The organism is Paraburkholderia panacisoli, assembly GCF_008369935.1.
Classification (GTDB): Bacteria; Pseudomonadota; Gammaproteobacteria; order Burkholderiales; family Burkholderiaceae; genus Paraburkholderia; species Paraburkholderia panacisoli.
Map to the genome: position 1 here is coordinate 114713 of NZ_VTUZ01000010.1, position 56146 is coordinate 170858.

53 protein-coding genes and 3 pseudogenes (1 of these 56 only partly in view) are annotated in these 56146 nt (G+C 63.1%); 24 read left to right on the forward strand and 32 right to left on the reverse strand.

Features of this window, described 5'->3' with window-relative positions; genetic code table 11:
- The 4 genes from pcaD to FVF58_RS16950 form a co-directional block, all read right to left on the reverse strand.
- A protein-coding gene (gene pcaD, locus FVF58_RS16935) for a 3-oxoadipate enol-lactonase (protein ID WP_149671023.1) crosses the window boundary here: on the reverse strand, nt 1-570 show its 5' portion. 222 nt of this gene lie to the left of the window's left edge; the window shows 570 of its 792 coding nt (coding positions 1-570); the start codon lies at nt 568-570; the stop codon falls past the left edge of the window.
- Between the two features lie 5 nt (nt 571-575).
- Complete coding sequence (locus tag FVF58_RS16940) at nt 576-1955, reverse strand: 3-carboxy-cis,cis-muconate cycloisomerase (protein WP_149671024.1); 1380 nt, start codon at nt 1953-1955, stop codon at nt 576-578.
- Nucleotides 1956-2219: 264 nt separating this feature from the next.
- Complete coding sequence (locus tag FVF58_RS16945) at nt 2220-2879, reverse strand: 3-oxoacid CoA-transferase subunit B (RefSeq protein WP_149671025.1); 660 nt, start codon at nt 2877-2879, stop codon at nt 2220-2222.
- A gap of 13 nt (nt 2880-2892) precedes the next feature.
- Nucleotides 2893-3600: a 3-oxoacid CoA-transferase subunit A gene (locus tag FVF58_RS16950; RefSeq protein ID WP_149671026.1), complete on the reverse strand. Its 708-nt coding sequence runs from the start codon at nt 3598-3600 to the stop codon at nt 2893-2895.
- Between the two features lie 448 nt (nt 3601-4048).
- Between FVF58_RS16950 and FVF58_RS16955 the strand changes: the two genes are divergently transcribed.
- From FVF58_RS16955 to FVF58_RS16965, 3 genes are all read left to right on the forward strand, one after another.
- Nucleotides 4049-4978 (forward strand): LysR family transcriptional regulator, encoded by a 930-nt coding sequence (locus FVF58_RS16955; RefSeq protein ID WP_149671027.1) that lies wholly within the window; start codon nt 4049-4051, stop codon nt 4976-4978.
- Between the two features lie 190 nt (nt 4979-5168).
- Nucleotides 5169-5807, forward strand: coding sequence for a GTP cyclohydrolase I FolE (gene folE / locus FVF58_RS16960; protein WP_149671028.1), 639 nt, complete (start codon nt 5169-5171; stop codon nt 5805-5807).
- 592 nt (nt 5808-6399) lie between these two features.
- Entirely contained in the window at nt 6400-7431 is a 1032-nt protein-coding gene (locus tag FVF58_RS16965) for a VTT domain-containing protein (protein ID WP_149671029.1), read from the forward strand.
- A gap of 72 nt (nt 7432-7503) precedes the next feature.
- On the opposite strand, the gene FVF58_RS16970 is transcribed toward FVF58_RS16965, so the two are convergent.
- Both FVF58_RS16970 and FVF58_RS16975 read right to left on the reverse strand, forming a co-directional pair.
- Nucleotides 7504-9078, reverse strand: coding sequence for a GGDEF domain-containing protein (locus FVF58_RS16970; protein ID WP_149671030.1), 1575 nt, complete (start codon nt 9076-9078; stop codon nt 7504-7506).
- A gap of 157 nt (nt 9079-9235) precedes the next feature.
- On the reverse strand, nt 9236-10102 hold the full coding sequence (locus FVF58_RS16975; RefSeq protein ID WP_149671031.1) for a CHAD domain-containing protein: 867 nt from the start codon (nt 10100-10102) through the stop codon (nt 9236-9238).
- Between the two features lie 281 nt (nt 10103-10383).
- Between FVF58_RS16975 and FVF58_RS16980 the strand changes: the two genes are divergently transcribed.
- Both FVF58_RS16980 and FVF58_RS16985 read left to right on the forward strand, forming a co-directional pair.
- Entirely contained in the window at nt 10384-10977 is a 594-nt protein-coding gene (locus tag FVF58_RS16980; protein ID WP_149671032.1) for a short chain dehydrogenase, read from the forward strand.
- Nucleotides 10978-11180: 203 nt separating this feature from the next.
- A complete protein-coding gene (locus tag FVF58_RS16985) occupies nt 11181-12767 on the forward strand; it encodes an inorganic phosphate transporter (protein WP_149671033.1) in 1587 nt (528 codons plus the stop codon).
- A gap of 108 nt (nt 12768-12875) precedes the next feature.
- Here the strand turns inward: FVF58_RS16985 and ppk2 are convergent, their stop codons facing one another.
- Nucleotides 12876-13802, reverse strand: a complete 927-nt coding sequence (gene ppk2, locus FVF58_RS16990) for a polyphosphate kinase 2 (protein WP_149671034.1) — start codon at nt 13800-13802, stop codon at nt 12876-12878.
- A 238-nt stretch (nt 13803-14040) separates the two neighbouring features.
- Nucleotides 14041-14445, reverse strand: coding sequence for a VOC family protein (locus FVF58_RS16995; protein WP_149671035.1), 405 nt, complete (start codon nt 14443-14445; stop codon nt 14041-14043).
- Between the two features lie 129 nt (nt 14446-14574).
- On the opposite strand from FVF58_RS16995, the gene FVF58_RS17000 reads away from it, so the two are divergent.
- Nucleotides 14575-15618: a S1C family serine protease gene (locus FVF58_RS17000; RefSeq protein ID WP_149671036.1), complete on the forward strand. Its 1044-nt coding sequence runs from the start codon at nt 14575-14577 to the stop codon at nt 15616-15618.
- A 76-nt stretch (nt 15619-15694) separates the two neighbouring features.
- On the opposite strand, the gene FVF58_RS17005 is transcribed toward FVF58_RS17000, so the two are convergent.
- The 5 genes from FVF58_RS17005 to FVF58_RS17025 form a co-directional block, all read right to left on the reverse strand.
- Nucleotides 15695-17125, reverse strand: coding sequence for an MFS transporter (locus FVF58_RS17005; protein ID WP_149671037.1), 1431 nt, complete (start codon nt 17123-17125; stop codon nt 15695-15697).
- A gap of 176 nt (nt 17126-17301) precedes the next feature.
- Nucleotides 17302-18066, reverse strand: a complete 765-nt coding sequence (locus FVF58_RS17010; RefSeq protein ID WP_149671038.1) for a phosphocholine cytidylyltransferase family protein — start codon at nt 18064-18066, stop codon at nt 17302-17304.
- Nucleotides 18067-18093: 27 nt separating this feature from the next.
- On the reverse strand, nt 18094-19113 hold the full coding sequence (locus tag FVF58_RS17015; RefSeq protein WP_149671039.1) for a lysylphosphatidylglycerol synthase domain-containing protein: 1020 nt from the start codon (nt 19111-19113) through the stop codon (nt 18094-18096).
- A complete protein-coding gene (locus FVF58_RS17020) occupies nt 19110-19925 on the reverse strand; it encodes a HalD/BesD family halogenase (protein WP_149671040.1) in 816 nt (271 codons plus the stop codon). The genes FVF58_RS17015 and FVF58_RS17020 overlap by 4 nt, the downstream gene beginning before the upstream one ends.
- Nucleotides 19922-20623, reverse strand: coding sequence for a CDP-alcohol phosphatidyltransferase family protein (locus FVF58_RS17025; RefSeq protein ID WP_149671041.1), 702 nt, complete (start codon nt 20621-20623; stop codon nt 19922-19924). The genes FVF58_RS17020 and FVF58_RS17025 overlap by 4 nt, the downstream gene beginning before the upstream one ends.
- A 240-nt stretch (nt 20624-20863) precedes the next feature.
- Here FVF58_RS17025 and FVF58_RS17030 point away from each other — a divergent pair, with 240 nt between their 5' ends.
- Nucleotides 20864-21295 carry a hypothetical protein gene (locus FVF58_RS17030; protein WP_149671042.1) on the forward strand — a complete coding sequence of 144 codons (432 nt, stop codon included), beginning with the start codon at nt 20864-20866 and terminating at the stop codon, nt 21293-21295.
- A gap of 46 nt (nt 21296-21341) precedes the next feature.
- Here FVF58_RS17030 and FVF58_RS17035 read toward each other — a convergent pair whose 3' ends face one another.
- Nucleotides 21342-21878 carry a hypothetical protein gene (locus FVF58_RS17035; RefSeq protein WP_149671043.1) on the reverse strand — a complete coding sequence of 179 codons (537 nt, stop codon included), beginning with the start codon at nt 21876-21878 and terminating at the stop codon, nt 21342-21344.
- Nucleotides 21879-22591: 713 nt separating this feature from the next.
- On the opposite strand from FVF58_RS17035, the pseudogene FVF58_RS17040 reads away from it, so the two are divergent.
- The 3 genes and pseudogenes from FVF58_RS17040 to FVF58_RS17050 all read left to right on the forward strand — a co-directional run.
- Nucleotides 22592-22853, forward strand: a pseudogene (locus tag FVF58_RS17040) (porin); the annotation flags it as partial.
- 253 nt (nt 22854-23106) lie between these two features.
- Nucleotides 23107-23457, forward strand: a complete 351-nt coding sequence (locus tag FVF58_RS17045) for a sugar ABC transporter ATPase (protein ID WP_188130848.1) — start codon at nt 23107-23109, stop codon at nt 23455-23457.
- A gap of 141 nt (nt 23458-23598) precedes the next feature.
- Entirely contained in the window at nt 23599-24111 is a 513-nt protein-coding gene (locus FVF58_RS17050) for a metal-dependent hydrolase (RefSeq protein ID WP_149671045.1), read from the forward strand.
- 219 nt (nt 24112-24330) lie between these two features.
- Here the strand turns inward: FVF58_RS17050 and epsC are convergent, their stop codons facing one another.
- Complete coding sequence (gene epsC, locus FVF58_RS17055) at nt 24331-25257, reverse strand: serine O-acetyltransferase EpsC (RefSeq protein ID WP_149671046.1); 927 nt, start codon at nt 25255-25257, stop codon at nt 24331-24333.
- Between the two features lie 151 nt (nt 25258-25408).
- On the reverse strand, nt 25409-25642 hold the full coding sequence (locus FVF58_RS17060; protein ID WP_149671047.1) for a hypothetical protein: 234 nt from the start codon (nt 25640-25642) through the stop codon (nt 25409-25411).
- A gap of 325 nt (nt 25643-25967) precedes the next feature.
- Between FVF58_RS17060 and FVF58_RS17065 the strand changes: the two genes are divergently transcribed.
- Nucleotides 25968-26420 (forward strand): DUF3005 domain-containing protein, encoded by a 453-nt coding sequence (locus FVF58_RS17065; RefSeq protein WP_149671165.1) that lies wholly within the window; start codon nt 25968-25970, stop codon nt 26418-26420.
- Between the two features lie 240 nt (nt 26421-26660).
- Nucleotides 26661-27266: a short chain dehydrogenase gene (locus FVF58_RS17070; RefSeq protein WP_149671048.1), complete on the forward strand. Its 606-nt coding sequence runs from the start codon at nt 26661-26663 to the stop codon at nt 27264-27266.
- Nucleotides 27267-27415: 149 nt separating this feature from the next.
- Here the strand turns inward: FVF58_RS17070 and araD are convergent, their stop codons facing one another.
- From araD to FVF58_RS17105, 7 genes are all read right to left on the reverse strand, one after another.
- Nucleotides 27416-29167, reverse strand: coding sequence for an L-arabinonate dehydratase (araD, locus tag FVF58_RS17075; RefSeq protein WP_149671049.1), 1752 nt, complete (start codon nt 29165-29167; stop codon nt 27416-27418).
- A 31-nt stretch (nt 29168-29198) separates the two neighbouring features.
- Nucleotides 29199-30128, reverse strand: a complete 930-nt coding sequence (locus FVF58_RS17080) for an ABC transporter permease (protein ID WP_149671050.1) — start codon at nt 30126-30128, stop codon at nt 29199-29201.
- Nucleotides 30128-31018 carry an ABC transporter permease gene (locus tag FVF58_RS17085; RefSeq protein WP_149671051.1) on the reverse strand — a complete coding sequence of 297 codons (891 nt, stop codon included), beginning with the start codon at nt 31016-31018 and terminating at the stop codon, nt 30128-30130. The genes FVF58_RS17080 and FVF58_RS17085 overlap by 1 nt, the downstream gene beginning before the upstream one ends.
- Nucleotides 31015-32094: an ABC transporter ATP-binding protein gene (locus tag FVF58_RS17090; protein ID WP_149671052.1), complete on the reverse strand. Its 1080-nt coding sequence runs from the start codon at nt 32092-32094 to the stop codon at nt 31015-31017. The genes FVF58_RS17085 and FVF58_RS17090 overlap by 4 nt, the downstream gene beginning before the upstream one ends.
- Nucleotides 32095-32189: 95 nt before the next feature.
- Nucleotides 32190-33359 (reverse strand): extracellular solute-binding protein, encoded by a 1170-nt coding sequence (locus FVF58_RS17095; RefSeq protein ID WP_149671053.1) that lies wholly within the window; start codon nt 33357-33359, stop codon nt 32190-32192.
- A 271-nt stretch (nt 33360-33630) separates the two neighbouring features.
- The gene (locus tag FVF58_RS17100) at nt 33631-34569 is read right to left on the reverse strand and encodes an SMP-30/gluconolactonase/LRE family protein (protein WP_149671054.1); all 939 of its coding nucleotides are present in this window, start codon (nt 34567-34569) and stop codon (nt 33631-33633) included.
- Between the two features lie 37 nt (nt 34570-34606).
- Nucleotides 34607-35542 (reverse strand): dihydrodipicolinate synthase family protein, encoded by a 936-nt coding sequence (locus FVF58_RS17105; RefSeq protein WP_149671055.1) that lies wholly within the window; start codon nt 35540-35542, stop codon nt 34607-34609.
- 559 nt (nt 35543-36101) lie between these two features.
- Here FVF58_RS17105 and FVF58_RS17110 point away from each other — a divergent pair.
- Nucleotides 36102-36806, forward strand: coding sequence for a helix-turn-helix transcriptional regulator (locus tag FVF58_RS17110; RefSeq protein WP_149671166.1), 705 nt, complete (start codon nt 36102-36104; stop codon nt 36804-36806).
- Here the strand turns inward: FVF58_RS17110 and FVF58_RS17115 are convergent.
- Nucleotides 36790-37107: a helix-turn-helix domain-containing protein gene (locus tag FVF58_RS17115; RefSeq protein ID WP_149671056.1), complete on the reverse strand. Its 318-nt coding sequence runs from the start codon at nt 37105-37107 to the stop codon at nt 36790-36792. The genes FVF58_RS17110 and FVF58_RS17115 overlap by 17 nt on opposite strands.
- A gap of 153 nt (nt 37108-37260) precedes the next feature.
- Between FVF58_RS17115 and FVF58_RS17120 the strand changes: the two genes are divergently transcribed.
- Nucleotides 37261-37854 (forward strand): acyl-homoserine-lactone synthase, encoded by a 594-nt coding sequence (locus FVF58_RS17120; RefSeq protein WP_149671057.1) that lies wholly within the window; start codon nt 37261-37263, stop codon nt 37852-37854.
- A 55-nt stretch (nt 37855-37909) separates the two neighbouring features.
- Here FVF58_RS17120 and FVF58_RS17125 read toward each other — a convergent pair whose 3' ends face one another.
- On the reverse strand, nt 37910-38599 hold the full coding sequence (locus tag FVF58_RS17125; protein WP_149671058.1) for a FadR/GntR family transcriptional regulator: 690 nt from the start codon (nt 38597-38599) through the stop codon (nt 37910-37912).
- A 286-nt stretch (nt 38600-38885) separates the two neighbouring features.
- Between FVF58_RS17125 and FVF58_RS17130 the strand changes: the two genes are divergently transcribed.
- The 3 genes from FVF58_RS17130 to FVF58_RS17140 all read left to right on the forward strand — a co-directional run bounded on the left by FVF58_RS17130 (nt 38886) and on the right by FVF58_RS17140 (nt 41859).
- Nucleotides 38886-39353 carry a universal stress protein gene (locus tag FVF58_RS17130; protein ID WP_149671059.1) on the forward strand — a complete coding sequence of 156 codons (468 nt, stop codon included), beginning with the start codon at nt 38886-38888 and terminating at the stop codon, nt 39351-39353.
- Between the two features lie 234 nt (nt 39354-39587).
- The gene (gene fnr / locus FVF58_RS17135; protein WP_149671060.1) at nt 39588-40382 is read left to right on the forward strand and encodes a fumarate/nitrate reduction transcriptional regulator Fnr; all 795 of its coding nucleotides are present in this window, start codon (nt 39588-39590) and stop codon (nt 40380-40382) included.
- Between the two features lie 130 nt (nt 40383-40512).
- Nucleotides 40513-41859: an SUMF1/EgtB/PvdO family nonheme iron enzyme gene (locus FVF58_RS17140; protein WP_149671061.1), complete on the forward strand. Its 1347-nt coding sequence runs from the start codon at nt 40513-40515 to the stop codon at nt 41857-41859.
- 69 nt (nt 41860-41928) lie between these two features.
- On the opposite strand, the gene FVF58_RS17145 is transcribed toward FVF58_RS17140, so the two are convergent.
- From FVF58_RS17145 to FVF58_RS17160, 4 genes are all read right to left on the reverse strand, one after another.
- Nucleotides 41929-43080, reverse strand: a complete 1152-nt coding sequence (locus FVF58_RS17145; protein WP_149671062.1) for a porin — start codon at nt 43078-43080, stop codon at nt 41929-41931.
- 102 nt (nt 43081-43182) lie between these two features.
- Nucleotides 43183-44166 (reverse strand): LysR family transcriptional regulator, encoded by a 984-nt coding sequence (locus FVF58_RS17150; protein WP_149671063.1) that lies wholly within the window; start codon nt 44164-44166, stop codon nt 43183-43185.
- 372 nt (nt 44167-44538) lie between these two features.
- Nucleotides 44539-45561 carry a YncE family protein gene (locus tag FVF58_RS17155; RefSeq protein ID WP_149671064.1) on the reverse strand — a complete coding sequence of 341 codons (1023 nt, stop codon included), beginning with the start codon at nt 45559-45561 and terminating at the stop codon, nt 44539-44541.
- A 112-nt stretch (nt 45562-45673) separates the two neighbouring features.
- Nucleotides 45674-46333: a winged helix-turn-helix domain-containing protein gene (locus tag FVF58_RS17160; protein ID WP_149671065.1), complete on the reverse strand. Its 660-nt coding sequence runs from the start codon at nt 46331-46333 to the stop codon at nt 45674-45676.
- Between the two features lie 477 nt (nt 46334-46810).
- On the opposite strand from FVF58_RS17160, the gene FVF58_RS17165 reads away from it, so the two are divergent.
- The 3 genes and pseudogenes from FVF58_RS17165 to FVF58_RS17170 all read left to right on the forward strand — a co-directional run bounded on the left by FVF58_RS17165 (nt 46811) and on the right by FVF58_RS17170 (nt 49488).
- Nucleotides 46811-47629, forward strand: a complete 819-nt coding sequence (locus FVF58_RS17165) for a formate/nitrite transporter family protein (protein ID WP_149671066.1) — start codon at nt 46811-46813, stop codon at nt 47627-47629.
- A gap of 719 nt (nt 47630-48348) precedes the next feature.
- Nucleotides 48349-48483, forward strand: a pseudogene (locus FVF58_RS52765) (LysR family transcriptional regulator); the annotation flags it as partial.
- 81 nt (nt 48484-48564) lie between these two features.
- Nucleotides 48565-49488 carry a LysR substrate-binding domain-containing protein gene (locus FVF58_RS17170; protein ID WP_246217097.1) on the forward strand — a complete coding sequence of 308 codons (924 nt, stop codon included), beginning with the start codon at nt 48565-48567 and terminating at the stop codon, nt 49486-49488.
- Here the strand turns inward: FVF58_RS17170 and FVF58_RS17175 are convergent.
- Both FVF58_RS17175 and FVF58_RS17180 read right to left on the reverse strand, forming a co-directional pair.
- Entirely contained in the window at nt 49375-50679 is a 1305-nt protein-coding gene (locus FVF58_RS17175) for an Nramp family divalent metal transporter (protein WP_149671068.1), read from the reverse strand. The genes FVF58_RS17170 and FVF58_RS17175 overlap by 114 nt on opposite strands.
- 165 nt (nt 50680-50844) lie before the next feature.
- Nucleotides 50845-52101 carry a cupin domain-containing protein gene (locus FVF58_RS17180; RefSeq protein ID WP_149671069.1) on the reverse strand — a complete coding sequence of 419 codons (1257 nt, stop codon included), beginning with the start codon at nt 52099-52101 and terminating at the stop codon, nt 50845-50847.
- Nucleotides 52102-52423: 322 nt separating this feature from the next.
- Between FVF58_RS17180 and tatA the strand changes: the two genes are divergently transcribed.
- Nucleotides 52424-52651, forward strand: coding sequence for a Sec-independent protein translocase subunit TatA (tatA, locus tag FVF58_RS17185; RefSeq protein WP_149671070.1), 228 nt, complete (start codon nt 52424-52426; stop codon nt 52649-52651).
- A 46-nt stretch (nt 52652-52697) separates the two neighbouring features.
- The gene (gene tatB / locus FVF58_RS17190) at nt 52698-53294 is read left to right on the forward strand and encodes a Sec-independent protein translocase protein TatB (RefSeq protein ID WP_149671071.1); all 597 of its coding nucleotides are present in this window, start codon (nt 52698-52700) and stop codon (nt 53292-53294) included.
- A gap of 214 nt (nt 53295-53508) precedes the next feature.
- Here tatB and FVF58_RS54745 read toward each other — a convergent pair.
- Nucleotides 53509-53655: pseudogene (locus tag FVF58_RS54745) on the reverse strand (IS5/IS1182 family transposase); the annotation flags it as partial.
- Nucleotides 53656-53960: 305 nt separating this feature from the next.
- On the opposite strand from FVF58_RS54745, the gene FVF58_RS17200 reads away from it, so the two are divergent.
- Both FVF58_RS17200 and FVF58_RS17205 read left to right on the forward strand, forming a co-directional pair.
- A complete protein-coding gene (locus tag FVF58_RS17200; protein ID WP_246217091.1) occupies nt 53961-54563 on the forward strand; it encodes a phasin family protein in 603 nt (200 codons plus the stop codon).
- Between the two features lie 183 nt (nt 54564-54746).
- On the forward strand, nt 54747-55274 hold the full coding sequence (locus FVF58_RS17205) for a hypothetical protein (RefSeq protein WP_149671168.1): 528 nt from the start codon (nt 54747-54749) through the stop codon (nt 55272-55274).
- The last annotated feature ends 872 nt before the right edge of the window (nt 55275-56146 follow it).

Consider the following 56146-nt stretch of genomic DNA (forward strand, 5'->3'; position numbering starts at 1 on the left):
GATCGCGTCGCAATTCGATGCGTAGCCTTCCTTGTCGGTGTGCACGAAGACATCGCGAATCATCGCCAGCACCACCGGCTCGCGGTCGAAGTAGTCAGCCGTGAACCAGCGCGGCAGAACCGCGTCGGCCAGCGCAAGCATGCCTTCGCTGCGCGCCTTCGCGGCGCGCGGCACCCACACTTCCGGCGAACCGATGCGCGCCGCCGTATTGCACAGCACCACGCGGTCGAAACGCTCGCCATGACGCGCGGCCAGCGCGACGCCGGTCAGGCCGCCCATCGAGAGCCCGCAGAAATTCGCGCGCGCGATCTTCAGCGTATCCATCAGGCCGAGCACGTCGCCGGTCAGCTGCTCGATCGTGTACGGACCCTTCGGCGCTTCCGAGTGGCCATGACCGCGCGTGTCGTAGCGCAGCACGCGGAAGTGTTTGGACAGCGCCGCGACTTGCGGCGTCCACATGGACATATCGCTGCCGAGCGAATTCGACAACACGATCCACGGTGCGTGGCCGTGACGGTCGCCGTCGATTCGATAGTGCAGCTCGGTGCCGTTGACTGCGGCGTAGGGCATGCCGGTTACTCCTTGCAATGGGCGCGCTGGGCGCGCGTGGTGTGAAGTGCCAGCGCGGCGTCCACATAAGCATGCGCCTGGCCGACGTATTGAGCGGGATCGAGCAGTTGCTTCAGGCGCTCGAGCGGAAGATGCGCGGTGACGGCCGGGTCGGCGGCGAGCACGTCGAAGAGCGTCTGCCCATCACGGATCGCGGCTTTCGACGCGCGCTCGACGAGATGATGCGCGTCGAGCCGGCCGATGCTGTCGCCGAGCGCGAGCATCACCGCTTCGCCGAGAATCAGGCCATGCGTGACGTCGAGATTGGCGGCGAGGCGCGGCACGTTCACGTTCAGCCCGGCGGCGATCTGTTCGATGTTGGCGAGCGCGCCGCCCGCGAGACGCGCGAGGTCCGGCAGCGCGTCCCACTCGGCTTGCCAGCCGCCGAGCGCGCGCTCGTGCTCCTGCACCATGCCGGCGAACACGGTGGCGACCAGCCCCGGTGCGCGCGTCGCGGCGGTCAGCACGGCGGCGCAGCCGACCGGATTGCGCTTGTGCGGCATCGTCGACGAACCGCCCTTGCCGGCCGCGGCGGGCTCGGCCAGTTCGTCGATTTCGGTTTGCATCTGCAGCGAGATGTCGCGCGCGATCTTGCCCAGCGTGCCGATCAGCATGCCGAACAGCGACGCGGTTTCAGCGATGCGGTCACGCTGCGTGTGCCACGGCAAGGTGGGCACGGCGAGGCCGAGTTCTTTCGCGAGCGACTGCGTGACTTGCGGCGCGGCGTCGCGCAGACTCGCGAGCGTGCCCGCCGCGCCGCCGAATTGCAGCACCAGCACGCGAGCGCGCAGCGCATCGAGCCGCTCGCGATGACGCAGCAGCGCGTCGAGCCATTGCGCGAATTTCAGGCCGAGCGTGATGGGCAGCGCCTGTTGCAACCAGGTGCGGCCGATCATCGGCGTCGCGCGATGGGTGGCCGCGAGTTTCGCCACGGCGTCGCAGGTGGATTGCAGGCTCGCGTCGAGCAGATCGAAGGTGTCACGCAGTTGCAGCACCGTCGCGGTGTCGATGATGTCCTGGCTCGTCGCGCCCCAATGCACGTATTTCGACGCTTCGGCGTCGGCCGCCTTGACGCGCGCGGTGAGCTGCTTGACGAGCGGAATCGCGAGGTTGCCGCCGAGCGCGGCGTCGCGCGCGAGCGCGTCGGCGTCGAGCTGATCGGCCTGGCAGGCCGCTTCGATCGCGGGCACCGCGGACTGCGGAATCACCTGATGTGCGGCCGAAGCCCGCGCGAGCGCGGCTTCCACGTCGAGCATCCGTTGCAGCGTCGCACGCGGCGCCCAGATGTCGTTCATCGGCTGTGTGCCGCAAAGAAGGCCGGTCAGACGGGCGCTGGAGTCGAGCATGATGACGTCGATGTTCGAGGGAATCGGGAGTGAAGGTTGCGTGCGGACAGAGCGCGCTGCGTCAGGATGCGATACGTCTGACGCAAGCGCCGGAACGCTAAAGCACCGGCCGCCGCCGCATGGCCGGTACACAGTACCGCACACGGTGCTGCGGCGTATTGTGCGCCAAACGCGGCCGGCTTGTCGCCGAGCTTGTCATGCAAGAGCGCATGAGACTGCCGCCTCATGCGCTCTTGCGTAGCCGGAAGACCTGGCGGGGCCGCGTCAGGCCGCGCGAGCCGCTTGCGTACCGTCGATCAGCGGCACGCCGGTCAGCTTGAGCAGCTCATCGAAGTCGATGTCCGAAAAGATCTCGCGCACCACGAGGCCCTGCTCGGTCACGTCGATCATCGCGAGGTCGGTGTAGATGCGGTCGACGCAAGCCACGCCCGTCACCGGATACGTGCACTCGGCGGCGATCTTGCTTTCGCCCTGCTTGGTCAGGTGCTCCATCATCACGTACACCTGCTTCGCGCCGATCGCCAGATCCATCGCGCCGCCGACCGCGGGAATCGCGTCGGGCGCGCCGGTGTGCCAGTTCGCCAGATCGCCCTTGGCCGACACCTGGAACGCGCCGAGCACGCAGAAGTCCAGATGGCCGCCGCGCATCATCGCGAACGAATCCGCGTGGTGGAAGTAAGCGCCGCCCGTCAGCAGCGTAACGTGCTGCTTGCCGGCGTTGATCAGTTCGTCGTCTTCCTCGCCTTTGGCGGGCGCCGGGCCCATGCCGAGCAGGCCGTTTTCGCTGTGCAGGAAGATTTCCTTGCCGGCGCCGAGGTGGTTGGCCACCAGCGTCGGCACGCCGATGCCGAGGTTCACGTAAGCACCTTCGGGGATGTCCAGCGCAACGCGCTTGGCCATTTCATCGCGGGTCAGTTTTTTCATGTCGGTCTCCGGTTCAGGCAGCAGCGTCGTGAGGATTGGGCGTGGGGGCATGTGCCGCTTGCGGCACTGCAATCACGCGCTGCACGAAAATGCCGGGGGTTACGATGTTTTCCGGATCGAGCGCGCCGAGCGGCACCACTTCCGACACCTGCACGATCGCGGTTTTCGCCGCGCTTGCCATGATCGGGCCGAAATTGCGAGCGGTCTTGCGATAGACGAGGTTGCCCCAGCGATCGCCCTTGTACGCCTTGATGAGCGCGAAGTCGGCATGCAGCGGCGACTCCAGCACGTAATGCCTGCCGTCGATCAGACGGGTTTCCTTGCCTTCGGCGAGCTTGGTGCCGTAAGCGGTCGGCGTGAAGAAACCGCCGATGCCCGCGCCCGCCGCACGGATGCGCTCCGCGAGGTTGCCTTGCGGCACCAGTTCGAGTTCGATCTCTCCCGCGCGATACAGCGCGTCGAACACATACGAGTCGGTCTGGCGCGGGAATGAGCAGATGATCTTGCGCACGCGCTTGGCCTTGAGCAGCGCCGCAAGGCCGATGTCGCCATTGCCCGCATTGTTGTTGACGATGGTGAGGTCGCGCGCGCCCTGCTCGATGAGCGCGTCGATCAGCTCGGACGGCATGCCGGCCGTGCCGAAGCCGCCGATCATGACGGTCGCGCCATCGTGGACATCGGCGACCGCCGATTGAAGTGACTCGAAAATCTTGTTGATCATGTCGAATTTCCTTTTGGGGCGCTGCATGCCGTGGAGCTGACTGCCGTGTGGGCCGGCAGCGCTGCCGCGGAACGGTCTCCGGGCCAATGCGGGCGGCGGCGGCTCGCGCAGTGGAGAATGCAAGCTGGCGCCTTCGGTGGGTTCACTGCCGATTTGTTCGCAGTATGAACATGGATTCGTTTAGCGAACGTTCCGGCGATTATGGTTGCCCTTCGGGCGGGTTGTCAAGGCAGGGAAATCCCCTTAATCATAGGTTCTGGCCCGCGACAATGACGGGTTCGTTGCGCGTGAGCCCGAGCAACGTGGGGGCCCGCTGCACCGAGCCGCACGTCGGCCCGCCAGAGAAAAACCCACTATCCACATGGGCGATTTCTCGACTACCCTCTATGTCAATCGCGAATAGCCATACACTCCCAGCCTTATCCAGCGCCGCAGGCAAATCAACAGCATGTCCGAGACACAACTGGATCTGAACCTGATCCCCTATCTGGTCGCGATGGAAGACACCCGCAACGTCAGCCGCGCCGCCGAACAGCTCGGCGTGAGCCAGCCGCGCGTGAGCACCGCGTTGGGCCGCCTGCGGGAATACTTCAACGATCCTCTGTTCGTGCGCACGTCCAAAGGCATGGAGCCCACGCCGCGCGCGCTCGCGATCCTGCCCGCCGCCCGCGACGCGCTGCTGCGCATCGAGAAAGGCATGCTCGACGTGCAGGACTTCGATCCGGCCACCAGTACCCATACCTTCTCGCTCGCGCTGTCCGATGTCGGCGAGATCGTGTTCCTGCCGCGGCTTCTGCAGATCTTCGCCGAACGCGCGCCGAGCGCGAATCTGCGCTCGGTGACGTTGTCGCCGTCGCAGGTGGAACGCGGCCTCGAATCGGGCGACGTCGACCTCGCGGTCGGCTATTTCCCGGACCTCGCGGGCAACAACTTCTTCCAGCAGCGGCTCTTCACGCACCGTTTCATCTGCCTGATGCGCACGGGGCATCCGCTGTCCAGGGCCCCGCTCACGCTCGCCCAGTTCGTGGCCGCCGGTCACGCGGTGGTGCGCGCCGAGGGCCGCAGCCAGGAAATCCTCGAACAGTACCTGGAAAAGAAACGCATCAAGCGCCGCGCGGTGCTCGAAACGCCGCACTTCATGAGCCTGCCGTTCATCCTCGCGCGCAGCGATCTGCTCGCGACGGTGCCGCACGCGATCGGCTTCGCGTATGTGTCGGAGCATGCGTCGATCACACTGGTCGAGCCGCCGCTGCCGTTGCCGCGCTTCGATCTGCGCCAGCACTGGCATCGCAAGTTTCACAACGATCCGCGCCTGAGCTGGCTGCGCGGCGTGGTTGCCGAGCTGTTCAACGACGCGATGGACGAGTGGCCGAAGTGACTCCATCCGGGACTATCCGGGAACGCTCCTGGGCGGTCCCGAAGCAGTCCCAACGATAGCCCCAACGCGGGCGCCCCGACTCCCAAAGGGGACATCGACACGATTGAACGCAAAACATGGAACAATGGCCGCACTCATTGAACCCGCGCGCTCCGTACAGGGTCGACGCGCGATCCCGGAGGAGCGACGCATGACCAGCAGCAAGGCAAAGAAAACCAAACCCGCAGCGGCCGCGCAACGCCCGAGCCGCGATGAAGCTGAAGCCGCCGTTCGCGTGCTGTTGCGCTGGGCCGGCGACGATCCGCAGCGCGAAGGTCTGATCGATACGCCCGGGCGCGTGGTGCGCGCGTACGAGGAGTTCTTCGCCGGCTACCAGGTCGACCCACGCGAGATTCTCGCCCGCACCTTCTCCGAAGTGGACGGCTACGACGAGATGATCGTGCTGAAAGACATCCGCTTCGAAAGTTATTGCGAACATCACATGGTGCCGATCATCGGGCGCGCGCACGTCGCGTATCTGCCCGGCCATCGGGTAGTCGGCATCTCGAAGCTGGCGCGCCTCGTCGATGCGTTCGCCAAGCGGCTGCAGATCCAGGAAAAGATGACCGTGCAGATCGCCGACACGTTGAACGACGTGCTGCAACCGGAGGGCGTCGGCGTGATACTCGAAGCGGCGCACCAATGCATGTCGACGCGCGGCGTGCACAAGGCCGGCGTGACGATGGTCACGTCGCGCATGCTGGGCACGTTCCGCACCGATCCGTCGACGCGCAGGGAGTTTTTGGCGATCGTTGGGAACCCGGGGGTGGTGTCGGTCGCGAATACCTGAGCGGAAGCCGCGGGGAGCGGCGGCCCGGGGTTCGGGTGTTTCGTGCAGCCACTTTGGGCAGCACGCTCACGCGGCCACTTCGGCCGCTGCTTTAGTGGCCCCTTCGCGCCGCGCAGGTCGGCGCGAGCGCGGTCGTCGTCGGGCCGGGCTTGGGCAACGCTGACCTGCGTGGCGCTCGCATATCCACTCACGCAACCCGGGACGGCCCTCACGGGCACGTAACCCAGCGCGCGGCGCGTTCGCATCGACGGGCAAGCCGGTCCCGACCATCGTCATCGCTCGAAGCAGGCACCCTGTCTATCCCAGGTTCATGCGCGGACGCCCCCAGTCCCGGCCGAACCGGCACCCAACCCGCGCGTCAACCCCGCCGCCCTCGCGAGCCTCGCCACGAGCCGCTCGCCGCGAATCCGCCCGCGCGTTCATGCGGTCGCCCCCTACGTCGTCCCGGCCCACGATCCGTCGGGTATGCTGAGCGCACGGAGCACCGGTTGGACAAACGATCCACCGGCCCGCGCGCCGGGAACAGCCCTTGCATGAGCGTCGGGCAACCCCGGAACACGCCGGCCCAACCGCATTAACAGGAGCTCCTCAATTGGTAGAAATTCCGTCTTCGGCGATTTCAACCTGGGGCGGCGCAGCCGTGTTTGTCAACGTCACGTTGACGCGTCTCGGCGTGCCGATTCCAGCGGTTCCGATGCTGCTGTTCGCGGGCTCGGCGATCGCCGCGGGCACCCTCTCCTTCTGGCCGATCCTCGGCGCGGCGGTCCTCGGCGCGATGATCGGCGACGGTGCCTGGTTTGCCGCCGGCCGCCTCTATGGCCGTGAGCTGCTCGCCGCGCTCGGCCGTCTGTCGCCCGCCGTCGATTCGAAAGTCGAGACCGCCCGCTCGTTGTTCGAGCGCTTTGGCGTGCCGCTCGTGTCGGTCTCGAAATTCGTCCCCGGGCTCGGGCTCATCACGCCGCCGCTGATGGGCACCACCGCCGTCGACAGCCGCATCTACGCAATCTGGGATCTGACGAGCGCGGTTGCGTGGGCCACGTTCTGGCTGCTCGGCGGCGCCGCCGCGGAGCGGGAGCTGCACATGCTGCTCGAGTTCGTCAAATCGCGCGGCGGCACGGTCGTCGATATTCTGTTGGGCACGGGGTTGATTTACCTGCTGTACCGTCTGCAACTGCGACGCCGCGCGCAGCGCAAGTTCGCGGACGCGGCGGCGCAACGTGCCGCTCGTGCAAGGCGCCGCATTCCGGCGCCCAAGGTGCTCGACGCGCGTCCCGCCGGGCCGGTGTTCGACGCGCCGCGCCGCATACCCGGCGCGCTGGCGCTCGATCCTCACTCGCCCGAGCAGTTGGACAACGCGCTGCGCGCCTTTGACAGCGTGATCTACTGCATCTGCCCGGACAGCGCGACCGCCAGCGAAGTCACGCAGCGCATGCGCAGCAATGGCTACACGCGGATTCGCGCCTTGCACGGCGGGCTCGACGCATGGCAGCGGCGCGGCTTTCCGGTCGAGCTGCTGGCATCGGCGGAAGAACCGGGCGGCAAACGCGTGCCGCAGTCACGCGGCGACGCGCGTGACGCGATCACGCTGCGCGGATTCGCGCCACGCAGCAGTCCAGGCACGTGAGGCTGGCGGCGGGGCACGCGTTGGCTGCTGCCACGCCGCGATCGGTGCTCCCGCTCACATTCGCATTCACGCTCACGCCGACGAGTCCTGCGCCATCGAACGCGCCGTCCACTGCGCCGAGCAGATCCGGTTGCGCCCGCCCGTCTTCGCTGCGTAGAGCTGCCGGTCGGCGGCGGCCAGCAGATCGAACGCGTTCTCGCCCTCGGCCGGCACACAGGTTGCACAGCCGATGCTCACCGTCACCGCGATGTTCTCTCCGTCGCTCTGCACCACATGCAGGCCCTGCACCTTGCGGCGGATTTTCTCCGCGACGCTGTGCGCGCCCTCGGCCGCCGTCTCCGGCAACACCACCGCGAACTCCTCGCCGCCATAGCGCGCCACGACGTCGATCGAGCGCCGCACCGTCGCCGCGATGCATTCGGCAACCGCGCTCAACGCCTCGTCGCCGCACGCATGGCCGTACGTGTCATTGAATTGCTTGAAGTGATCGACGTCGATGAACAGCACCGACAACGGCCGCCCGCTGCGCCGCGCGCGCCGCCATTCTTCGTCGAGCCGGGAATCGAGCACGCGGCGATTGCTGAGGCCGGTCAGCGGGTCGGTGGCGGCCAGACGCAGCAGCGCGGCCTGCGCGCGTTGCTTGTCGCGCAGCGCGAACGCCAGCAGCCACGACACCATCACGAACACCGCGCCCAACGTGAGCGTCGCCGCGCCGGCAATCCGGCTGCGATGCCACCACGGCGCGAGCACTTCGTCGACGGCGGGCGCCACGGCCGCGATCAGCGGCGTGCCCGGCACACGCGCGAAGGTGTAGATGCGGCGCACGCCGTCGATCGTCGAATCCGCCACGTAGCTGCCGGCGTTGCGCTCGGCCATCGTGACGAAGGTCGGCAACTTCGCCATGCTCGAGCCGATGTCGCGCGGAAAAAACGGCTTGCGCGCGAGCAACGTGCCGTCCTGCATCACGATGAATACGGAGCCCAGTTCGCCGGTGTCGATCCGGTCGAGCAGATGCTGGAAGTATTCGATGCGGATCGCCAGCAGCGCGACGCCCGCAAAGGCGCCGCTGGCGTCGTCGATGCGCCGCGTGAGCCCGATCGTCAGTTGGCCGTCGCGCAACCGCGAGTGAAACGGGTGCGAGAAAAACAGGCCCACGTCGGGATTGCGCTGATGAGCCAGAAAATAGTCGCGGTCGGCGAGGCGAACGCCGGCGTCGATCTCGTCGCTCTGCGACAGGATCACCGCGCCGGTCGGGCCGATCACATAGGCGCCTCCCAGGTAGGCCGCCGTGGTCGCGCGGTCGAACAGCATCGCGCGGCGCACGCCGATGGGCAGCGTCGACGCGGCCGCCACGCGCGCGCCATCCACCATCGACCGCAACGACAGGTCGTAGATCTCGACATTGCGTTCGAGGTCGGAGGAAATGATCGCGACAAGGTTTTGCGAAGTTTGACGCGCATGATCGAGCGCGTCGGCGCGGCCCATCGCCAGCGTGAGCAGCGTCAAGCCGGCCATTGCCAGCGCGACCACGGTCCCGGCCATCCCGGCGACCAGTGGATGGTTGCCCATGTACCGCGTCACCCCGCCCCCGGCCGCGCGCAGCAGCTTGCGCAACCGACGACGCAGCGAAAGCGTTTGACGTGCCACGTGCGCAGCGCCTCCTTCGCAAGTGATCCGCGACGCCGGCCGTTTCAGCGCCGACGCACGGGCTTCGTTGGCTCCCCTTCGGTGGCCCTCGCTGCGTTTAGCTCGCATTAAGCGCGCCGCCCGGCGACGGCTGCGGACGTAGCGCGCATCATCATCTTCACAGCAGTCCAGCGGCTGTGCGCAGGCGGCGTTTGCGCTCTTTGTCCAGCCAGTCAAGCGCCGCCCCGGTGTCGAGACCGGCCAGCAACGCGGTGTGATCGCGTAGCAGCCCCTCGCTTGCAACGACATCGTTCAGCGCACCGAAGCGTTTCTGAATCTGCTTCAGGCGCTTCATCGTGTGCTTGCGGCCGCCCTTCAAAACCGGCTCGAAAAAATCGAGCAGATAACGCAGCTTCTTGGCGGCTTTCCTGACATCGTGAAAGGCGGGGTAGTTGGAGCGCTTCGCGCGGCTCGCGCGTTGCATGCGTTTTTTCAACGAACGCTGCGCCGCGTCCACACGCCGGGCGGCGAATTTGCGCAGCGGCACGCGCTCATGGGCGGTATTCAATTCTTTCGCGGTACTGCTCAGCGCGTCGCGCAGCAGATTTTTGACATCGGCATTCGCGAGCGTTTCGCGACTGGCCGTGAAAGCGCCGTCGCGCACTTCCAGGAGCCTCGGCGCCATGGCTTGCGCGCCGCTGTCCTCCTGCGTCAGCAGTTCGATCAGGATGTCCCAGTCGCGCGTCTTGCCGGCCGCTGCCGCAAGGTACTTGAACAGCGCGCGTTGACGGGTATTCTCGGCCTGCTCGACCAAGGGGTCGAATGCCCACCACAGCGAGCGCAAACGCCGCAGCGAAACGCGCAGCTGGTGCAGCGCTTCGGGCGACGTGTCTTCGCGTACCGCATGCGCGAATTCGATCGCGCGATCGACGAGGGGTGCTGCATACGACACGAAGGCCGCTTGAGCCGACTGCGCCTGGCTGCTGGCGCCGGCTGGTTCGCTCGCGGCGGACTGCCTGACCGCCTTGCCGCTGTCTCGCTTCATTGCTGCTCCCCTGAATCCACTACTCTCCTTTGAAGCGTAGCAAAAATAGGTCCTTCCTTACGCAAAAGCGCAGGCATTTAGCGGGCGGCACGCGTCGAAAGAGCGCGATGCATGTTGTTCAGGCGTGGGGTTTGCGTCCCATCTCGTGGCCGCATCGCATGGCACCGCACACCGCGAGAGGCTATTTTTAAACCTATGATCCGGCACACTGGGCCGACGCGCGAGTCCGCGCGGCATATCGGCCGGACTGTCAGCGCGCATGGCTTACCTCAGGAGGATGTATGCGAATACTTATCGTCGGTGCAACGGGGCTGATCGGCGGCGAGATCGTCAAGCTGCTCTCAGCCGAACACGACATCGTCACCGCGAGCCGCAAGGGCTCCGATCTGCACGTCGACCTGTCCGACAAAGCCAGCATCGAGTCGATGTACCAGCAGGCGGGCACGTTCGACGCCGTCATCTGCGCGGCAGGTGCGGCGAAATTCGCGCCGTTGGCCGCGCTCTCCGACGAAGACTTCGCGTTCAGTCTCGCCAACAAGCTGATGGGCCAGGTCAACCTGGTGCGTTGCGGCGCGGCTCACGTGTCGCAAGGCGGCTCGTTCACGTTGACGAGCGGCGTGCTCTCGCAACAGCCAATGCAAGGCAGCGCGGCGGTGAGCATCGTGAATGCGGGCGTGGAAGCGTTCGTCCGTTCGGCTGCGCTCGAATTGCGCGGCAAGGCCCGCGTCAACGCGGTCAGCCCAGGCTGGGTTGCCGAAACGCTGGAGTCGATGGGCCGCGATCCGTCGCAAGGCGTGCCTGCCGCGATGGTCGCGCAGGCGTACAAACGGAGCCTCGGCGGCAGCGCCAGCGGCGAGGTGATCGGCGCTTCCTGAGCGCCTGACCAATATAGGTCTTTTCGGATCTCCGGCTATCCTTATCCGCCACCGGCCACGCGGCGAATCGGTGCACGCGCCCCGTCCGGCGGGCCCGAAGCCCGCGCAGAGGGGTTGCGCCCGAGCGTCACGCCACTGTCATCATTTCGACACGCTGGCCCCGCAGGATCGTAAGTTCCGCGACAAACTCTGGGGCTCACGTCATGCCGGAACTTTCGTATCCGCAACCTGGTGCTGCAGGCGGCAAGGGGCGCAATCTCAGCCTCCTCGTCTTTATCGCCGTGATCGTTGTCGGTGCAGTCTATTGCGCCGTGCATCTGATGGACGATTTGCAATCGGTTCGAGAGAGCTCGGTTCTGCCCTTTATGTTGCTCGGCGTCGCGCTGCTGATCGCGCTCGGTTTCGAGTTCGTCAACGGCTTTCACGACACCGCCAACGCGGTCGCCACCGTGATCTACACGCACTCGCTGACGCCCAACCTCGCGGTGGTCTGGTCCGGTGCGTGGAATTTCCTCGGCGTGCTGACCTCGAGCGGTGCGGTTGCATTCGGCATTCTGCAATTGCTGCCCGTCGAGCTGATCCTGCAGGTGGGCAGCAGCGCCGGCTTCGCGATGGTGTTCGCGTTGCTGATCGCCGCGATCATCTGGAATCTCGGCACCTGGTATTTCGGACTGCCATCGTCCAGTTCGCACACGCTGATCGGCTCGATCATCGGCGTGGGCCTGATGAACCAGTTGATGCATGGCGCCAACGGCACGAGCGGCGTCGACTGGAACCAGGCGCTCGGCGTCGGCAAGTCCTTGCTGTTCTCGCCACTGGTGGGTTTTCTCGCGGCCGCTTTGCTGCTGCTGATCCTGAAAGCGGTGGTGCGCGTCCCCGAGTTGTACGCGGAGCCCAAAGGCAAGGCGCCGCCGCCGTTCTGGATTCGCTGCCTGCTGATTCTGACCTGTACGGGCGTGTCGTTCGCGCACGGTTCGAACGACGGCCAGAAAGGCATGGGCCTCATCATGCTGATCCTGATCGGCACGGTGCCGACCGCGTATGCGCTGAACAAGGCCGTCACGCCGGCGGAAACGCAAAACTTCATCGCGGTCGCGCAGCAGACCGCGGCGACGCTCGCCCACTACACGCAAGGCGCCGCGCCGTCGGCGAATCCGCGCGCCGATGTCGAAGCGTTCGTGCGCACCCGCCAGTTGACGCCCGCCACGTTGCCCGCGTTGCAGCAATTGACCGAGCAGATCGGCAAGCAGGTCAGTGCATCCGGGTCGATGGCCGGAGTGCCGCAAAGCATCGTCGATAACGTGCGCAACAACATGTACGTCGCGTCCGAAGCGATCCGCCTGATGCTGAAAGCGCAACAGCCGGCGTTCTCGCCGGAGCACGCCAAGGTCATCGCCAACTTCAAGACGCAAACCGATCACGCCACCAAGTTCATCCCGACGTGGGTCAAGGTGGCCGTGGCGATTGCGCTCGGTCTGGGGACGATGGTCGGATGGAAGCGCATCGTCGTGACGGTCGGCGAGAAAATCGGCAAGCAGCATCTGACTTACGGCCAGGGCGCGTCGGCCGAAGTGGTGGCGATGGTGACGATCGGCGCCGCCGACATGTACGGCTTGCCGGTCTCGACGACGCACGTGCTGTCCTCGGGCGTGGCCGGCACGATGGCGGCCAACGGCTCGGGCCTGCAATGGGGCACCGTGCGCAGCCTGGTGCTCGCCTGGGTGCTGACGCTGCCGGCGTCGATCGCGCTGGCGGCGGGTCTGTACTGGGTGTTCCGGATGGTGTTCTAACGACGCCCTGCCCGATGGCCGGTTTCGGGACCGGCCCGGCCTTGCGTTGGGTCCTGACAATGAAAAAGCGCGGCTTGCCCGCGCTTTTTCATTTGCACCACGAACCGCTCAATACATTTCGGGCACGATCATCGAGCCGGGCACCGGCTGGCGGCTGTACTCGTCGTGATAGACGCGCGCCGGCAATTCGATCTGCGGGTGCTCGATCTCGTGATACGGCACCTGGCTCAGCAGATGATGAATGCAGTTCAGACGCGCGCGCTTCTTGTCGACGGCCTGCACGACCCACCACGGCGCCTCCGGAATATGCGAGCGCTGCAGCATCACTTCCTTGGCCTGCGTATAGGCTTCCCAGCGGCGCCGGCTTTCCAGATCCATCGGACTGAGCTTCCACTGCTTCAGCGGATCGTGAATGCGGTTCTGAAAGCGGATTTCCTGCTCTTCGTCGGTAATCGAAAACCAGTATTTGAGAATCTGCACGCCGCTGCGCACCAGCATCTTTTCGAATTCCGGCACCGAGCGGAAAAACTCTTCATACTCTTCGTCGCTGCAAAAATTCATCACGCGCTCGACGCCCGCGCGGTTGTACCAGCTGCGATCGAACAGCACCATTTCGCCGCCCGCCGGCAGGTGCGACACGTAGCGCTGGAAATACCATTGCGTGCGCTCGCGATTATTCGGCGCCGGCAACGCCGCCACCCGGCACACGCGCGGATTGAGCCGCTGCGTGATGCGCTTGATCGCGCCGCCCTTGCCCGCCGCATCGCGCCCTTCGAAGATGACCACGAGGCGATGGCCGGTCTGCACGATCCAGTCCTGCAGCTTGACGAGTTCGCCCTGCAAGCGGAACAGCTCGCGGAAATACACCTTGCGCGCTTCGCGATGCTCGGGTGTGAAGCCATCCGCGCCGTCCATGATGCGGTCGTCGACCTCCATTTCGAGTTCCTCGTCGTAGGCATCGATGAGGTCTTCCTCGAAACGGCGCTGCCGCTCTGCCAGCCACTCGGCTTCAGGTCTCGAATCCTGCTCTTTCATTGCGGCTCTCCAGGCATCAGAAATGGTTAAGCGCGCGGCGGCCAGCGCGACGCGAACGCGTTCGATTATCGAAGCACCAGGTGTCAGCCGTGTTACCGCCGCGGCTACCGGGCGGCCCGCGGGTGTCGGGCGCGCGTTGGCGAGAGCACTGCATGCTTGTGCACGCGTGCGGTTAGCACGCGTAGTGAACGTTCATGATAGCGAGTTTTGCACGACTGTCCGGCGCTAATGCAATGGCCTAGCGCAATGGCCGCGCGAAACTGAGTTCGTGGCCGTCCGGATCGGTGATGTGGAAATAGCGCTCGCCCCACGGCGCGTCGGATGGTTCGAGCGATGGTTTCAGTCCGGCGGCCAGCGCTTTGCGGTAGATCGCGTCGACGTCCGATACGTAGAAGATCACGCGGCCCCACCAGTTGACCGGCGCGCGCGCGTCAGCAATCAGGTTCAGGTACGAACCGCCGAACGCGAACGATGTAAACGCCTCACGCGGACCGCCGTACTTGATCGGAAAGCCGAGCGCTTCATAAAACGACACCGAGCGCGACATGTCGTGCGTGGCGAGCGTGATCGCACTGAGCGATTCGATATGCGATTCCGTCGAGGTCGATGCGGTGGCGGAGGATGACGGCGTGGTTGCTGGCATTGGGTGTCTCCTTGTGGCCTGAGCGTTCAAAGTGTCTCACAGCCGGCTCCAACCCACCCTACCCCCACCCGCCCTTGAAAACCCCCGCCGCGCCCTGCATCTGCGGATCCGCCAATCCGGAGCATCGCCATGGGAAGCCGTCCACGCTTCATCGATGACCTGTCGCGCGCCGCATCCGACGCCCCCGGGCCGCACCCACTCAACCCCTTATCCGACGACGCCCTGCTCGACGCGTATTCCCGCACCGTGATCGGTGCGCTCGAACGCGTCCAGCAGGCGGTCGCCTTCATCTCCGTCGAACGCCGGCTGCCCGGCGAGCCGTCCGGGCGCGACCGAGGCGCGCGCGGCGGCACCGGCTCGGGTTTTCTGTTCACGCCCGACGGCTACCTGCTGACCAATAGCCACGTCGTGCACGGCGCCACGCACATTCGGGTGACACTCGCCGACGGCGCGAAGTTCGACGCCGATCTGGTCGGCGACGACCCCGGCAGCGATCTGGCCGTGTTGCGCATCGGCTCGCCGGAGCCGTTGCCGCATGTCGAACTCGGCGAATCGTCGAAGCTGCGCGTGGGCCAGATTGCGATCGCCGTCGGCAATCCGCTCGGGCTCGCGCAAACCGTGACGACGGGCGTGGTGTCGGCGCTGGGCCGCTCGCTGCGCTCGAACTCCGGCCGCATGATCTACGACGTGATCCAGACCGACGCCGCGCTCAATCCAGGCAACTCGGGCGGCCCGCTGATCAATTCGGCGGGCCAGGTGATCGGCGTCAATACCGCGATCATTCCCGGCGCGCAGGCGATCTGTTTTGCCACCGCGATCGACACGGCCAAATGGGTCATCATGCAGATTTTCGCGCATGGCCGTGTGCGGCGCGCCTATATCGGCGTGGCCGGCACCACGAGGCCGCTATCGCGTCGCGTGCAGCGCTATTTCGGTTTGAGTTCGGAAAGCGGCGTGCACGTGATGGAGATCGTCAAAGGCAGTCCGGCGGCGCTCGGCGGTCTGCGCACCGACGACACCATCGTCGCGATCGACGCGCAGGCCGTGCACGACGTGGATAGTCTGCAACGCACGCTCGACGCGTCGCGTATCGACAAGCCGGTCAACGTGACGGTGCTGCGCGGCGCGCAACGGCTCGAACTGACGTTGACGCCGGTCGAGCAGGCGGGCTGATCGATGTAACGCTCCGGGCGCTTGCAGCGCGGCTTGCGAAGTCACGACATTTCGGAAGGTGCGTACCTCCTACGCTTCACGCACCTTCTGCACCTTCGTTCACCTTCACGCGCCCGCGATGGCCGCGAGCGATCTCATCGCCTGCACCTTGCGGCAAACGCGCGGTGACCGGAATCGACAGGAACGAGAACAGGCCGACCACGAGGAACGCGGGCCAGAAGTCGGAGAACACGATGGTCGAATGGCCCTGTACGTTGTGCGAAATTTGCAGCACGATGCCCGCGATCGTCACGCCGAGTCCCAGCGAAATCTGCTGGATCACACTCGCGACACTCGTCGCACGGCCGACATCGCTGCTCGGAATATCAGCATAGGCCAGCGTGTTCAACGACGTGAACTGCAACGACGGAAAGAAGCCGCCGAACAGCACGACGCACCAGATCAACCAATGCGGCGTGCCCGGAAAGAACAAACCGTAGACCGCGATCGCGAGGCCCGCGCAGCCCGCGTTGAACATCAGCACGGTGCGAAAGCCGAAGCGTCCGAGAATGCGTGAGGCCGCCGCCTTCATGAAGATCGATCCGAACGCGGACGCGCAGGTAATCGACCCAGCGCGGAACGCCGTCATGCCCAGGCCTTCCTGCAACGCAAGCGGCAAGAGAAACGGCACCGCGCCGAGCCCGATGCGAAACAGCGAGCCGCCCGCCACGCTCGCATGAAAACTCGGGATGCGCAGAAGCCGCAGATCGAGCACTGGCAATTCGACGCGGCTCGCGTACAGCGCGTACAGCACCAGCAGCACCACGCCGGTCGCGCACATGCTGATCGACACGCGGTTCGACACCAGTTCGCCACCCACCAGCGAGAGCCCCAGCATGAACAGCGACGCGCCGCTCGCGGACAGCACGAAGCCGATCCAGTCGAGCCGGCCGGGGTGCGCCTCGCGCACGTTGGCGATGTGCTTGTTCGCGAGCCAGATGCCCAGCAGACCGATCGGAATATTGACGACGAAGATCAGCCGCCAGTGCAGATACGTCGTGATGAAGCCGCCGAGCGGCGGTCCGATCACCGGCCCGAGCAAGGCCGGCACCGTCAGATAGTTGACCGCGCGAATGAACTCGGACTTCGGCACCGAACGGAAAATGATGATGCGGCCCACCGGCACCATCATCGCGCCGCCAATGCCTTGCACGAAACGCGCGACCACGAAGGTGCCGAGCGACGTGGACGCCGCGCACATCAGCGAGCCGGCCATGAAGACGCCGATGGCCGTGCGGAACACCGTGCGCGAACCAAAGCGGTCGGCCACCCAGCCGCAGATCGGGATGAACACGCCGAGGCCGATCACATAGGCCGTGACCGCGAGCTTGAGGGTGATGGGATCCTGGCCAAGATCGCGCGCCAGAACGGGCAGGGACGTCACGATCACCGTGCCGTCGACGTTTTCCATGAACATCGCGCACGCGACGATCAGCGGAACAATGAATGCGCCTAAAGCGAGAGGCATTGGCGGGACGAGGGGCTGCTAGGCCGTCGATGTAAAGCGACGATTATGGCATTGCAGCGCGCAACATAGGTGGTTGCGTTGGGGACTTTGCGTGCGCGAGCGCGCAACGCGACGAAGGGGAACCGACGTGCGGCCGGTTCCCCTTCGTCATGCAACGGGATGCTTCAGACAGCCGCTTAGCGCGACGCGCTGACGAGCGGTTGCAATTGCGGCAGGATCTCGGTGCTCGCGCGAGCAACATCGTTCGGAAAGTCGATTTCGATCCACGGCGCGCCGGTCACGTCGGCGGTGTCGAACACCTGGCTGCGCTCCAGCAGCAGATCGCGCACGGCTTCTTCGTGCGGCATGTTGGACCGGCCGCTTTCGACATAACCCGCCACGATCTGCGTGAAACGTCGCGCGGTCTCCTCGCGGAAACGGAAGAACCCGACCGACTCGCCAATCGTGTCGTACTGGAGATTGACCGCAAGCTGCTTGCGCAATTCGACCGGCACGCCGTCTCTCAGACACAGCTTCACGGGCTCGTCGCCGGTTTCGAAATCGCGGTCGATCAACAGCCGGTTGACCGTCTCACCGGCCACCAGCGCGCTCAGAATGCGCTCGTCATAGAGCACGTCGGCGTCCATCAGCAGCACGTCGCCGCCGCGCGTGAGCGCATCGGCCACCGTATGCACCGTCAGCACGCTGCCCAGATCGAAACGCGGGTTCAGCACGGTCTCCACCTTGTGCGGCCAGTTGATGCGCTCCAGTTCCGCCCGCACCGATTCCGGCTGAAAGCCGAGCGCCAGCACGACATCGGTCACGCCGGCGGTTTCGAGCATTTGCAGATGCCGTTCGAGCAGGCTCATGCCGTCGAACTGCAACAGACATTTCGGGAACTGAGCTTGCGGCGGTTGCTGAAGACGCAGGCCGAGGCCCGCCGCGAGGATGATGGCACGCATGCGCGGTCCTTTGAAAAAATACCCAGATTAATCGGCAACCGGCACGCGCGCCGTGGCGCGCCGCCGTTGCCAGCTTCTTTCGCTGAAGTGCAAAACCAGCAGGCCCGGCAGACCTAGCAGGATTTCACGCGCGCGCTTGGCGAGCGACAGCGCCAGCGCCGCGTCCGGCGGCAGACCGACCAGCGGCGCGAGCAGCAGATAGCCGCCCTCCTGCACGCCGAGCGAGCCCGGAATCATGAACGCTGCGCCGCGAATCGCTTGCCCGATGCTTTCGAGCAGCAGCGCGTCGATCCAGTCGACCGGATGGCCGAGAAAGCGCAGCGCGAGCCATACCTCGACCGTGCCGACCACCCAGCCCACCAGACTCAATGCGAAACTTGCCGCGACCAGGCCGCGCTCGCGGTAGAGCGCCTCCACGGCGGCGTCGACGGCTTCCGCGCGCGTCATCAGCGCGGACCAGTCGCGCTTGCCGAATACTTTCGAGACCACGCCGAGCAGCCGGCCGAACAGGCCGCGCCGCTGCGCATAGTAGAAGCCGACGATCATCGCGCCCAGCACGCCGGTGGCGATCAGCGTCGCGGTTCGCAGATCGTGCAGTGCGCCGTGCGCGGCATAGGCGCCGAACAGCAGCAGCCCGCCGAGTGCGAAGACAATTTGCGCGAGCGCCTGCGCGGTCGTGCTGACTGTGATCACCGAGGCGGCGTCGCGCATGCGCATGCCGCGTTGGGACAGTTGACGCACCATCACCACCGGGCCGCCGATCTGCCCCGCCGGCAACAGGCTATTCACCGACTCGCCGATCCAGCGCGCGAGCAGCGCGTCGCGCAACGACGGCTCGTGATGCGCGCCGTTGCGGCGACGCTGGAACAACACCGAGATCGCACCGGCGTCGAGCACGAGCGGCACCACGTGGAACGCCGCGACGAGCGCGAGCCCCCAACCCGCTGCGAGCAGCGTCGAGGCGACCGAGCCGAACCCCTGCCACGCGAGCAGGCCGACGAACAGCGCCGTGCCGATCGACAGCAGAAACACGGCCGCGCGACTCATGCGCGATCCTTGCCACGCGATGCCATCTGACGGAACACCTGGCGGAATCCGAAGTACGCAATCGCGTCCTTCATGTTCGAAATGAAACGGCGCCACGGGCGCATGTTGGGGTCGGTGACGTATTCGAACGTGAGCGACACGCGCATCTCGTTCGGGCCGGCCGGCGTGATGCGATGACGCAGCTTGTCGCCGTCGAAAAACACGAGGCCGCCCGGCGGAATCTGCACCGAGCCCGGCTGGTCCGGCACATCGGGGTTGCGCGTATGCAGTTCGTAGTCGAGCCGGCACGATGATTCGTCGATCACGCCGAGCAGCAGCGTGTAGCGGCGGCCGTCATAGTACGAAGTATCGTAGTGCCAGCCGATGTGGTCGCCCGGCCGCGTGTAGTAATACAGCGCGTACGCGTGCGGGTCGTCGGCGGGCGACACCTGCAGTTTGTCGCCGCTCAACTGCTCCAGCCAGCCGATCAGTTCCTTCGAGCTATACAACTCGGCGATGAACGGCGCGAGACGGTCGATCGTATGACGGCTCACGCTGCCGCCCTGCTTGTGACCCGGCAGATAGTTGCGGTTCACTTCGTCGAGCAGCGCGCGCGCGCTGTGGACCAACTGGGCGGTGACTTCAGGTGCGAGGAAGTCTTCCAGATAGAGGAACGCGCCCTGGGCTGCAAAGTCTTTGCGCAGGCGCGGGTTGTCGAACGTCAGCGTGCGGCTCGCAACCGCGTGGTCGGCATTCGGGGCCACCGGCGCCGAAGCACGGGAACGTTCAACCGGCGCCCCTGCGATCACGTCGTCTTCGGCGTGCGTACTCATTCGCTCGCCCACCTTTGACGGGTTTCGGAAGTGCCGGCTTCCTTGCCCGAGGGCCGAGCGGCGCGGCGCGCAACGCGCCAATAGTCGACCACGACCCAGGCGGCGAACAGCGGCGCGCCGATCGACGCGACCACCACGAAAGGCATCACGACGTTCGTCAGCGTGACGATCGGCAGCAGGTACAGCACGTCTTCCGTTTCGAAGCCGCCGACCGATGCCTGCTGCGTGCCCGCCTTGCCCGCCATCTCCTCGATGCGCATGCGCAGGAAGAAAATCAACGCGACCGCCACGCCGGCCACCGCGCCAGGCACGCCCGGCGCGACCTTCAGTCCACCGATCTGCGCCGCGCCCACGCCGATCCCCATGCCGACGAATAACATCACGGTCACGAGCGCGTCGCACGCGAGGTCGTAAAAATGACCGATTCGACTCGACTTGCCGCCGATGCGCGCGAGTTCGCCGTCGGTGTGGTCGACGAAGTTCGACAGCACGATGAGCAGCGCGCCAGCATTGGCCCACGCGAATTCGCCGTGCGCAAGGCACAGTGCGCCTGCCAGCCCGATCAGCAAGCGCAGCGTGGTCAGATGATTCGGCGTGACCCAGGTATTCACCAACGGCGTCACGAGCCGGCGAGCGAGCCGGGCGTCCCATGTGCGGGGCGGCGGAACATTAATTTGAGGAGGGGGTTGCGAAGTCATAACCCGGAAATATATACGGGATCGAAAAAGATTGCTTTCTTCCCTTACATTTCCTGGCGGCTCTTTGGTCACCGGCATGTGTCAGCCGCCAAGCAAGATTTGCCGAATCGCGATACAGTGCGAACCCAGTTGCGCCTGTCACATGGAATGGCCTCGATGCGCAACGTCTCGCGGGTCTGGACATCGTGCCGCCGCCCGTTGCAAAACCACGACGTCGAATCCAGGTCGCCGCTTACGCTTATGAAACGCTTTATTTCTTCTGTACTCCTTCTTCTCGCGGGCGCGCTGCCGTTCAGCGCTTTCGCCGCATCGCTCGACGCGCCGCTCACTTGCAATGAGAGCGGCCATCAGTTCATCGCCGACCTCGCGCAGCAGCAGATGATCGATCCGACGCCGACACGCGTCGAACACAATTCGATCAACGCGTTCTCGCCGGCGTCCGGCGCCGATCTGACCGCGTACGGTTTCCGCGTATTCGCGGTGGTCGGCTACGAAAAAGACGACCCCATGTTCCGCGTCGGCGATGGCGAGCCGCTCGCGCGCTCGGCCTACGGCGTGGTGGTATTCGGCAGCCAATCCAAAGTGCAGGACGCACTGGCCGGCGCCGGCAGCACGGCGATCGTGCACCATGTGGCGCCGCTCGTCACGGCGATCTTCTGCAAGCGCAGCTGAAGCGCGGTCAAGCCTCGACGCAAACGCAACCGCGACCGCACGACCACTAGCCCGGACGGCGAAATTCGTTTTCCACCCACGCCGCGGCGCTCGCCTTGCTCAGCTTGAAATTGGGCGCGACCTGCACCTGCGCGAGCTGTTCGCCGAACGCGTCTAGCGCGGTCAGCAGCGCATACGGTTCGATTTCGTCAGGGACGATGTCCAGCGTGATGTCGAGTTCGTCGTTACCGTCCGCGCTCGCCACTCGCACCTGCTTGTGCAATTGCGCGCGCAGTTGCTGCTCGTGACGGCGCAGCACTTCCGATGCGGTCTTCACCAGCGTGTTGAACGCCGACGTGTCGAGCGGCTTCGGGTCTTTCTTATTGCGGCCCATCGTCCACGGTCCGACGAGCGCGGGTTCCGCTTCGCCGTCCTTGATCATTTCGACGGCCCAGCCTTCATCGTCTTCATTCTTGATGACGCGCGCGGTCCAGCCGTCGTCGCGCCACAAACGCGCTTCGTGCACGATTTCGCCCAGCTCGGACGAACCTTCCGTCGTGAGATCTGCAGCGGTGTCGGACGATGGAAGGGGTATATCGGTCATTACAGGTTCACTCACGTTCGCGGGGCGGAAAAACACATCTGAAGCCCGCAATTCTACCCGCCCGGCGCGTGCCGGCCGCGCGCACAGGACGAACGGACAAGTTCCGCTGCGCCGATCACCCAACGAAATGCTTTATTTCGCCATTCACCCGAACTTACGATTTCATTAGAAAAACCCACAAAAAAACGCGGCCCGAAAGCCGCGTATAAAATGAAAAGGCACCCTCGGTCAAAGGGCGAGGGAATTGTATAACCGCAATTGACCCGGATACTCCGTGCAATCCGGAAAAGTGAATTACGCAAAACGGCATGAATCATCGAGGGTAAGGTAATGGCTTGTAACGCCCACCCCATGCGGCTCAGCACGCACCGTCGCGAACTGGCAACGCCGCAGCGTTTGACAAACCCTCTTCGAATCAATCCATAAAAAATCTGTTCTTTTATTTCTCCGCATTTACGCAAATCGAATTAACCGTGGCGAATTCAAAAACTGATTGTTGCGCCACCCGGGATTAAAAATCCGAATACGGAAAATACACTTCGCAGCGAATCGTCACTCAACGGGCGCAACCCACGCAATCGTCGGTAAGCACTGGAATGCGATTCCCTATGCATTGTCCCGGAGTTATCTGAATATGAAAAAAAACCTCGTCGCAGCCGGCCTCATGGGCACGTACGCCGAACAACCGCAGCGCTTCGTATGACAACGGCCCGTTGAGCTTCGCGGCCTCGTACACGTTCACCGACGGCCGGATGACAGGTTCGAACGGCTCGGGCGATCCGAAGTGGCACACGGTATCACTGCAAAGCGACTACGCGCTTAGCAGGCGCAGCGACGTGTATGTGGAAGGCGTGTACCAGCATGCGTCGGGCGAAACTGGGCGACTTCGGCGCGAACGTCGCCGCTATCAATACGCTGGCGCCGTCGTCGACCGGCAACCAGGTGGCTGCGGCTGTCGGCCTGCGTCACCGCTTCCAGGTTCTCCACGCAGTGCTTGCGGCGCGAATCCAGCGGTTCGCGCCACCAGTCGGCCCGCGCGTGACACGATCACGTCGCGGGCTTTTTTATGGGTGACGGCGCTTGCGCGCGGTGGGTATACTGAGTCTGGCTGCCGCTCTTGTTGCCCACGTCGTGGCACTCGAACAGCAGCTTCGTCGCGAAGCATGACGTTGCGCTTCGCCCGCGCCCCAAGTTCCCGTGCACGACCGGGGACGCCGACGATTGGACCATGAAAAGACTTCTCCTGCTCACCTCCGCTGTTGCCGTCATTGCCTCTCTCGCTGCCTGCGGTTCAAGCGGCCCCGCCCGCGACGCGTCCCAGCCGATGCTGTACGTGTCGTCGCAACGCGCTCCCGCCTACATCGCCGAATGCCTCGAAAGCCGATTGCCGCGCGTGCGCACGTCGCATGTCGGCACAGGGACGGAACTCGCGGTCGGCTCGGACTCGAACAACTCGTACTTCGTCACGCTGACGCCGCTCAATGCGGGCTCCGTCATCAAGGTGATGCATCCCGCGAACGCACCGGACGATCCACCGGAAGCCGAAATGCGCTTCGACATCGCACGCTGCGCGACCTGATATTGCGCTCACCTGTCGGCGTCGTGAAAGCCGGGCCGCGGCGCGAATTTTTATCTCGCGCAGCGGCTATTTTTTTATCTGCTCATCTGCGAACATAGCCGCCCTTTGTCTTTCCAGCGACGCTGCTCGTCGCGAGTTTCGATGGCATCCAGCAAGGCACATCACGCGACCGGTTTCGCAGCCGGCGTGATCGCGGCGGCAGTCGTCGCGCGCATCGGCGGCGGCGAAACATTTCCCGGCATGTTGTTGAGTTTCTTCGCGGGCATCGCGGGGGGCACGGCGCCGGACTGGCTGGAGGTCGCGTGGTGGTCGCGCGCGCGGCGTCTGTGGATCACGCACCGCACATTGACGCATTGGGGCGTGGGATGGCTCGCGCTGCTTGCGGTCTCCTACCACTGGCTCGGGCATTCGATCTATGCGGCGCCTGCATTCGGCTTCGCGTGCGGCGGGCTGATGCACCTGTTCGCCGATTGGCCGAATCCGCTAGGCGTACCGTGGATTGCCGGGCGGCATTCGCTGAATCTGTGGAAGAGCGGGCATTGCGATCTGATCGTGGTGGCGGCTTCGTGGGCGGCGGCCTGGTTTATCGGCGAGCATGTGTGGTCGCATGGCGCGCATGAGTTCGCGCTGTTGCGGCATTTGCGAGCGGGGTGAACGTCACCGCGTTGCGTTCGCATTGCGCGCTGGCATCATGCTCACCAGGCCACGCGCACCAGGCGAAGGCGGGCGCGCCGTGACTCCGATTGACGAAGACCGATGCTGTTACTGCACCAGCAAGTGTGGGGCCTCGTGCCCCCCCTACCTGTATAGCGCCACGCGCCGCTGCATCGCGCACGCGTGCGGCGGCACATCCCTCTCGATCCACGTGGCCCTTCAACGCCGCCCGTCATCGGTGCGCTCGCCTTCACGCACCTTGCCTTGCGACACGCTGCTGCCCGGCGGCACGCTATGCGTGAGCCACACATTGCCGCCGATCACCGAGCCGCGTCCGATCGTCACCCGCCCGAGTATCGTCGCGCCCGCATAAATCACCACGTCGTCCTCGACGATCGGATGACGCGCGTTGCCCTTGATCAACGCACCGTCGCCGTCCGCCGCGAAGCTCTTCGCGCCGAGCGTCACGGCCTGATACAAGCGCACCCGCTCGCCGATGATCGCGGTCTCGCCGATCACGACGCCCGTGCCATGGTCGATGAAGAAGCTTGGCCCGATTGTCGCGCCAGGATGAATGTCGATGCCGGTGGCCGAGTGCGCGATCTCGTTGATGAAACGCGCCAGCAATGGCACGCCGAGGCGATGCAACGCGTGCGCGAGCCGGTGATGGGTCATCGCCCACACACCCGGATAGCAGAGCAGGATTTCGGTGATGTGCTGCGCGGCGGGGTCGCCGGTGAAGGCCGCCTGTATGTCGCTGACCAGCAGCGCGCGAATCCCCGGTAACTGCGTGCCGAATTCGCGCGCGACGTCGAACGCGCGCTCTTTCAGATCCGCATCGGAGGTCGTCGCGAACTCGGGCAGAAAGCGCAACGCGCGGCGAATCTGTTCGGCGAGCAGGCGCAAGGTGCTCTCGAGTGTATGGCCGACGTAGTAGTCGACGGTCTCGTCGGTCAGATCGGGAGCGCCGTAGTGCGTGGGGAACAATGCCGCGCGCAGACCGGTCACGATGCCGACCACGGCTTCGCGAGATGGCAACTCGCGAATCCCGAGCGGATGCCGCGTGCGATGCAATTGTTCGCGCGACGCGCGCAGGTCTGCGACGATCTGTTCGAGACCCCAGTTGTGGGAAGGCTCGTTAGGCATAGAAGGACAGCGCCGTGCGGCGAGCACGGTTCAAAGTGATTATGCCGAGAGATTACCGCGTTTTGCCGCGCCTCGCGCAGTAGCCGGGCCGGCTGGCGCGCGCCGAGGTGAATGCGCTCGGGCGTTCATGGCTTTCGGCCGCGTGTCTTCTTCAGATGGTCACGCTGCTCGCGTCGATCCAGCGCACTGCCCAATCGCGCGCATGGGCGATGGCGGTGGCTTCGTCGGAGAAGCGCAACTCGGTGGGGAAGAAACGGTTGGCGACCAGTTCGCCGTCGCTCGAGCGCGAGATGACCACATAAGGTTGCCAAGTGCCATCGACCGCGCGTGCCGGCGCGCAATTCAACAAATAGCCGCGATGTGTGAATGCAGCATCGAAGTGCATGTGTCACCCGCCCTGACAGCCCCGTAAAATGTTTTGAGTCGCGCGACCGTTGTTCATTGTTTCCGACCAGGATTGGATTAGCCGGGCCATGTCGTCAATTTAACCGCGCTTCGCTCGTCGGAGTAAGATCATACTCTGTAGAAAATACGCGTCCATTAAAAAAAACGAAAAGAATCCCCGACGCAATCGCCTGGTGAAATGCCCGTCATGTGTATCGCATTGCGGGCGTCGCGCCCGCGCACCGCAACACGCGCGCGAGCGAGCCGTGCCGGGCGGAATGGGTTTTGCTGACCTTCAACCATGTCCTCTTCAAGGAGAACGCATGATGAACAGCGATATCGACAAGCCGGCAGACGCCGCGACGCCACCGGCCAAGCGCGGCCCGAGCACGACAGAGATGCACAACGACCGCACGCACGACAGCACCGTCGACACCGACGGCAAGAACCTCGAAGCCGCGCGCATCGCGGGCCACAGCCCGATCTCGCCGGACGAGATCACCACCAGCAATGCAAGCCTGGACAACAGCGTGCCCGAGGCGAACGACGGCATGGCCGGCTTCGACAGCCGGATTGGCGGCAACCATCTGCTGCTCGCGCTCGAACCGGGCTACACGGTGATCGACAAAGGCATGGTCGAACCGCAAGGCGCCTATTCCGCCGACGATCAGTTCGACGACTCGCGGCCGCTCAGCAGCTACAGAGAGCGCGGGCGCATCCATTACGCGGTGAATCATTTGCGGCCCACACGCGTGATTGAATTACATCGTGTGAAATAAACGTGCTTGAGGCGTGGTTGCGTTTGAAATTCGCCATTTATTCCTATTAATCAATGAATATCAAGGTGCGCATCGTTTGAATAATGGTGCGCACCTTGCTTTGTTTCTCCGCGTTGGAAACTCGGGTTGCAGAATCCCCTTGGCGCGGCGGGGCTTTTTCGCACGGACGAACACCGGCACAATCGGTTGCAAGCAGGTCGAAAGCAGGTCGCATCCCCATCGCACTCAACGGAGCATCGGATGAAAAAAATCGTCGTGATCGGCGCCAACGGCACGCTGGGCCAGGCAGTCAGCGCGGAGTTGCGGGCGCGCCATGAAGTGATCGAAGTGGGCATGACGCGCGGGCAGTATCGCGCCGATATCACGGATCCGGCGAGCGTCGAGCGGCTCTTCGGCGAGATCGGCAAAGTGGACGGCGTCGTCACCGCAACCGGCAAGGTGCATTTCGGGCCGCTGCCGGAGATGAGCATCGAACAGTTCTGGGTCGGTCTGCGCGACAAGCTGATGGGCCAGATCAACGTGGTGCTGTCCGCACAGCAATACGTGAACGACGGCGGTTCGTTCACGCTGACGAGCGGAATCATCGCCGACGAGCCGATTCGCCTCGGCGCGAGCGCGACCACGGTCAACATGGCGCTCGAAGGTTTCGTGCGCGGCGCGGCGATCGAGTTGCCGCGCGGGATCCGCATTAACGTGGTGAGTCCGACGGTGCTCACCGAAGCGATGGACGCTTATGCGCCCTACTTCCGCGGCTTCGAGCCAGTGACGGCGCAACGCGCGGCGCTCGCTTATTTGCGCAGCGTGGAAGGCGCGCAGACGGGCCGGGTGTATCGCGTGGGGTATTGATGACGGCCTGATGGAATCACGCGGGAAACGCGCGCTGCGGTCTCGCCGCATCGCGCCCCTCTCTCGCGCTATAGCGCCGCTCTGTGACGCCGGCTGTGCCTCACGACGGCCTTCGACGAACCCGTTGCCTCCCGTGCGGCGAACGTCGCTCAGTGAATCTCCGGCTCGCCTGGCTTGTCCGCATCCGGGCCGGCATGCGCACCGCCACGCTGCAGAAAATCGAAGTCGCAGCCCTGATTCGCCTGCATCACATGCACCTGATGCATCGCGCCGTAGCCGCGCGTGAAGCGCGGCGCCGGCCTGACCCACGCGGCCTTGCGGCGCGCGAGCTGCTCGTCCGACACCAGCAGGTTGAGCCTGCGGCGCGGCACGTCCAGCTCGATCATGTCGCCGCTTTGTACCAGCGCGAACGGCCCGCCGACAAACGACTCCGGCGCGATGTGCAACACGCACGCGCCGTAACTCGTGCCGCTCATCCGTGCATCCGAGATTCGCACCATATCGCGCACACCCTTTCGCAGCAGCTTGCGCGGTATCGGTAATTGCCCCCATTCGGGCATGCCCGGCGCGCCCACCGGCCCGGCATGCTGAAGCACGATCACGCAGGTCTCGTCGATGTCGAGCGCTTCGTCGTCGATGCGTGCGGCCATGTCGGTGTAGTCCTGGAACACGACCGCGCGACCGGTATGCACGAGCAGATGCGGCTCGGCGGCGCCGGGTTTGATCACCGCGCCATCGGGCGCGATATTGCCGCGCAGCACCGCGAGCCCGCTGTTCGGCAACAGCGGTTTGTCGAGGCGGCGAATCACTTCGTCGTTGAAAATCTGCGCGCCTTCGAGGTTCTCGCCGAGCGTGCGGCCATTGACGGTTTTCTGCGAACGGTCGATCAGCTCGCCCAGTTCGGCGAGCAGCGCCCGCAAACCGCCCGCATAGAAAAAGTCCTCCATCAGATACGCGCCGGTCGGCCGCACGTTCGCCAATACCGGCGTGCGGCGCGAGATGTCGTCATAGCGATCGAGCGTCAACTCGATGCCCGCGCGGCGCGCGAGGGCGATCATGTGCACGATCGCGTTGGTCGAGCCGGACAGCGCGAGGCACGTGGTCACGGCGTTGTCGACCGAGCCGGCGGTGAGCAGGTCCGACGGCTTCAGATCCTCCCACACCATGTCGACGATGCGCATGCCGGTCTTCACCGCCATCTGCGCATGACGCGAATCCGCAGCGGGAATCGATGCGAAGCCGGGCAGCGTGAAGCCGAGCGCTTCGGCCGCGCTCGTCATGGTCGACGCGGTGCCCATCGTCATGCAGTGCCCCGGCGAGCGCGCGATGCCGCCCTCGATGCCTTGCCAGTCCTCCTGCGTGATCGTCTGCGCGCGCAGTTCGGCCCAGTACTTCCACGCGTCCGAGCCGGAGCCGAGCAACACGCCGTTCCAGTTGCCGCGCAGCATCGGACCGGCGGGCAGGAAGATCGCCGGCAGATCCATCGAGATCGCGCCCATCAGCAGCGCGGGCGTGGTCTTGTCGCAACCGCCCATCAGCACGACGCCGTCGGCGGGATAGGAGCGCAGCGTCTCCTCGGCTTCCATCGCGAGGAAATTGCGGTACAGCATCGTGGTGGGCTTCTGGAACGGCTCGGAGAGCGTCTGCACCGGCAGTTCGACCGGAAAGCCGCCGGCTTGCCAGATGCCGCGCTTCACCTCTTCGACGCGTTGCTTGAAATGCGTGTGGCACGCGTTGATCTCGCTCCACGTGTTGAGAATCGCGATGACCGGCTTGCCCGCATACTCCTCACGGTTGTAGCCCATCTGCGCGGTGCGCGAGCGGTGGCCGAACGAGCGCAGATCGTTCAGACCGTACCAGCGGTGGCTGCGCAACTCCTCGGGGGTCTTTCTCTTCGTCAACGTCGGCTCCACGGATGTCGTCGGACGTGCGTCAGCGCTTCTGCTCCTTCACGCGCGACACGATCTGCGTCGGGCTCACGAATTGCAGCGCGATCAGCACCCAGATCAGCGTGATCGCCATGTAGATCATCGCCATCGCATCGATCGATTGCGGAGCGCGCACGCCGGTTGAAAATACAGCGTAGTACAACGCGACCACCAGCGTTTGCGTAGCGGGCCCCGCCGTGAAGAAAGTCAGTTCGAACATGCCGATGGTGCGCACCAGCACCAGCAGTCCGGCCGCGAGCATGCCGGGCACCAGCAGGGGCAGCAGCACATAGCGGAAATAGCGGAACGTGTTGGCGCCGAAAATGCGGGCGGCCGCTTCGAGATTGGGGTCGATCTGCTCGATGAACGGCGTCATCACGAGGATCACGAACGGCAACGCGGGCACCAGATTCGCGACGATCACGCCGCTCAGCGTGCCCGCGAGGCCAACCTTGTACATGACGGTCGCCATCGGAATACCGTAGGTGACGGGCGGCACCATCAACGGCAGCAGGAAGATCAGCATCGCCATGCGCTTGCCGCGAAATTGCACGCGTGCGAGCGCATACGCCGCCGGCACGCCGAGCAGCACCGACAGCAGCACGACCGCGCCGACCACTTCGACGGTCACCCACAGCACGCTCGCGAGCTGGAAATCGCTCCACGCCTGCGCATACCAGTGCAGCGTGAAGCCTTGCGGCAGCAAGGTGCCGAACCAGCGCGTCGCTACCGAATTGACCGCGACGGTGGCAATCAGCAGCACCACGTTGAGCAGGAAGAACACCATCACGGCCCATACCAGCACCCGCCACACGCGGCCCGGCAAACCGGCGCGCTGCGTCTCGCGCTTGACGGGTTCGCGCGCGCCGTCGCCCTGATCTTTCGACGCGGCCGCGGACCACGCGGGCTGCGCCGCACGATGCTCGCTCGTCATCAGCCTTTGCCTCCCGTTGCCGGACCGCTGTAGAAGAAGCGGCGCGCGCCCAACAGCGCGGCCACCACCAGCAATTGCACGAAGCCCATCACCATCGCGATCGCGGAGGCGAGCGAATAGTCATAGCTTTCGAACGCGGCTTCGGCCGCGGCGATCGACATTACGCGCGTCGGACCGGCGGGCGCGCCGAGCAGCACCGCCGATGGAAACACCGAGAACGCCTGCACGAACGACAGGCACGCGGCCATCGTCAGCCCCGGCACCAGCAGCGGCAAATAGATGCGGCGAAACTGCTGCCACGGACTCGCGCCGAGCGTCGCCGCCGCGCTCGCGAGCGTCGGGTCGATGCCGGTCACGTACGACAGCGTCAGCAGAAACGCGAACGGAAAGCCCGACACGATCAGCGAGATCAGCACGCCCCAGAAGTTATGCGTGAGGCGCACTTCGCGCGTGTACAGATGCAAGCCCTGCAAGGCTTGCGGAAACCAGCCGTTGGGGCCGAAGTAGGTCAGCATGCCGTCGGCGATCAGCACCGTCCCGAGCGTCACCGGAATCACCAGCAGCGTCGTGACGATCTTCTGATAGCGCGAATAGCGGCGCAGCGCGAACGCCACCGGCACCGACACGCCGACGTTGATCAGCGTCGCGGGCACCGCGAGCTTCAGGGTGACGAGAATCGTCGGCCACATCGACGTGTCGGTGAAGAACGTCAGATAATTGGCCCACAGGCCGCCGCCGTTCATCGGCCGGAACGACAGCGCGAGACCGTACGCAAACGGATAGATGAAGGTCGCGGCGATGAACAGCAGCGCCGGTGCGACCAGCCACGCCTTGGCGTCGCGCGGCACGAGCGGCGGGGAACCGGGCGGCGACAGCGCGGGCGTGTTCATGCGGCCTCGGCGTCGTAGACGAGCACGCGCGACGGCGGCACGCGCAGACTGATGCGCTCGCCCTGCGTGAATTCGCCGACGCTGCGCGCCCACACGCTGCCGAAGGCGGTCTGCACGCGCAGCAGCGAATCGTGGCCGCCGTATTCGACGGCGTCCACCAGCGCGTCGAACGCGTTGTCCGCGCCTGGCACGGTGCGCTCCATGTCCTCGGGACGCAGCGCGACGCTCACCCGTTTGCTGTTAAAACCCGCCATCGGCGTGCCGATCAGACGCACGCCGTTCGCGCTCACCGCCACGCCTTCGCCTTCGGTGCCTTCGAGCGTGAATTCGGCTACGTTCCGATAACCCATGAATCGCGCGACATGCAGATTGCGCGGCCGCGTGTAGACCTCTTTGGGCGACGCGACCTGCTGCACCACGCCCTCTCTCATCACGACGATGCGGTCCGCCATCGACAACGCTTCGTCCTGATCGTGCGTCACGTAGAGCGTCGCGCGTTCGAGCTGGCTATGGATGCGGCGAATTTCCGCGCGCATTTCGATGCGCAGCTTGGTGTCGAGATTGGATAGCGGTTCGTCCATCAGAATCAGCGGCGGCTCGATCACGATCGCGCGCGCGATCGCCACGCGCTGTTGCTGACCGCCGGACAACTGGCCGGGCAGCTTGTGCTCATGACCGACCAGTTGCACGAGTTGCAACGCTTCGAGCACGCGCCGCTTTGCTTCGCTTTTGCCGACGCCGCGCATCTTCAGGCCGAAGCCGACGTTATCGAGCACGCTCATATGCGGAAACAGCGCGTAGTTCTGAAACACCATGCCGAAGCCGCGCTTTTCCGGCGGCAGCACGTCGATGCGTTTGTCGTCGAGCCAGATGCCGCCGCCGCTCAGCGGTTGCAAGCCAGCGATGCAATTGAGCGCCGTCGATTTGCCGCAACCGGAAGGCCCAAGCAACGCGATGAACTCGCCGCGCTGGATCGTCAGATCGAGTTCCTGCAGCGCCGCGATCGCATGGCCTTGCGCATTCGTGAAACTGCGGCTCACCGAATCGAGCCGCAACTGTTCAAAGTGATGCTTCATGGCGGTTTCCTGATACGCGCGACGCGTCGACGTGGCTGGCGCCCTGTCGACGTGTCACGCGTGAATCGCGACGGCATGCATGGCTGATGCGCGGGCTATTTGGTCTTCTGTGCGCCGACCTCGGTGTCCCACTTCTTGAAAGCCGCGACCATCGCGGACGCATTCAACGGCAACGCATGCGGTCGATCGGCCAGCAGCTTCGCGTATTCCGGGCGGCCGTACTTCTTCAGCACGTCCTGGCTGTGCGCGGGCGCCTGCTCGACGCTCACGCCCTTGATCGCCGGGCCGGGATAGAAATAGCCGTCGTCATAGGTCATGGCCTGCTGCGCCGGTTCGAGCATGAAGTTCATCATCTTGTAGAGCACGTCGAGCTTTTCCTTCGGCACACCCTTCGGAATCACCATGAAGTGCGCGTCGTTCACCCACGTCATGTTGTCGAATGCCTGCACGCGGAATTCGGCCGGGACGATGCCGAGCGCTCGTGGATTGATGTCCCAGCCCGTCACCGTCACGGTCATGTCGCGCGTGCCCTCGCCGAGTTCCTTCATCACCGCCGACGTGCCGCCAGGATAATAAGGAATGCAATCGTTCAACTGCTTCAGGAAGGCCCACGTCTTGTCCCAGCCGTGAATCGGGTCCTGTGGATCCTTGTCGCCGAGCACATAGGGCAGGCCCATCAGGAACGTGCGGCCCGGACCGGAGTTCGCCGGCCTTGCGTAGATCAGCTTATCCGGATGCGCCTTGCACCATTGCAACAGCTGCTCGGGCGTTTTGGGCGGATCGCTGACCTTGGCGGGATTGAATTCGAGCAGCGGACCGGCCGGCATATACGCGACTTCGAGACCGTAGCCTTGCGCGAGATCCTGCATCTTGCGCGGACCCGGCGCGTAATTGTCGAGCACGCCGGGGAACTGCGCCGCGTTGTCGGGCAGCAGCTTGATCCACAGATTCTGTTCGATGCCGGCAGCCAGCGCGTCCGTGCCGGTCAGCACGAGGTCGATGTCGGAGCGGCCCGCGCCCTGCATCGCCTTGATCTTGCCGGGCAACTGCGGAGCGGGTGCGTTCGTGAAGGTGAGATTGGCGACGAGGTTCGGATACTTCGCCTTGAAGGCCTCGAAGCCCTTTTGCGTGAGTTGCAGATCGCCGGCCACGTCGACGATATTGATGGTGACTGGATCGGCCGCGTGCGCGGCGGATGCGAATGCGGCGCTTGCCGCGAGACATACTGACACCAGCTTGAGCGACAACCTGCGTGAAACAGTCATTGCGTCTCCTCGCTTCTTGGTATGGAAGTCCGCCTGTCAGATGCGCTGCGGGCGGTGTCTGTCTACCCAACGGAACATAGCGAAGCGGAACAGCCGATGTCAAGCAAATACTCTCGACGGCATACGGGTCGAAGAATCGCCCGCTTTTTGCGGGGAAACCTTGTCGTGCAACGGTTTATGCGCTGTATCCAAGGGCAAACCCGGAGCCTCTGCCGAGTCCGCCTCACGCGTTGTCAGGCAAGCTGCGAACGCGTGGTGCCGACGCTTACGATCAGCCGCCCTGCATGCCCTGCGTGTTCACGTATAGCGAATACAGGCCGTGGCTCGCCGCCATGAACAGCCGGTTGCGGTGGCGTCCGCCGAAGCACACGTTCGCGCAGCGCTCCGGCAATGCGATGTGGCCAAGTGGCTCGCCTTGCGCGCTGAACACGCGCACGCCGTCGAGTTCGTCGGTGCCCATGCCCCAGCCGCACCACAAGTTGCCGTGCACGTCGACGCGAAAGCCGTCCGGCGTGCCCGGGCCCGCGTCGATCAGCACGCGGTTGTTCGACAGGGTGGCGCCATTGCCGACGACATCGAACGCGCGAATCTTGCGCGGCTCGCCGCGCGATTCGACGATGTACAACACCGACTCGTCCGGCGAAAACGCAAGGCCGTTCGGGCCGAGCACGCCGTCGGCGACCACCGACACTTCGCCCGATTGCCCGTCGATGCGATACACGCACGGCGGCAGTTCCGACTCCTGCCGCTCGCCTTCATAGAAACCGTCGATACCGAAGGTGGGATCGGTGAACCAGATCGAGCCGTCCGATTTCACGATCACGTCGTTCGGCGAATTGAAACGCTTGCCGTGATAACCGTCGGCGAGCACGGTGATCGAGCCGTCGTATTCGGTGCGCGTTACGCGGCGCGTGAGGTGCTCGCAACTGACGAGGCGGCCCTGGCGGTCGCGCGTATGGCCGTTCGCATTGTTCGATGACTGCCGGAACACGCTGACCGTGCCGCTCGGTTCGTCCCAGCGCAGAATGCGGTCGTTGGGGATGTCGCTCCACAGCAGATAGCGGCCGTCGCCAAACCAGACCGGCCCTTCCGACCAGCGTGTGCCCTGATACAGACACTCGACGGAAGCGGAGGCGAGGATCAGCGACTTGAAGCGCGGATCGAATGTGCGGATCGAGGGGTCGGGATAGCGTCGGCTGTTGTCGGTCATGCTGGTGCCTTGTGCCCTGTGTTTTGGGTTGGGAAACTTACGCGTTGGTGTGTGCGAACTCGCGCTCCTGCACGAGCAGCGCTCGCGCGGCCTGGCCGATCTTCGCATGATGTTCGGGCGGCGTCGAACTGAGCAGCGGTAATAGCGGGCCCATGTCGGCGATCTGCGTGAAGCTGACCGCGTCGTGCAGTACGCGGATCAGCGAGATTTCGTCGCGCAGGGTCTCAAGCGGCATGAACGCGTCGTACAGACGTTGCGCGGTCTCGCGATCGCCACTTTTGGCCGCTTGCAGCAAGGCCATTACCATGCGCGGCGCGATGCAGCCCGAGCCCGTGGTCCATGCCGCAAGGCCGAACTCGCGCAGATGCACGAGCGCCGGCCGCTCGCCCATGCCCGACACGAGCTGGCCGGCCGGCACGTGCTGCAGAAGCCGGCGCAGATAGGGATCGTCCGCGGGGTTGTCGCGCACGATCGCATATTTGACGGCGAGCAGCGTGCCTCGCTCGATCAACCGCGCAAGCGCGTCCACATCCACGTAGCTTTCGCTCTTGATGTACAGCGTCAGCGGCATGCCCGCCGTGTCGGCGATGCGCGTGAGCCCCGCCTCGACGCCCTCGGAAGTCGTGAAGCCGCCGAGCGGCAGCACCATGGCCGTCCGATAGCGGGTTTGCGCGAGGATGCGCGCCTGATCGAGCATTTTCCCGTAGTCGGGGCCGATGGCCGGGATCACGCGCGTGTCGGGGCCCGCGGCGTCGGCCAGCAGGTCCAGCAAATCGCCGTATTCGCTGACCGCAATGTGATAGAGGTTCGCATTGCCGCCGTAGAGCAGCGTGCGCACGCCGCCGGTTTCAATATGGCGGATTAGCGCGAGATTTTCGGCGGGGTCGAGCGTATGGTCGGCGCGTCGCGCCAACGGCGGCACCGCCATGACCGACGCGGCGAACTCGCCACTGTGGAGCGGGGATTCGTTCATGTCGCCTCAAGCCTCGCGCGGGATGGGGCGTTCACGGTAGCATCGGCCTCGCGATGTTGTCAAACAACTTGGATCACGACCGGCGTAGCGGATGGGCCACCGAAATTCGCGAAGATAGCGACCTGTGGAGCGGTTGTTCTGTACGACAATAGACCCTAAGCGCAGCGCCGAAAGTCGTCACATTGTGGGCAGCCGCGGGCGATCTGGCCAATTAGCGCGGTAGTGTCCGACAATCGGCATAACGGTTAATTAAAATTGATCGATAATAATGTTGCCACTGGCACGCTTCTAAATGACTGCCACAAGAGAATTACAATTTCATGATCCGCGAACTTAATCGGGCTAAAAAGCGGATTCGAATAGCGACGTATTGATTTGCTCGTGGAACCCCCGCCCCGGTGCTCTTATACGGAAGCGCCGCCCGGCGCTGTGAAATAAATTTAGTGTTAGATTGTGAACATAAAAGCAGCGGCACCCCATGCCGTGCCGCAATTAACCGCAACGGGATGGTTGCGAGCCCGAGAGAGTTAAGAAATTGTCGCTACATTTTATCGAGCAGATGGCACCGCTGATGGATGCCGCCGACGAGGCGCAGTGGTTCGGTGCGATCGCAAGTCTCGCCGAGACATGGGGCTTCGACAGGCTTTTGGTCGCCATGTTGCCGCGCCCGACCATGCGCCTGGAAGATGCATACATACGCAGCACCTACGCGGCCGCATGGCGCCAGAGGTACGACAAAGAGGGGCTGGCTCATATCGACCCGACCGTCGCGCATTGCATGACGCGCGCGGCACCGCTGATCTGGTCGCCGGGAATTTTCGCGACCACCGCGCAGCAAGCCATGTACGAGGAAGCCTGCTCATACGGGTTGCGCGCCGGGGTAACGGTACCGATTCATGGTCCGAACCAGGAAGCCGGCATGCTGTGCTTCGTCAATGACAGCAGTTCGAGCGACGAATTCCAGCGCCATGTGAACGCGGCGCTGCCGAATCTGGTGTTATTGCGCGACCTGGTGATCGATACCAGCCAGCGCCATCTGGAGACGCACGCTCAGACCTTATTGCCCAAGCTCACGCCGCGCGAACGCGAGTGCCTCAAATGGACCGCACGCGGCAAATCCACCTGGGAGATATCCCATATCCTGAACTGTTCGGAAGCCGTGGTGAACTTCCATATGAAAAACATCAGGACGAAGTTCGGTGTGAATTCGCGGCGTGCGGCCGCCGTGATTGCGGCGCAACTCGGGCTTATTGACCCGGGTTGAGCAGCGCAGCGGCGTCGCGGCTGTACAGCACCCGCTCGGCGCGGCCCAGATCGGCGTCGGAAACGGTCTTGGTGAAGTACAGGCCCAGCAGGATCGACACCGGCGCCGGGATCTCGGCACCCGATTCAAACCGGCTGCCGCGCGACTGCGTAACCCCAAAACGTGCCCAGAAGCGGCGCTGGCTCTCTTTTTTCTTCTTGCGGTAAGCAATGATCAGTACACGATCCACCGCCGAAGAAACCTCCGCCGGACGCGCCTGAAGACCGGTTTGCGGTTGCCAGTGATTTTCGAGAAGTTCCATTTGGATGCCCTGTCGGTTGAGTGCGGATACGTGTCTCGAATTCTGCGATACCCGATAAGCATCCACACCTATCCAGGTAGGTAGGTGGCGGAACAATTCAAAATGCATAAGTTTTCCAGCGTATTGGTATCCCAACACGTTCAGGAGAACGCCATGCAAACAGCCATCCGGATCGGAATGCGGCAGGAATTTGACAACGCGGACATCAACGAGATGTACCGCCTGCGGGCTCGGGTGTTTCACGGGCGGCTTGGGTGGGACATCCCGACCATCGCGGGCATGGAAATTGACGGATACGACGCCCTCGGGCCGCACTACATGCTGATTCACGGGGATGACGGACAGTTACGCGGCTGTTGGCGTCTGATGCCGACCGAAGGCCCCAATATGCTGAAGGATACCTTCCCCCAGCTGCTGCACGGTGAGCAGGCGCCGGTCGGGCGGGAGATCTGGGAGTTGAGCCGGTTTGCCATCGAAACCGGAGGCGAAGAACAGTCGTTCGGTTTCACGGACCTGACGATTCAGGTCATCCAGGAAGTCATGAAATTCGCGCAGCGGATGGGCATCACGCGCTACGTCACCGTGACCACCACGCCAATCGAACGGCTGCTGCGCAGAACCGGCATTGACATTAGCCGGCTCGGGGCGCCGGTGCAGATCGGCGTGGAGCGGGCGGTCGCGCTGAATGTCGCGGTGAGTCCCAAGACGCTCACGGCCCTGTTCGGGCCGATCGCGGTCGCGGCCTAGCCCGCAGACGCAGTGGCGGCTTTCCGATGACCCGGTTGAACCGATGCGCGAAAACTCAGGAACCGAACATCCGCTCCAGCGCATTCTCGAGGTGCGCGCGCATCGCCGTTGCAGCGCCTTCGGCGTCCTTGCGGCGAATCGCGTCGAGCACCGCCATATGCTCGGCCTGTACGAGTCGCTGCCGCTCCACCGTCTTGACGAGCGACAGATTGCGCGACAGGTTCATGCTGAACAGGATCTGTTCCTCGATGAACGACATGACCGTGATGAAAAACGGGTTCTTCGACGCGCGCGCCACCGCCAGGTGGAACATGAAATCGTCTTGCGCGCCGATGCCCCGCGTTTCGATGACGCGCTCCAGTTCATCCCAGGCATGCTGAATCGCGGCGATGTCGTCGGAGTCGGCTTTGAGCGCCGCCTGCCCGGCCGCGCCGGCCTCGGTGATGATGCGAAACTCATAGCAACGGCGGATATCGGACAGCGTTTCCAGTGGCGCAAAGCGGCGCACGTCCGGATCGGGCCGCCGCGCGACCGTGGTGCCCGAGCCGTGCCGCGTCGTGATGATGCCGTCCGCCCGCAGGCGCGCCAACGCTTCGCGCACAGTCGGCCGAGAGGTCGCGAAGCGTTCGGCCAGCGCGTGTTCGGTCGGCAAGCGCTCACCTTCCTTGTACTCGCCTTCAAGAATGCGATTGAGGATGTCGCCGTAGATCTTCTCGGGCAGGCCCGTGGTTTTGCGCTCGGTCATCAGCGGGGCTGAAGCAGCTTGTCTGAATATGGCTCGATTGTAAGGCCAACCTCGCCTGGCACTCGTTTGCGATTGTGCGTTCCGATTGACGCTTCGGCGCCGGCGCCCGCCCTAGCAGGCCTCGGCGCCGAAGCGCCGCCGTCGAAAATTTGACAAGTATTTGATTTACATCCTGGTCGAGTGCATCTTTTTCGGCAATCATCTAAGCTTCGTTGGTATAAAAGATCAATGAGCCTCGCCGTGATGAACGGCTGCGGCATACTGATTTTTCAGACGCGGAGCCGATATGTACACACGCATCCTTGTAGCGGTCGACGGCAGCAATACATCCCGCCGTGCATTCGAAGCAGCGCTCGATCTCGCCAAATCCAGCGGCGCTGTTCTGCGGCCTTTGTACGTCGTCGAGAACACGCCGATGTACTTCGAAGCGCCAGGCTATGACCCGTCCATACTGCGCAACCGTCTGATCGAAGAAGGCAAGGAACTGCGCGCGGAATTCGCCAAGACCATGGCCGAACAAGGCGTGCAGGGAGACCCCGCGGTGAGCGAGGCATCGTCGCTCGGCGACGTGTCGGAGATCGTGCTGCAGGCCGCCGCCGAATTCAATGCCGACCTGCTGGTCATGGGCACGCACGGTCGACGCGGTTTCCAGCGGCTGATTCTCGGCAGCGTCGCCGAGCGCTGCGTGCGCCAGGCGAGCCTACCCGTGCTGCTGATTCCATCTGCCGCAGGTCAGGACAAGGAACCGGCCTGATCCGGCGGCGGCTCGATTTGCACCTGTCGATTTGCGCCCGTCATTCGCCATGTCGAGCGGCAGTGCGCACTGCACCGCCATTCAAGAGATGCATAGTAGTCCGTAACCCGATTCACCCGCGAGCGCACGACATCGCTCAAGATCCCTGGCCGGCACAACGCGTCACTTTGTCGCCGAGCGCCGGGTGTGGCGGGTGGGACAATCCGCCAATATTCCGACATTCGCCCGCAGAACATGCTCAATCCTTCCGCTGTTACGCGCTCCACCGGCACTGACAATTCCGCCGCAAGTTTGCCCTCGGCGCGCGGCGGCCGCCGCGCGGCCCCGGTGCGGGCAACCGCGCGCACTACGGCGCGCTGCTCGAGTTGTTCGATGCGGCAGCTCTGCATGCCGCAAGGCCTGTCGCCCGATGAACTCTCGAAACTGGAAACGCTCATCTGCTCGGCGCGCTCAGTTCAGCGCGGCGAAGCGCTGTATCGCAGCGGCGACCGTTTCGACAGCATTTACGCCGTGCGCTCCGGCTCGATGAAAACCGTGATGGCGCACCGCGACGGCCGCGAGCAGGTGACCGGACTGCGCCTCGCCGGTGAAGCGCTCGGCCTCGACGGCATCAGCGAGGACGTGCATGCGTGCAGCGCGGTCGCCCTCGAAGACAGCACCGTCTGCATCGTCCCCTACAGCGCGCTCAAGCGGCTGTGCCGCGAAATCAGCTCGATGCAGGAGCGCATGCATAAACTGCTCGGCTCCCAGATCGTCCGTGAGGCCGCGCAGATGATGATGCTCGGATCGCTGTCCGCGGACGAACGGGTCGCCGCGTTTCTGCTGGATGTGTCGGAGCGCAACGCGCAGCGCGGCTACTCTTCGGCGGAATTCAATCTGCGCATGACGCGCGAGGACATGGGCAGCTACCTCGGCATGACGCTCGAAACCGTCAGCCGCACCCTGTCAAGATTTCAAAAACGCGGCCTGATCGACACACAAGGCAAGCACATCCGGATCGTCGATCTGCCGGGGCTGCGGCAGGTCTGAGCCGCCTGCCGGGGTTGGCCGGCGCCCGCCGTGCCCCCGCCCATCTTCTGCCGACGCGCTTGTGTCTTGGCATGGCTCCTGCGAGCGGGTACAGTCTTTTAGTCCGTCGCCCGCAAGGAGACCCAGCGAAATGAATCGCGACCCCGCCCCACATCACCCGCTCGTGCAGCGTCTGATCGACGCGCGCCAGGTCACTGACGCTCTGTTTGCGATCGTCAAACCCGAATTTCTGTACGAGCGGCCGATCCGCGAACGTCACCGGATCGTGTTTTACATCGGCCATCTGGAAGCGTTCGATCGCAATCTGTTCGATCAACGGGTGTGCGAGTTGCCGGCGTTCAGTCCGGAACTCGACCAGTTGTTTGCGTTTGGCATCGACCCCGTCGACGGCGGCTTTCCGACCGATCAACCTGGCGACTGGCCGTCGCTCGACACCATACGCGAATACGCGTCGCGTGCGCGCGCGCAGATCGACCGCGCGCTCCATGGTTTGGCGGACGCCGCGCAGCTTCGCCGCGACGGCGCACAGGCCGGCGGTGCCGGGCAGTTGCTGAACGTCGCGATCGAGCATCGGCTGATGCATGCTGAAACGCTCGCGTACATGCTCCATCAGTTACCGCTTGCACAGAAGGTCACCGAGTTGCGCGAGGACGTGGTGACACGGCCCGAACGCCGGGACGCGTTGTCGTCGATGGTCAGCGTGCCGGCCGGCGCGACCGTGCTCGGCATGTCGCGCGATGCGGGGCATTTCGGCTGGGACAACGAATTCGGCGAAATGCGTATCGATGTGCCCGCGTTCAAGATTGATCGCTACATGGTGACGAACGGCGCGTTTCGCGAGTTCATCGAGGCCGGCGGCTACCGTGAGCCGAAGTGGTGGTCGGAAAAGGACTGGGCGTGGAAAGAGGCCGAGCAAATCGAGCATCCGGCCTGCTGGTCGCGGCGCGACGCAGCGGCAGGCAGCGCGGCAAACGCGGATCACGCCTGGCTGCTGCGTACGATGTTCGATGAAGTGCCGCTGCCGCCCGACTGGCCCGCCTACGTGAGTCATGCCGAAGCCAGTGCGTATGCACGCTGGGCCGGCAAGGCCTTACCCACCGAGGCGCAATGGCAACGTGCGGCACACGGCGTACCGCACGCCGCGTCGGGCAATTTCGATTTCCGCAGTTGGGACCCGAAGCCAGTCGACGCGTATCCAGACAACGTCAGCGGGTTCGGCGTGGAAGGCCAGTTCGGCAATGGGTGGGAGTGGACCTCGACGCTATTCGACGCGTTGCCCGGCTTCGAAGCGTTTCCGTTTTATCCCGGCTATTCGGCCAATTTTTTCGATGGGCAACATTACGTGCTCAAAGGCGGTTCGGCGCGCACCGCGGAGTGCATGCTGCGACTTGCTTTCCGGAACTGGTTTCAGCCGCATTATCAGTATGTGTATGCGGGGTTTCGGTGTGTCCTCGATTCAGAATCGGTGTCGAACTGATCCAGCAAAGCAATGCGTAACGCCAGGTTATCGGGCACACCGTGCCCGATAACCGCAAAGCGCGAGCGCTTAGAACGTGTGCCGGATGCCCACGCGTGTGAGGAACTGATTGGCGCTCGACGACGGAGCATCCGCGCCCGTTATAAACGCGGTATTCAACGGCGCCGATACTGTGCCGCCACCCGATGCATGCTGGTACATGCCCTGCACATAGACGTCAGTGCGTCCCGACAGGTTGTAGTCCGCCATCAAACCGAACTGCTGGTATTTCGGCTTTGAATTGCCCGCACTGCTGTCGAAATGGGCGATCGTGTAGTTGTACATCGCACCGACATACGCGGCCTTCGTGAACTGATACTTGGCGTTCAGCTCGAAGTTGTCGAACTTAAGGCTACTCGCGGTGTTCGCGAAGTTGCCAACGTATACCGAACCGGTCGCGTCATTCAGGCTCGTATGGCTATACACAAAGCCGAGCAACGCCGGTCCGATCGTGTAGTTGATGCCCGCGCCCCAGACTTGCTGACGGCCGGCGAAAAAGTTGGTGTCGTCGGTTGCGAGCGAACCGCCCGTCGTGCCGCCCGGATTGTTGATCTGCATATAAGCCGCGGCCACCGTCACCGCGCTACCCACGTATTGCGCGCCAAGGCTGTAAGACCGATTGTTCGCGAAGCCACCTGCCTGGTTGCTGAAGCCATACAGACCGCCGAACGTAAAGCCTCCATACGTATTGCTCGTGTACTTCACGCTGTTGTTCAAGCGGAACGAATTGTCGGTGTTGTCGTTATCGTAGGGATGCGACATCAGATAGCCGGCCCAGTTGCCGTTCGCGGTGAGCGGTGCGAGGAAGTCGACGACGGAGTCGTATTGGCGACCCATCGTCAGCGTGCCGAATTGCGCCGAGCTCAAGCCGGCGTAGGCCTGACGTCCGAACATCCGCCCACCTTGCCCGAGCTTGCCCGAGTTGACGTCGAATCCGTTTTCCAACTGGAAGATAGCCTTGGTGCCGCCGCCCAGATCCTCCGAGCCTTTCAGGCCCCAGCGGCTGCCTTGCGCAAAGCCGCTTTCCATCTGTATGTTCGAATGGCCGCCGGTATTGCTGGTGTAATTCAGACCTTCGTCGATCAGGCCGTATAACGTGACGCTGCTTTGTGCCATCGCGCTGATAGGGGCAAGCGAACAGCCAAGCACCGTATTGGCGGCGGCAATCAGGAGTTTTTTCATGAATGCGGATCCTTGTGGGTGAGAACACCGCGCCGCTGCTTCGCTCGTGCTAATCATGCAACACGGAGGCGCAGCCGACGTCAGGTGTTCGCACTTTAGGACCTACAAAATCTCGTCCGACAGCAATTCAGTATTGCTCGACCGGTGTTGTGCCGGGCCGACGCACTCCACTTTTTGTGCCTTGCTTTCCGGCGGCTTCTGACGATAACGCTCCACAACGAAATCGACGAAGCTGCGCAACGCAACCGCCATGTACGGTTGCCCGGAATACAGCAGCCACACAGTACGTTCGTCGCCGCATAGTGTCGCGTCGTCAAGTAACGTACGCAAGCTGCCGTTGGCCAGTTCGGCCCGCACGAACGAACGTGATAAGCGCGCGATGCCCAGTCCCGCCTGCACCGCCCGCTTGACGACTTGAGGACTCTGTATGTTCATGATCGGCTGCACGACGACGCGTTGTGTGCCGTGGGTGTCGCGAAACTCCCAGTAACGACTCGGCGCATCCGACGCGACGAGCACGTCGTGCGAGGCCAGTTCGCCAGGTGCTCGCGGCGCCGGGCAACGCGCCAGATAGTCAGGACTGGCAACAATTACGTCACGTGTTTGCGCGAGCGGCCGGCACACCATCGATGAATCACGCAGGCGACGTTCCGTACTAAAACAGACATCGAACTCGCTGACCGCGACGTCGCTCATATTGTCGAACACGGTCAGGTCGAAACTCATGCGGGATTCCTGGGCGCGATATGCAGCCAGCACTTCCGGCAGATCCGTCGTCGCGTACAGCGACGACGCCGCGATCCGCAACGAACCCGCAGGCTGCCCCACTGCGGAGGCGATATATTCGTCCATGTCGTTGAGCTGCCTGAGCAACTCGACGCAGCGCTTCCAATAAAGTTGGCCCGTCCCTGTCAACGATACGCGTCGCGTAGTCCGGTTGACCAGCCGAACGCCCAGGTGTTCCTCGAGCGTCGCGAGACTGCGCGTGACCACCGAATTGGAAATGCCCAACTGCTTGGCGGCTTCGGCAAAATTCAGGCATTCCGCGACTTTGGCGAAGATGCGTATCGACGCCAACTGGTTCATCGTGTTCTCCGGCGCGCACCGGCTGACAGGCTTCGGGCGCAATACCGCGGCGTGGGGGGACGAGAAAACATAGGTGGGCACTCCATCTGCTGACGTCGAGCTCCACGCGGGGGTTGGACCCGCATCGCTACACGCGCGCCTGACCGCGGGAGGCTAGTTCTCAGCATAGCGGCTACATCGTTACCCAAAGCCGTCCGGCCGATTACAGCATTGTCATTTTCCTCGTTTAGACCTATTTGAGGTATTCCCAAGATCTTATTGGGAATGGAATACGGTTCACTTATTCTTTTTCGAGTCGCCTTCAGGTATCTTTTTTTGAATTCATGCGAGCCGAAGTCGGCGTCCATGCACTCAAATTAGTCGAAGCGCGCTTCAGCGCACACTGAACACCTGCAGTCCCGCCATCGCCGCGTCGGGGCCCTTCGTATGAACGACATAGAGCCGTTGGAGCGACGGAATGTAGACCGAGGTCTTGCCGCCTAGCGTGTCGCGATGCTGCTTGACTGCGTATTGATCCGGCCCGACAGGGTCGACGACATCCAGTCCGGTAGAGCCTGTGATGTACAGGTGACGATGGACCGCGTCGACAGTCATGTCGTCCGACGTGTTGACGATGTCGAGCGACTGGATGATCGAGCCGTCGCGCGCACTCATCACGAACAGCTTGCCGGGATCGCGCGAACCGATAAACAGGCGCTCGCTCTTCGGGTCGAAGGCCATGGCCGAATTTCGGCTCGGTCCGGGAACGTGCCAGGTGGCCGTCAATTTGCGCGTGCGCAAATCGATCACGCCGACTTCGTTTTTGTCGCGCATGTTCACGAACAGGCGGTGCGTCGCCGGATCGATGACCATGGCTTTCAGTTGGCCGGCGGGCACGTCGATCCGGCCCATCACCGAATGGCTTTTAAGCGAAATCAGACTGATGTAGGCATGATCCTGATGTGACTGCGCACCACCATTGCCGATATAAAAGATGCCGCTCTTACGGTCCGCAATACCGGAGTCGGGTTGTGGGGCGAGTGCGATGATTTTCCCGACCTTGAAGTGCGTCGTGTCGACTACCTTGACGTCCGCGTCGCCTGCATCGGCTATCAGCAGTTCCTTGCCTCCATTTGCCAGCAGAATCTTGTGCGGCGCTTTCGCAACCGTCCTGATACTCGAGATGTGCACGCCATCGGGCAGACCAAACACTTCGATCGAGCCGTACGTCTCGGCCGACACGTAAAGACGCGAGCGGGACAGATCGACTGCGAAATGATCGAAGTCGCCGCCGGTCACGTTGGGCAACGCAGTGGTGGAAACAGGCGTGAGTGGCGTGGTGGCAGGTGGTGCCGCGAATGCAGTCGATGCCATGCAAAGGCCGGTGGCGACGAGCAGGCGAAAGCGATTCTTCATGAGTTTGCTCGCAATAAATCCGGAAAGTTGAAACATTGATTGGCGACCGCGGTTGCGTGTCTCGAGTAGCCGCGCGATCACATTCGATTGCAGATTGGACGTCACTTCTCCCCTACTCGTGCCTGATAACATATCCGACCCTCCGCACCGTTTCGATAATATCCGCGCCGAGCTTCTTGCGAAGGTTCGAAATATGAACCTGAATCGCATTGCTCTCTACTTCCTCTTTCCACCCATAGATGCAATCTTCGAGCGTCGACAACGACTGAGGTATGCCGCGATAGGCAATCAGCTGAAGCAGGATTGCCCACTCGCGTCCCGATATCGAGACCGGTACCCCTGCGCATATGACGGCTCGCGACGCCGTGTCGATAAGCAGTCCGCGGTGCCGGATCTGATCCGTACTGCGCCCCTGCGAGCGACGTACTAACGCGCGACATCGAGCGATCAGTTCGCGCGAGTCGAAGGGCTTGTTCAGATGATCGTCGGCGCCGGCCTCTAGGGCGCGTACACCATCGGCGGGGCCGTCACTTTCTTTGAAGGTGAAGACCGGCACCACACGATTGATGCGACGAAGCCAGACAAGAAGATCGAGACTCGATCCGCGAGGCAACATCAAGTTCAGGACAACCAGCGCATATCGCGCGGTGGTGAGTGCGATTTGTGCCTCGCGATCGTTCTTGACGCGGTCGACGGCATAGCCTTGCGCACGCAGAATCGACGACAGTCGCCTCGCATCACGCTCGACCGATTCGGCAAGAAGAATACGCATGATCAGCTGGCTAAAACGAGTGAATGGGACGAGCGCAACAAAGCTTGGTTAGAGACGAGTGAAATGGGTCCGCCGGGTCGGCGAGTGGATTCGACAATTCGAATGTCGGATAACGATTGTGCACAACCCCACTTTATCCCCGCACTGACCGGGAGATTACATTTTGGTCATATGCATCGCGTGGCACCAAGCCGTTTCATGACAGAACCTTCATTCGGCGACCGGCGAACCGGCACAGGGCAAGAACGAAATGACCATCGGGCCGACCAGCGCTTGCGTCAAGATGACGCGCTTGTAATCACAGCGTCACCTGGCCGTCAGCGTGAACGGCCGAGAATGGCGTACCCGGCGAGCGTGAAGCTCTCCGGACATTGATCAGGTCTTGCCTGAGGCATTGAATTGACTTGTGATAGGACCAAAGGGAGGTAGTCCGGATACCTCCTCGATCCGGAAGTGACCTAAATATGTGGAGCAGTGATGTACGCAGATAGCATCGATAAATTCGCGAAGATCGGCGCGCACAAAGCGTCGGCTATCGTGCGCTCGCCGCTTGCCTTTCTGATTGGCGCGGCGATGGCCGGCGCCTACATCGGCTTTGGCGACATACTTATGTTTTCGGTCGGCTCGCATGTCGATCCGGCATATGTGCACTTGATCATGGGCGCGGTATTCGCCTGCGCGCTGACGATCGTTGTGTTCGCTGGTTCCGATCTGTTTACCGGTACGGCGATGTATATGCCGTTTGCGGTACTCCGCGGAGAGACCGCGGTCGGCGGCATGGTTCTAGTGTGGGTGGTGTGCTGGATCGGCAATCTGATCGGCGCAGTGTTGCTCGCGGCGATTCTGCACGCGGCCGGCGGTGGCGTGCTGCTGACTGACGGTTCGGAGGTATTCTTCAAGGTGGTCGAAGCGAAGATGGCCGCCCCGGGGCTCCAGCTGTTCGCGAAGGGCCTCCTGTGCAACTGGCTCGTGTGCCTGGCGATCTGGATGGCAGCCCGGACCAATAGTGACGGGGCGAAGCTCGGGTTGATCTTCTGGCCCGTGTTCGCGTTCGTTGCAAGCGGCTTCGAGCACAGCGTCGCGAACATGTTCGTATTCGCGCTCGCGCTGATCAGCGAGCACCCGGCCAACATCACATTCGCCGGTGCCGTACACAACGAAATCTTCGTCACCCTGGGCAACCTCGCCGGCGGTGGGATTTTCTTGGGCCTTGGCTACTGGCTCCAGGAAGGCGGTATTGGCCATCCTTCGAATGCACGTATTCCGGCTGCGGCCAACCGCGCCCGCACGAACTAATCGCGCCTGAGTCTTCAACGCGCCTGGCTGGCCAGGCGCGCTACTTCTCACCTCCCTGCCGTCGCCAGAAATCTGCAGTGCGTCGCCGCCGCGTCCTGACCAGCAGGGTTCACATCCCAGGCGTAGCCGTTTAGCGCGTGAGATCGCTCAAGTCTCCGCACCATGCTCACCGGGATAGTCGATGCATGTCGTCAATCAAGTCTTTACGGACTACTCGGCCGGCCATTGCCTGTAGTCTCGATACGGGCTCTGATGAGTCTCGTCGCCGCGACAACATCGCGGTCCGACGCGATCTGCTCATTTTCTCGTGCTCCTCATCTCGTTACGCAGCGCTAGCAAGTAGCGCATCGACAGGGGACGATGACAATCAGCTCGCCGACCAAGCGCCTTGCGCACTTGCGGCAAATTCTGCTTGCCGCGAGTACCTGCGAGCCTGCTGACAAGAATCACTCGAAGCCTGAGCCCTATCTCTTTGTCAGCCATCCTTACGATCCAAATTTCTTTCGCCGAATTGGCGCTGACTCCAACGTACTTCTATCCAGGCGAATCGGGCCTGACGTTCAGTCCACTTCTGAGAGATAGGAATTCAATAAGATTGTGGCGCCAAAATCAATTCACTGTTGCGACATTGTGTCGCGCTCTGCGGATAAACTGCCGTGGAGCCCCAGATTCTTCTCGCGGGCGTTTTTACGTTCCTGAAAGGAGACGCACGGTCTCACATGAGAAATATAACGATTCGACAACTCAAGACTTTCGAGAGTGTGGCGCGCAACTTGAGTTTTTCCCGCGCAGCTGAGGACCTTCACCTGACTCAGCCGGCCGTATCGATGCAGATCAAGCAGATGGAGGATCAGACTGGCTTGCCGCTGTTTCGCCACACCGGCAAGCGGATCTCGCTGACCGAAGCAGGCAAGCTGATTCTGCGTCACTGCCGGGTGATTCTTGCGGATCTGAAGACCGCCGAGCAATCACTGGCGGACCTCATGACAGGTGGCATCCAGCGTCTTCGAGTCGGATTGATTACCTCGGGCAGCTACTTCTTTCCGCATCTGATCAACTCGTTCATGCAGCGCAACACCGGGGTCGATCTCGACATGACGGTGCGCAGCCGCGATCAACTCATCGTCTTGCTGCGAACCGACGAGATCGACCTCGCCGTGATGGTGCACGCGCCGGATGGCCCTGCCATCGTAGCCGAGCCGTTTGCACCTAATCCCTTCGTACTGGTGGCGGCGCCGACGCATTCGCTTGCATATGAATCCGACATCCCATATGCGCGTATCGCGCTCGAATGCCTGCTCGTCCGTGAGAGCGGTACTGACACCCGCAACGCCGCCAACGACGCATTCCGCAATCACGAATCGACTCCGCGTTTTATGGAAATCGGCTGCGAAGAAGCGATCAAGCAGTCGGTCATGGCCGGCATGGGAATCAGCTTTCTATCAACACAAGCGGTTCAGTCCGAAGTGCGCGCCGGCTTGCTCAAGGTGCTCGACGTGCAGGGCTTTCCGCTTAAACGCCACTGGTGCGTGGCCCATCGCGCGGACCGCCCCCTGCCGCCGGCGGCTCGCGACTTCCGGCAGTTTCTTCTTACCGAGGGCGGCACACGACTTGAAGATTTCACGAGAATCGAGAGTGTACATACGGGCATGGATCTTCAGCGGCCTCACCACGCTGCTCTGGAAACAAGGACGACTGCCGTCAGTAGCGCCAGCCACGAAGTCGCGCTTCGCACTCGCGCGTTGTTACGAGACGACCGACTGCCAGATGAGCATCACGTTCAGGGCCACAATCACGCCAGTGGCGACGACGGCCGTGCCGATCAGCTTCCGGCACGCAGTGAATCGACCCATCACTGAGTGCCGCGACGACAGCACCACGAGCGCGATGAGCGGGACCGGCAGGATGATGCTGAGCACGATCTGGCTATCCACCATTGCGCTCATTGGATTGCACGTCATGCAGACGATGACGGCCGGCACCATCGTGATGAGGCGTCGTGCCAGCACCGGCGTCTTGAACCCGACAAAGCCCTGCATGATGTTTTGACCGGCCATCGTTCCCACCACCGAGCTCGAGATACCCGAAGCCAGCAGTGAAACGAGGAACAGTGCTGCCGCTCCGGCGCCAAGAACAGGCGTGAGCGTGTGATACGCCACCGTGAAGTCGGAAATGCCAGGCGCCTTCTTGCTGAACACGGAAGCGGACATGGCCACCATCGCCAGGTTCACGAAGCCGGCAAAGCCCAGTGCGATCACCACTTCACGGTTCGAAAACCGCACCAGCTTGCGGCGCTGCTCGTTGTTGCGCGCCGGTACGCGGTTCTGCGTCAGACCTGAGTGCAGATAAATCGTGTGCGGCATGATGGTCGCGCCGATGATGCCCACCGCGAGCATTAGTGCCTCGCTGCCATGCAGATGCGGCACGAAGGTGTGAAAGATAGCGGCGTGCCAGTTCGGTGGTGCGATCACGAGTTCGCATAGATAGCTCAGACCGATGACGGTGATGAGCGCGGCAATTACGATTTCGAGCGGACGGAAGCCCTTTTTATCGAGCGACAGAATGCCGATAGTGATGGCGCCGGTCATCAGCAGTCCCCACCCGATCGCCACATGAAACAGCAGTGAGATGCCCATCGCCGCGCCCATGAACTCCGCCAGATCGGTCGCCATCGCGGCGATCTCCGAGCCGATCCACATGGCGATCACGAGCGGACGCGGAAACTCGTCGCGACATAGTTCCGCGAGACTACGGCCGGTCACGATCCCGAGCTTGGCTGACATCGCCTGAAACAGCATCGCCACGAGGCTCGACAGCAGCACCACCCAAAGCAGCTCATAACCGTAGGTCGAGCCCGCCTGGATGTTGGTCGCGAAGTTGCCCGGGTCCATGTAGCCGACCGAGGCGATCACCCCGGGGCCGGCGAACGGCAGCAGCGCACGGACGCCACGGCGTTTGTTCTCGAGGACATCACGCATCGCCGTGACGGTGTCGGCCGTTGATTCCCCGGACAAAGCGTAGCTGGCAGTGCGTTTAATTGCCATCAACATGGTGGGCGCCTCTTCAAAGAGCTACGTTGTGTCGATACGGGACGACGGCTTCTGCCCCGCAGCCACAGCGGGACAGCAATGAATCCGGATTGGGCGCCGTGAGTCCGCATCAGGTCGGACCTGCGTGCACGCGGCGCGCCATTTTTACTGCAGGACGGCTTGGGCTTACGCGAGCACGTCGCGACGGTTCTTCAGCTTGTGGATGACGTCGAGCGTGGCGTCATCGACGCGCAGGTGCTCACGCACCAGCTGGCGCGGCGTGTTCGCCAGCCACTGCGCCAGAGTCACTTCGGAGAAGTGATCCGACTTGAAGATTTCCAGGAAAACGAGATCGGTCTTCCCGGTATTCTTGATGTAATGCCCCAAGTTCTTCTCGACGTAGCCCACGTCGCCCGGATTGAAGTCGACCGTCTGAGCGGCCGGGCCCGTGTTGAACACCGTCATGCGGCCGGTGCCCTGGATGAAGTACTGCCATTCATCCGCATCCGGGTGCCAGTGCATCTCGCGCAAACCACCCGGACGGAGCGTCACCATCGCGGCCGCCACGGTCTTCGAAACCGGGAAGTTGCTGCTGTCGACGATGCGCACTTCACCGCCCGGCTGCGCCAACGTCGGCGCCATCGAGCCCATGCGGAAGATGAACGGATGGTCCGGGCGGCCGTTCGGCGCTGCGGCGTAGGCCTGGTCGGCAGCAAGCGGGCCTGCCTTGGCGCCCTGGTAAATCCACAGCTGGTCGAGCGGGATTTCCTTGAATTTCTCGGCCGGCACGCCGAAGTTCTGCGCCAGGATGTCCGGTGGCGTGTGCGCCATCCAGTCCGTGACCATCAGCGTGTTGAATTCGCCCGCTGCGCCGTTGTCGAAGGCCAGCACGAACTCGCCGCCGTTGTTGCCCAAGCCTTGCAACGAATGCGGCAGGCCCGGCGGGAAGTACCAGATGTCGCCGGCTTGCACATCGGCGACTTCAGCGCGGCCCTTGGTGTCGATCGTCGTGATACGAACCTCGCCGCTGACCATGATGGCCCACTCGGCCTGCTGGTGCCAGTGCAGTTCGCGCACACCGCCCGGTCCGAGGCGCATGTTCACGCCCGCGATGTCCTTCGACACCGGGAACGCCTTCGTCGTTACTTCGCGTGCCCAGCCACCCGCCTGTATGCGCTTGTGCGCTTCATTGAAGGATGCCCATGGAATCGGCATTCCGCCGACGTCCGTCGGCGGCGGGTTGTTGAACGACGGCAAAACGTCGCGCAGTTGCGGATTCTGCGGGCCGGGCTCGGAAATCGCAGCGGGCGTCGAGTTGATACTTCCTTGCAAAGGACGGTCTGGATTGCCGAATTCGGCGGCCTTGGCAGCGGCAGTCGCACCGAGTGCCACAGCTCCGGCGGCCGCCCCGGCTAGTACACTGCGACGTTTCAGGTCAGTCATGGTTGCTCTCTCATAAGTAATCCTATTGAACGATCTCCCGGTAGTCAGGATGAACTCCTGTACGACACAGGTGTGGTCAGGACCCGGCCTGGCTTGTGCCGCAGTGAGCCGTCGCCCAACCTGCAAGGCTCACTGCAGAATCGTGACATCGCCATCCGCTCCGTGCGGCAAATATTAGAAACGTGCGGCGCAAATGAACAATCAAGATTTCTTTGAAGAAGCTATAAGAACGTTTGATACACGCTACGTGCAAATGCCACTACGATCAGCACGACCTCAAGCAAATTGCTGTTAGGTTCATTACATATGAAAGGAGTTGATGATGGGTAGCCTTAGCATTACCCACTGGCTGATCGTTCTGGTAATCGTTGCGTTAGTTTTCGGCACGAAGAAGATCCGCAATCTCGGCGGGGACCTCGGCGGAGCGATCAAGGGCTTCAAGGAAGGCATGCAGGAAATCGAATCGGTTACGGCAGACGCCACCGCGAAGGCGGCGCCGGCGGCCGCGCACATCGACGTGCAGGATCCTGCTGCCGTTTCGCAACAATGACCCGTGCATGTGATTGAATTCGCAACAAACTGGAGGGACGATTGCCATGTTTGACATCGACATTTCCAAAATGGCCGTCATCGGCACGGTTGCACTGGTCGTGCTCGGTCCAGAACGACTTCCCCGTGTCGCGCGCACCGCCGGCACGTTACTGGGGCGCGCGCAACGTTACCTGAATAGCGTACGGGCGGAAGTAGACCAGCAGATCCGGATCGACGAACTGCGCAAGGTGAAGGAAGATGTCGAACTGGCGGTGACCAATGCGCAGAGCGCGGTCGACCGTACCGTGCGCCAGCATGCTGGTGAACTGCAGGCTGGCGTCGATGCGGCGGCGGCAAGCTTGAAAGAAGTGTTGCCAACCGCCGACCTGCCCTCCGTCCACGACCGTACCGGCGATTTGCAGGCGGATCTGTTCAAGGTTCGACCCGCGCAGTTGCCGATGTCGGGACAGTCCGATGCCTCGGTTCACACGCGTCGCCTGGATGCGGTTTCGTCCATGGCACCGGCATTTGCCGGCCAGCAAACGCGGGCGAGGTGGCGCGGTTCGGTATCAGGCGGCCGAGGCGCCGCTGTCAAGCGCACCCGGATTGTCTCGATGGCCGCCAGCAAGGCGCTGGGGCGCAATTGTGGGCGCCTCGCGTGAAGCTCTTTGGCCAGGCGTGCAGCGAGGTCAGTGCCTACGTTGGGTAGCCTGCGCGTCGGGAAGTGTGTCGTGGGCTTCGGCAGCATGACGGCAATCCCTGCATCCGCGCACTGCTTGATCTAGGGCCCACTGTAGTAGCCACGATCGGCGACTGCCCGCAGTCTGGTCTTGCCCAACGAATCGTGCGCAGCCTTCGCGACAGGACTGAGATGTGCCCGGTCACTGCAGAGTTTGTGACCTCATGAGCCACGATGAGGTGGTGTCTGGCGTCAACTTCCACCGATACGTTGTAGACCACGATGCCTGATCCTCTTCCGCTCGTCGCCATGGAACGTGCCTCTGGATCGGTCATCGAAAATTGGCCGAGGTTTTGCATCTGCTCGCGCAAGCGTGCGAACTTGTCCTGCAAGCGGGTTGTCTTTGCATTCAGCTTGGCGGGTTGCGTACGATCAGCAGTCTCCAGCGCGTTCAGGCAGTTGTAAAGAATCCATAACCGCCCCCGACGCACGCTGCGCGCTCGCTGCTCGCCAGACATGTCCGCCGTGGGAAAGGTCCCTCGTCAATAGAAGCCCACGCACCTCTTCCGCGGAATTCTTCAGACAAGCGCAAACAATCCACGTCGACGCCGCCGCGAAACTGGTTGACTTCCAGGTGTTCCCCCGTACAATGGACTTTGTTGCAGCGCAACAATCAACCTTCAGCCTTCGCGGCGCGCGGTTTTGTTTCTACTCAGAGCCCCTCGCACTCTTGCCGCCTTACCCTTACGGAGCAGTGATGAGCACTCTTACCCCCCAACAACTGGTTGCCGCCCAGCAGGCCGGCCTGGAAACGCTTTTTGGTTTGACGAACAAGGCATTTGAAGGATTCGAAAAGCTGGTCGCGTTGAATTTGCAAGTTGGCAAAGCGACGCTCGCCGAAAGCCAGGAAATCCTGACCAAGGCCGTTTCATCCGGCAACCCCGGCGAACTGTTCGCACTGCAGGCGAGCCTTGCCCAGCCTACGGCGGAAAAAGTCGCCGCTTACGGCCGCCAGGTTCACGAAATCGTGTCCGGCGTTCAGAGCGAAATCTCAGCCGCCGCGACAGCGCAGACCCAGCAATTCCAACGCGATGCCCAAGGGTTCGTCGAAAGCCTTCAGAAAAACGCACCGGCAGGAAGCGAATCGGCTATTGCCGCGTGGAGTTCGGTCTTCTCAGCTGCGAATGCCAGCTATGAATCGGCGAACAAGGCTGCAAAGCAGTTCGTGACGTCGGTGTCCACCGTTCAGTAAGCGTCGCCGTCTCCCTTAGAGCTTCTGCGTCTACAAATCAAATGCGAACTTCGGTTCGCATTTGTTCTTCCTGCACAGGACATACTGAGAAGCCACGCATGCCGTACAGGATTGCGTTTGGACGAGGCGTTGCGACCAAACAAGGCATTTCCCGCCAAGGATGAAATGAACAGACCTACTTCAATGGACGACCGATTTGATAGACGGGAACTGCTGCTCCACCTGGGCGACATGCTCGGCGCGTTGAACTGTTTAGCCAGCACGAGTGAAGCGGGCGCATCGGAAGCGCGTCTGATACAAAAAGAGGATTCATTGCAGCACTTCGAGTTCCTCCGGGCGCTGGCGCCACAGATGACGGTGTCCGAGTTCACCAGAGGCGTTGGCAGAGCATTCTTCCTGTGGCCAAAAGAGCTGCTCGAGGCTGAACTCAACCGTGACGCATTGGCGTCGACCGTTCAGCAGCACCTTTTTGACGGCAACCCCGACGGCTGGAACGCGTATATCAGCTACGTCCAGAAGAAAGTGAAGTGGTTTGGCGCCAGCCTTTCAGATATCAAACAAGACGCTCCGACCGACCCGTCGCACGATGCCACAGATGAGTCGAGCCCGCTCGAGGCCCCGGTCACAGCCGTGCCGCCCGTAGGGGCGGAGGTGCAGGTGCGCAACGAGAAGAGAGGTTGGCCGTGGCCCGAGCCGAGGTCGACGTCGTGACGCGTCCGGCTCTTAGCCTATACCTCCAGGTCAAGGTTCCCGAGCGCGCAATTTCCAGCCTTAAAGTCCAGCCTACGCGCCCCTGAAGGCAGTGGGCGCTTCGCGTGCCCGCAGACATCTCCTATCTGGACATGCCCGGACCTGAACGATTGAAAGGGAAGCCGGCCAGCCCGATCAAGGATGTCGGTTCCCTCCTCCCGGCGCGAGCAAACAGTATCGTCGGTTGTTGACTCGCGCGCCGTCAGCCGGTTTTTAGCTCCCCCCGAAAAAAACGTTGCATTGCGGGTCCACCCTGCACGGCCTCGCATGTTTCGCGCCGCTTTGCACCGTTGTATTAGGCGTGCCGCCGTAGGCTTCCATGCTCATACTGGGCGAAGAATCAGTCTGAGTTGCGGCGTTCTGCTGCGGGGCGGGTTGTGCAGCGTCGGGCGTGCTTTGCGAATGCGCAAACCCGGCCATGACAAATAGTCCGAAAGCAGAAGCAACCATCAATCGTAATTTCATGTTGGCTCCTTGATTTAGGTTGATTTTTCCATCCTTACGACTCGCTATCCGCGTGTCCCGTGGTTGAGATCCAGACGGGATTCGCGGACGAGAAGCCGCCTCCGAGTCCGCGGGCCAGTCGTCCGCGGCCAAAGTTCGGGTAATTGGGAAGATACGAAGCGCAGCGCGCCGAGGTTAGGTCTATTGGCGCATGAAGGCGTGCGAAACGGCAATGTCAACGGATTTTGTGGACCCTCGACACATAATAGTCGCCCTGCAATTAAGTTATAGGGCGCGCAAAGACGAAACCAAAGCGAATGTTTGAATCGAGCGCCTGCACACAACGCAAGGCGGCTTTTTGTGCGATGCGACGACGGTGATTGCAGGAA

Coding starts and splice junctions, on each gene's coding strand:
- FVF58_RS17015 (WP_149671039.1), bottom strand. CDS start 19,113: ATGAGTCGCGCGGCCGTGTTTCTGCTGTCGATCGGCACGGCGCTGTTC.
- FVF58_RS17080 (WP_149671050.1), bottom strand. CDS start 30,128: ATGACGAGCGAGCATCGTGCGGCGCAGCCCGCGTGGTCCGCGGCCGCG.
- FVF58_RS17070 (WP_149671048.1), top strand. CDS start 26,661: ATGAAAAAAATCGTCGTGATCGGCGCCAACGGCACGCTGGGCCAGGCA.
- FVF58_RS17205 (WP_149671168.1), top strand. CDS start 54,747: ATGGACGACCGATTTGATAGACGGGAACTGCTGCTCCACCTGGGCGAC.
- FVF58_RS17120 (WP_149671057.1), top strand. CDS start 37,261: ATGCAAACAGCCATCCGGATCGGAATGCGGCAGGAATTTGACAACGCG.
- FVF58_RS17200 (WP_246217091.1), top strand. CDS start 53,961: ATGGACTTTGTTGCAGCGCAACAATCAACCTTCAGCCTTCGCGGCGCG.
- ppk2 (WP_149671034.1), bottom strand. CDS start 13,802: ATGAAAGAGCAGGATTCGAGACCTGAAGCCGAGTGGCTGGCAGAGCGG.
- FVF58_RS17010 (WP_149671038.1), bottom strand. CDS start 18,066: ATGCGTGCCATCATCCTCGCGGCGGGCCTCGGCCTGCGTCTTCAGCAA.
- FVF58_RS17020 (WP_149671040.1), bottom strand. CDS start 19,925: ATGAGTACGCACGCCGAAGACGACGTGATCGCAGGGGCGCCGGTTGAA.
- FVF58_RS17110 (WP_149671166.1), top strand. CDS start 36,102: ATGGCACCGCTGATGGATGCCGCCGACGAGGCGCAGTGGTTCGGTGCG.
- FVF58_RS17150 (WP_149671063.1), bottom strand. CDS start 44,166: ATGAACCAGTTGGCGTCGATACGCATCTTCGCCAAAGTCGCGGAATGC.
- FVF58_RS17175 (WP_149671068.1), bottom strand. CDS start 50,679: ATGTTGATGGCAATTAAACGCACTGCCAGCTACGCTTTGTCCGGGGAA.
- FVF58_RS17140 (WP_149671061.1), top strand. CDS start 40,513: ATGAATCGCGACCCCGCCCCACATCACCCGCTCGTGCAGCGTCTGATC.
- FVF58_RS16945 (WP_149671025.1), bottom strand. CDS start 2,879: ATGAAAAAACTGACCCGCGATGAAATGGCCAAGCGCGTTGCGCTGGAC.
- FVF58_RS16980 (WP_149671032.1), top strand. CDS start 10,384: ATGCGAATACTTATCGTCGGTGCAACGGGGCTGATCGGCGGCGAGATC.
- FVF58_RS17050 (WP_149671045.1), top strand. CDS start 23,599: ATGGCATCCAGCAAGGCACATCACGCGACCGGTTTCGCAGCCGGCGTG.
- tatA (WP_149671070.1), top strand. CDS start 52,424: ATGGGTAGCCTTAGCATTACCCACTGGCTGATCGTTCTGGTAATCGTT.
- FVF58_RS16975 (WP_149671031.1), bottom strand. CDS start 10,102: ATGAAGCGAGACAGCGGCAAGGCGGTCAGGCAGTCCGCCGCGAGCGAA.
- FVF58_RS17025 (WP_149671041.1), bottom strand. CDS start 20,623: ATGACTTCGCAACCCCCTCCTCAAATTAATGTTCCGCCGCCCCGCACA.
- FVF58_RS17095 (WP_149671053.1), bottom strand. CDS start 33,359: ATGACTGTTTCACGCAGGTTGTCGCTCAAGCTGGTGTCAGTATGTCTC.
- folE (WP_149671028.1), top strand. CDS start 5,169: ATGACCAGCAGCAAGGCAAAGAAAACCAAACCCGCAGCGGCCGCGCAA.
- FVF58_RS17100 (WP_149671054.1), bottom strand. CDS start 34,569: ATGACCGACAACAGCCGACGCTATCCCGACCCCTCGATCCGCACATTC.
- FVF58_RS17155 (WP_149671064.1), bottom strand. CDS start 45,561: ATGAAGAATCGCTTTCGCCTGCTCGTCGCCACCGGCCTTTGCATGGCA.
- tatB (WP_149671071.1), top strand. CDS start 52,698: ATGTTTGACATCGACATTTCCAAAATGGCCGTCATCGGCACGGTTGCA.
- FVF58_RS17045 (WP_188130848.1), top strand. CDS start 23,107: ATGAAAAGACTTCTCCTGCTCACCTCCGCTGTTGCCGTCATTGCCTCT.
- FVF58_RS17180 (WP_149671069.1), bottom strand. CDS start 52,101: ATGACTGACCTGAAACGTCGCAGTGTACTAGCCGGGGCGGCCGCCGGA.
- fnr (WP_149671060.1), top strand. CDS start 39,588: ATGCTCAATCCTTCCGCTGTTACGCGCTCCACCGGCACTGACAATTCC.
- FVF58_RS17160 (WP_149671065.1), bottom strand. CDS start 46,333: ATGCGTATTCTTCTTGCCGAATCGGTCGAGCGTGATGCGAGGCGACTG.
- FVF58_RS17165 (WP_149671066.1), top strand. CDS start 46,811: ATGTACGCAGATAGCATCGATAAATTCGCGAAGATCGGCGCGCACAAA.
- FVF58_RS17090 (WP_149671052.1), bottom strand. CDS start 32,094: ATGAAGCATCACTTTGAACAGTTGCGGCTCGATTCGGTGAGCCGCAGT.
- FVF58_RS17035 (WP_149671043.1), bottom strand. CDS start 21,878: ATGACCGATATACCCCTTCCATCGTCCGACACCGCTGCAGATCTCACG.
- FVF58_RS16940 (WP_149671024.1), bottom strand. CDS start 1,955: ATGCTCGACTCCAGCGCCCGTCTGACCGGCCTTCTTTGCGGCACACAG.
- FVF58_RS17060 (WP_149671047.1), bottom strand. CDS start 25,642: ATGCACTTCGATGCTGCATTCACACATCGCGGCTATTTGTTGAATTGC.
- FVF58_RS17030 (WP_149671042.1), top strand. CDS start 20,864: ATGAAACGCTTTATTTCTTCTGTACTCCTTCTTCTCGCGGGCGCGCTG.
- FVF58_RS17085 (WP_149671051.1), bottom strand. CDS start 31,018: ATGAACACGCCCGCGCTGTCGCCGCCCGGTTCCCCGCCGCTCGTGCCG.
- FVF58_RS17115 (WP_149671056.1), bottom strand. CDS start 37,107: ATGGAACTTCTCGAAAATCACTGGCAACCGCAAACCGGTCTTCAGGCG.
- FVF58_RS16955 (WP_149671027.1), top strand. CDS start 4,049: ATGTCCGAGACACAACTGGATCTGAACCTGATCCCCTATCTGGTCGCG.
- FVF58_RS17145 (WP_149671062.1), bottom strand. CDS start 43,080: ATGAAAAAACTCCTGATTGCCGCCGCCAATACGGTGCTTGGCTGTTCG.
- FVF58_RS17005 (WP_149671037.1), bottom strand. CDS start 17,125: ATGCCTCTCGCTTTAGGCGCATTCATTGTTCCGCTGATCGTCGCGTGC.
- epsC (WP_149671046.1), bottom strand. CDS start 25,257: ATGCCTAACGAGCCTTCCCACAACTGGGGTCTCGAACAGATCGTCGCA.
- FVF58_RS17000 (WP_149671036.1), top strand. CDS start 14,575: ATGGGAAGCCGTCCACGCTTCATCGATGACCTGTCGCGCGCCGCATCC.
- FVF58_RS16985 (WP_149671033.1), top strand. CDS start 11,181: ATGCCGGAACTTTCGTATCCGCAACCTGGTGCTGCAGGCGGCAAGGGG.
- FVF58_RS16995 (WP_149671035.1), bottom strand. CDS start 14,445: ATGCCAGCAACCACGCCGTCATCCTCCGCCACCGCATCGACCTCGACG.
- FVF58_RS17065 (WP_149671165.1), top strand. CDS start 25,968: ATGAACAGCGATATCGACAAGCCGGCAGACGCCGCGACGCCACCGGCC.
- FVF58_RS17130 (WP_149671059.1), top strand. CDS start 38,886: ATGTACACACGCATCCTTGTAGCGGTCGACGGCAGCAATACATCCCGC.
- FVF58_RS17125 (WP_149671058.1), bottom strand. CDS start 38,599: ATGACCGAGCGCAAAACCACGGGCCTGCCCGAGAAGATCTACGGCGAC.
- FVF58_RS16950 (WP_149671026.1), bottom strand. CDS start 3,600: ATGATCAACAAGATTTTCGAGTCACTTCAATCGGCGGTCGCCGATGTC.
- FVF58_RS17105 (WP_149671055.1), bottom strand. CDS start 35,542: ATGAACGAATCCCCGCTCCACAGTGGCGAGTTCGCCGCGTCGGTCATG.